The organism is Streptomyces sp. NPDC001070 (assembly GCF_053598835.1).
This window is the reverse complement of record NZ_JBSFLB010000033.1, coordinates 57,672-99,068: the sequence shown is the minus strand read 5'-3', so window position 1 is coordinate 99,068 and position 41,397 is coordinate 57,672. Positions and strand designations below refer to the sequence as shown.

Sequence of the window (41,397 nt, the reverse complement as noted above, 5' to 3'; positions counted from 1 at the left end):
TCTGCGGGTCGAAGACAGAGGTCTCGTGGTCGGGGTCGGCCCGGTTGTGTGGCTACACCCACCTGCACGTGAGCCACTTCTCGTGGTCGTAGAGGTCCTGGGACGGATACCGGTCCATGACGGGTATCACCTCCGTGGTGTCCTCGGGAAGGACGCGCTGGGGAAGGGCGCCGAAGCGGGCCTGACGGGCCACGGCGTCGGCGTCCTTGATTGTGATCGTGACCACCTTCTGCGTATTCGGCATGGTCGTCCTCTTCTCCGGGTCTTTCTCGGTGTCGATACGGTGACCGCGGAGAGGCCGGAAGCCTGCCGCGCCCGCAGCCGGTGACGTCCTCAGAAAACCTGGAGGAAACACCCGCACGTGATGGTGACGATGGCCACAGCCACCGTCGCCGCCTTCAAAACCTTGGTTACAGTCACGGGAATCCTCCGGTGGGGGCAGTGCGGCGCTCGGTGCCACCGCGGCCGGCGCCCCGGCGATCCGTTCCACGGGTGCGGTGCCGGCTCGTACGCGGGGGTCGGCTCCCGCCGCGCTTGCTGCCGACGGTCGCACAGGCAGCGTCACCTGTCAAGGGAGTGATGATTCCTGGTGACCGCGTCGGGCCGGGTCTCCGGCTTGTTCCGCGCCGCCGACCACCGCCTGCGTCAGCGAGATGACTTCTCGGGTCGGGCGAAAAGATCAGCGCGACCCGGGCCAGGCCGACGAGGCCGCCGACAATCTGCATGCCGATGACGCCGGGCACGGAACCGAGCTCGACAGCGGGACGTTGACCGGGGGGATCTTTGCCAGGCGCAGGAAGCCAGGAATTCGTCCCACGCCCAGTTGTCCCGCTCCGGCGTCCGGTTCCGGAAGGCGGTAACGGCGCGGGTACGGCAGGCCGGCCCGGGAGTCCTCGTGCCCTGGGCAGCTCCCGAGGACAGATCCGGGCAGGCGCTGGAAGATGGAACCGGGACGTGCCGAGTCCGTCGTCACCGTTCTCGGGCAGCCGCTTTCGCACGGCCGAGAAGACGAGAAGACCGCGGTGCAGGCGATCGCACAGCAAGCCGTTGCGCCGCCCAGGCGGTCGGGGTACCCGCTTCCGCCAACCCTGTTCCACTGGATCGCGCATGGAGGCAACCATGGGCGCAGTCCTCGGTGACGTGCTGGGTTTCGCGGCCGCTGTCGCAATCAGCCCGCTTCCGGTCATCGCCATCATCCTCATTCTCGCCACGCCCCGGGGACGTCTCAACGGGGTTCTCTTCACCGCCGGCTGGATCCTGGGGCTCTCGGCACTGGGCGCGGTGATGCTGGCGATCTCTTCCCCCGCAGGTGCATCTGCCCACGATCACCCGGCCACCTGGGTGGGAGTTCTCAAGCTCGCTCTGGGCGTGTTCCTCCTCCTCTTCGGTGCGCGGCTGTGGCACCGGCGTCCGAGGGATCCCTCGCAAGCACAGTTGCCGAAATGGATGGGCGCGATAGACCGCCTTGCGCCGGTGAAGGTCTGGGGACTCGGACTGGCCTTGGCGGCGCTCAACGCCAAGAACGCCCCGCTGACCATCGCCGCGAGTGCCACCATCGGCTCAGCCGGGCTGCCGGTCGGGCAGCAGATCGCATCGCTGGCGATCTTCGTCCTGATCGCCAGCCTCGGCCTGCTGGCTCCACTGGCAGTCTTCCTGTTCGGGGGAGAGCGAGCGAAGACCACACTCGGTGGTTGGAAGGACTGGGCAGCTCAGCACAATGTCGCCGTGATGGCGGTCCTGTTCTTCGTTCTCGGGCTGAAACTGCTCGGTGACGGCATCCGCATCCTTACCTCCTGACAGCCTGCTAACGAGTGGCGCTGCGATCCGATCACGGATGCGCAAGTTCGCGACCGCCTCTGCCCGCCTGCCGGAACTGTGCCTGCGGAATGCCCTGGAGTGACCGGGGTGGACCGCACGTCGCCGATCGTTCTGGCAGGGCTGCTCCTCGCGAGGACGAGAATGCGCCCATCTGTGCGCGTGTGTCCGCAGATGGAAAGATCGATATGTGCGCTGTCCGCCGGGACGTTTCGCGCCGCAGGACGCGGGAGTCACTCCGGGCATCATCGTGTGCGCGCTCGGTGACGGTGGCCCATGCGGGATGAGGGTGAGGCGAGAGCGATGCATGGTCGAACGGGCTGACGGGATGAGGAACTACGGCGGAATGACCGCCGGAGAGCGCACGGCGGTGCGCCGCCGCCGCATCATGCAGTCGGCGATCGAGTTGTTCGCCGCGCAGGGCTATGCCCGTACCTCGATCCGCTCGGTGCTCCGCCACTGCGGTTTGCCGGACCGGTACTTCACGGAGAGCTTCTCGTCCCTCGACGAACTCCTGGCCGAAGTCCTCAAGGAGATCCACCAGGAGGAGGCCGCACGGTGCGAGGACGCGCTCGACGGGGCCGGCACGCGTCGGGACAGGGCACGCGGCATGCTCGGTGTCCTGGCCGGCGGGGTGGCCGACGATCCGCGCAGGGGGCGGGTCAAGCTGATCGAGTCGCTTGCGGGCGGCCCCCTGGCCGCCCGGGAACGGCGACGCGGACTGCGGCATCTGGCCGGCTTGGTCGAGTCGCTGTTCCGCGAGGAATGGAGCGACCCGGACGCCGATGTGACCGCGATGGCCATGGCCATGGTCGGTGGTGTGAACCAGATCCTGCTGGACTGGGCCGACGGCGAGCTCGCATTCTCACGCGGGGAGTTCGTGGAGCAGGCGCTCAATCTCTTCGACGCCATCGCGGAGTTCGGCGGACGCCGCGGCGGTGACGGTGCGGCAGCCGGATCATGACGTCCCGACGGTCCGCGCCTCGCCCGACCGCGCCGGGGTGACGGCCCGGGAGGTGAAGGCGGCGTCTCCGTCCATGCCCGCAGTCTGAGGCCCGGCCAGGGGATCGGCGAGGGATTTTCCCCGTGCCCCGATGCCTCCGCGCGCCTCCGGGAAACAATGCCACCGGGCGGGGCCGCGGTCGCGGCCCCGCCCGGTGGATGTCCCGTTCGTGACGTCAGCGCAGGCCGAAGGCCCGGTCGATCGTCTGGGAGACGGTGTTGCCGGCGCTGTCCCGGGCGGTGACCCGGAGCGTGGCGAAGCCCGCGGACCTCGGCGCGCTCAGGTTCGTCCGCCACCCGTCACCGCTGCGGCTCAGCTCCGACCGGTGCCAGGTCTTCCCGTCGTCGTAGGAGACCTCGAGCGAGGGCTTCCCGATGGCGGCGGTGGTGCCGGGCAGGTGCGAGGCGGTCACCGTCACCTTGGCGTGCCGGTCCGCCCGGCCCGCCTTGTCGGTGTCCACCCCGTAGTCGAGCTGGATCAGCGGCAGGGACACCGCCGCGTCGGCCCCGGTGGCTTCGGAGGTGAAGTTCCACTCGGTCAGCGTGTGCGTGGAGTACGGGTTGACCCAGGCCCCGCGGTCGTTGTCGACCACCAGCCGGTAGGGCAGCTTCTCGGGGGCGAGCCCGGTGATCGGCAGGAACTCGGAGTTGCCCCAGTTGAGCTGCCGGTCGCCCTGGTAGAGCGACATCCAGTCCTTGACGTCGTAGTTGCCGTAGGCCTCGCCGACGTGGCCGGAGCCGGAGTCACCCCAGCCGGGTGCGGGGATGTAGACCCCGTCGAGGTAGCGCACCGGCTGGTAGCCGATGGGGCCCATCCGGGGCCGCTGGATCGGACCGAACCAGTTGACCTTGGCGGTCTTCCCGGCCGCGTAGCGCAGGACGCCGAGCGAGTGCTGCCCGGTCTCGCCCGCGATGAACGCGTCGTCCAGCCAGTCGGTGCCGGAGGTGACCCAGTCGGTCCGCTCGCCCTGGGCGGGCGCGGTGACCTGGTTCGAGACCGCCCAGCCCCGCCACACGTCGGTGCGGAACTCCATTGCCTTGCCCGGGCGGTGGTTGCGGAACGAGACGTCCACCCGGCCCAGGTCACGCTGGTTCACGCGCCAGGTCGGGTCCGCCGGGACGGCCCCGGTCCAGTGGTGGACCACGTCGTAGAGGTAGTCGGTGGTGGGGTGCGACGTGACCTTCAGTTTCACTGGTCCGTGTCCGAGCGCGCTGATCAGGTCGGCGCCCTGGTCGGCGCCCAGGGTGGCGACCGTCAGCGGGGCCGGGCTTTCGGGGCTCCAGGGATTCTCGTCCCAGGGCTGCAGCCGGCCGGTGCCGTCGTTGACGACCACGAGCACCTTCGCGCCCGCCGCCGCGGCGGCCTCGGCCTGCGCCCGGATCCCGGCGGTGCCGCTGCCGCGGACCACAACGGCCTTGCCGCGCGCGCCGTGCCACGCGAGCTCCTTGGCCGTGCCGTCACCGCCGTAGACCGCCGTCAGCGTGCGGGTGCCGGCCGGCAGCGGCTTGGCCGCGCGCTTGACCAGCGGGTCGGCGTACGTCGTCGACTTCGTGCCCAGGGTCAGCGCCGGCTGCTCCAGGCGGAAGCGGGCGCCGAACTCGAACTCGCCGTCGGTGACCTTCTTGCCGGTCGGCAGCGCCCAGATGCTGTCGTAGGTCTCATTGGGCAGCATGGAGGACTCGACCAGGCTGTCGCCGAACGACCGGTGGACGTCCAGGCGCGGGGCGACCGGGGTGGTCTGCCCCGGCGTGCGCGCCAGGATCTGACGGGTCTTGCGGCCGTCCAGGGTGATGCTCCGGTCCTGGTCCAGCTGGACGTCGTTGAAGGCGAGCAGCGCCATGCCCAGGGAGTGCGGCCCGTTGGCCCCCTGCACGTCGGCGGTGAGCCAGCCGCTGTAGCTGCCGACGGGCAGCCGCGCGGTGCCGGTGCCGGACTCGTCGAGGTCCATCACCGTGAAGAGGTGGTCCGCGGTGAGCAGGACCCTGCCGGCAAGGGGCTTGCCCGAACGGTCCTTGGCGGTGATGGTCAGGTTCTGCCGCTGACCCTCGTTGGCGGCGCCGATCAGGGTCCGGCCCCGGACCGTTCCGGTGCCGTCCTTACCGGTGATCATGCCGCTGATCGACTGGTCGAGCGGCAGCCGGTCCAGGTCCGCGGTCAGGGAGACCGAGGCGGTGCCGTGGGCCGGGACGGTGACCCGGTTCTCGGAGAGGGTGAACAGTCCCGCCGGGGCCGCCGAGTCGATCGCCAGGTCCAGGGTGACCGGGGCGTCGCCGACATTGGTGTACGTCACCTTCTGGACGTCGGTCTCTCCCGGCTTGTGCGGCCAGGCGTGGAAACCGGAGAAGGCGCTGGCGGTCGCGAAGACCGTGGCGTGCACCGCCGCCGGTGCGTCCAGCCGTCCGGCGCCCGCCTGGTACGGCGTGTACGACGGGGTGGCCTTGGCGCTGCTGACCAGCGCCTCCTTCAGCTGGGAGCCGGTCCAGTCGGGGTGGGCGGCGGCCAGCAGCGCGGCGGCGCCCGCGACGTGCGGCGTCGCCATCGAGGTGCCGCTCATCGTGGTGTAGTAGCCCGAGCCCCGCTTGTAGTGGGAGCGGGCCGCCAGGATGTCGACGCCGGGTGCGGTGATCTCGGGCTTCAGCCCCAGGTCGCCGTCACGCGGGCCGGTGCTGGAGAAGTCGGCGAGATGGTCCGCGGAGTCCACGGCGCCGACGGTCAGCGCGGAGTCCGCGGCGCCGGGGCTGCCGATGGAGTGCGGGCCGCCGTTGCCCGCCGCGATGACGAACAGCGCGCCGGTCTCGCGGCTGAGCCGGTCGACCGCCTGGCTCATGGGGTCGGTGTGATCGCCGCCGCCGCCCAGGCTCATGCTGATGATCTTGGCCTGGGCGTCGCGGGCGGCCCATTCCATGCCCGCGATGATCCAGGACTCCTGGCCGCTGCCCTCGCTGTTGAGCACCTTGCCGATGTCCAGGCGGACACCGGGGGCGACGCCCCGCTCCTTGCCGTCGGAAGCGGCTCCGGTACCGGCGATCGTCGAGGCGGTGTGGGTGCCGTGGCCCTGGTAGTCCAGGGTGTCCTGCTCGTCCGGGATGAAGCTGGCGCTGGTCTCGATCTGGTCGGCGAGGTCGGGGTGTTCGGCGTCCACTCCGGTGTCGAGGACCGCGACCTTGACGCCCTTGCCGGTGTTGCCCTCCGCCCAGACCTCCGGCGCACCGATCTGCGCGGTGGAGTCGGCCAGGTCGGCCTTGACCTTGCCGTCGAGCCAGACCTTGGCGACACCGCCGGCGAAGGCAGGCTTCGCCGACCGGGCCGCCGCGCCTGCACCACCGGTGAGCGCGGACCAGAACGCCGGGGCCTGCTTGCGGTTCTGCGCGACGGCCGCGCCCTGGATGCTGTCCAGCCTGCGGACGACGGTCGAGCCCGTCATCCTCGGCTGCGTCCGGGAGCGGGCGGCGGCGTCGGTGTAGCTGACGATGAGCGGCAACCGGGTGGTGTGCGCGTCGTCGTAACCGTCGGCGATGAGCCGCGTCACGTTGAACAACTGCTTGTCGAGCTTCCCGGCGCCGACGTAGGGCAGTACGGCGTCGGGGTAGACGTACGTCGCCCCGTCGATGACGGCGCGGTGGAAGCCGGCGGTGGTGCCGTCCGCGCTTTCGAAGGACCGGACGACGGTGCCGTCGGCGGCGGTGCCGATCGTGACCTTGTCGCCTGTGATCAGGGTGACGGTGTGTGTGCCGCCGCTGCCGGGCGACCGTTGTGCGGCGGTGGTCACGGGACCGGCCGGGTCCGCGGATACGGCGGCCGTGGCCGGTATGACCCCGACTGCCAGGGCGGCGATCACGCCGAGCGTGATCGCCCCGGGCCCGGGCCTGGGGATGTGGACCATGGGCAAGGAAACTCCTCAAGCCATGTGAAGAGTGGACGGCCATTGATCCTCGGGCCGCCCCCGACCCGGCTCAAGGGGTGGACGGCGTCGCTCTTGTGCCATGGCGCAGTTGTGTCATCCGGGGAATCGCCCGAGTGTCGCTGTGTGATGACAAGACCTGCTATGACCGTGAGTTCGTGCACACAACGGAATATGGGTGCGGTCGAATCGCGCCGGCGGACTTCCGGCCGGACTCCGGGACGCGCGGGGCGGCAAGGGGGCGGACAATCCGCGCGGCCGACTGGTGCGCCAATGCCTGATACTACGTCAATCATCGCGAGGGCGAAGCACTTTGCCCGTTCGGAGGGCGGCCTGCCTGCCCGCTCCGTGCGTGCCCGCCCGCCCCACCGGGAGCCCGGCGCCGATGGCCGGATCCTTCGGCGTCGGCGACTCCGCGGGCGTGCCGGACGCCGGTTCCGGCTCGCACCGCCCGCTCTGCTGGCCCCGCCGGGGCGGGGCCGTTGACGGTGCGCGGCGGGACGCTCCGTGCCGTCGGCGGTGCCGGGGCGGGCACCGTCCCGGGGCCGGGCCCCGCCGGTCCCGTCCTCCCGCACGTTCGGCCGGCCGCCGCCCCCACAGGCGTCGTACCGGGGCTGCGTGGGCGGGCAAAGGGCCGGGCGCCGTGGGGCAAGGAGTGGGCACGGCTCCTGCCTACGGTCGGGGTGTCCCACCACGAGTGGGCGCCCGATCCGCGGGAGGACCGGGACCGCGCCCCGATCGGCCGGTTCCCGGCACGCGGTGCACAGTGAGGGAGCGATGGTGATGACGGACCCCGAACAGTTCGAGCAGGAGCCCGAGGACCGCCGGCCGGTGCGGAACCTGGTCGTCGCGGCCGCGGTGGTGTGGGTCCTGGCGGTCGGCGCGCTCTGCGCGACGCTGCCGTTGTGCACCCATGTGAGCCTCGCGTGCGGCATCGCGCCGCTGGCCACCGCGGCGGTCGTGGCGGTGGTGCTGGGCCGCCTGCGGAACCACTACCGCCACAGGGCGGCGCGAGCGCGCACGGTCTCCGACGCCGTGCAGCGTGTGCTGCTGAGGCCGCTTCCCCGGCGCGTCGGCACTCTGGCGCTCGCCTCGGTCTACCGGGCCTGCGGCGGCTGCGGGCAGGTGGGCGGCGACCTGTACGCGGTCGCGCGGACGGGCGGCGCGACCCGCCTGATCATCGGTGACGTGCGCGGCAAGGGCCTGCCCACGTTCGCGGACGTCGCGGCCGTGCTCGGCGCCTTCCGGGAATGGGCTCCGCGCGCCGCCACCCTGGCCGAACTCTCCATCCGGCTGGAGGAGAGCTTTGTGCGGCACCTGGCCGAGACCGACGAGCCCGCCCACGAGAAGAACGAGCGCTTCGTGACGGCGCTCCTCCTGGAGGTGCCCGACGGCGAGCCGGTGGCACGCATGGTCAACTTCGGTCATCCGCCGCCTGTGCGCGCCCGCCGGGGGAGCGTCGCCCTGGTGTCCGGCTGCCCGTCACCCCCGCTGGGCCTGGACGGGCTGCGGGACGGCGGCGCCACCGAGGAGCGCTTCGAACTGGACCCCGGTGACACGCTGTTGCTCTACACCGACGGGCTCATCGATGCGCGTGACGGTGCCGGGGCCTGCTATCCGCTGCTGGAGCGCGCGACGGCGTGGCGGTGGATCCGCCCGTGCCCGGCCCGCCAGGAGTGCCTGCGGGCCGTGCTCGGGGAGATCCTCGATGACCTCGTGGCCCACGCCGGTGCGCTCCCGGAGGACGACTCGCGATGGTCGCGCTGACCCGTGTCGAGGAACCGGGTGCCGCCGTGCTGCCACATCCGGCCGGTGAGGTGCGGCGCGAGGACGCGGGCCCGCTGTGGCGGGACTGATCGGCGGCCGCTCGGCCGGCGGCGTACGGTCAGGGGTCGGGGACCCACAGGGCGCCGGCCTGCCGCCACTCGACCGGCGACAGACCGTAGACCCCCCGGAAGGTCCGGCTGAAGTGCGCGTGGCTCGCGAAGCCCCAGCGGTGTGCGATCGCCGCCACCGTCAGCCCCGCGAACTCCGGGCTCGCGAGGTCCTTCCTGCAGGCCTCCAGCCTGAGGTGCTGGATCCACCGGCCCACGGTCATGGGCTCGCCCTGGAAGAGCTTGTGCAGGTAGCGGACGGAGATGTGGTGTGCCGCCGCGATGGTCGTCGGGCACAGGGCCGGGTCGTCGAGGTGAGCGCGGATGTAGTCGTGGACCCGCAGCAGCAGGGCCTCCTCGACGGCGGGCGTGTCTGCCTCGCCGGCGTTCGCCTCCAGGGTGACCAGTGCCGTCAGCACGTCGACGATCCCGCGTCGCAGGAACCGTTTCGATTCCCGCGCGCAGGCGTAGTGCTCCGGCGCCGCGGCGAGCCCGTCCACGTATGACGAGAGGATCCCGGCGATGCCGTGGGCGGGGGAGTAGCTCCGGCCGGTGGCCAGGCGCAGCGCCGAGTCGGGGAGGTCCAGCATGTCGCGCGGAACCGTGGCGACGTGCTGTCGCACGGGGCCGGCGAAGTCCAGAACGTAGGGCCTCCTGGTGTCCAGGATGACGAGTTCGCCCGCCGCGACCGTCACCTCCCGGCCGTCCTGGACCGCGACGCTGCCCCCGTCACGTTGCAGGCTCACGATCAGCGAGCTGTCGCCGTCCGCGGCGATGAGCGGCGCGGTCCTCATCCGCTGCGGGCTCGCATCCAGGAAGCCCACGTGGATGCCCGCGACGGGCGTCCGCCGGATGGCGCCGTGGAAGACGGCCTCCGGCCGGCTGCGCACCTCCAGCCGGGTGAACGCCAGCGGACGGCGTCTCTCCAGTACTCTGCCCGCTCGTCGGGCGGCAGGATGTCGGTGCAGAACGCTTCGATCACGATGCCCTCGTGCGCTGGGAAGGGGAACCCCCCACCGTCGCCACCGTAAGATCCCGCCCCAGTCTCCGGAGGCCGAGCCGCCGGGACGGCGGCATACCCGCAGTCCCGCGGCGCGTGGACTGCGGGAATCCACGGATGCCACCGGGCGGGCTCCGGTGACCGCGCGCATGGCGGCTGCGTGCTGCAGGCCGCCGACGACGTAGGGGTGCGGCCGCTGGCGGCGAGCCCGACGACGGTGTCGCGGTCATCGGCGGCCCAGGCGGCGGGGTCCACCGCCGGCGACTTCGACGCCTACGCATCGTGCAACCGCACCTGTGAGATGGCCATGACCCGGGCCACCGGCCGCCCATACCGCGTCCTGGAACTCCTCGACGAAGCCACCGCCTGAGCCCCTCCTCATGAGCCTCGCTTGTTCGCCGAGCCGGGGCCGGCCCCACGCGCGCCCCGGCAAGAGGCGGAATAACCAGGCGATTTCAATGGAAAACGGTCTTTCGGGGCATTCGGGCATTGGAATAGTTGCCTCGGGATACAGGGTTGGTCAAGGAGTAACTCACGCGAATGACCAACACCACGGTCTTTCCCCTGCCCGGAGGCCTCACTCAATGACACTCACGACGACCGACCGGCCCGTCCGGAGTACGACCGGGACGGTCGTCCCTGTGCTCGCCTTCGCGGGCATCGTTGTCGCGGTGATGCAGACCCTGCTCGTGCCGGTCATCAAGGACCTGCCGCAGCTGCTGAACACCGCCCCGAGCAACGCCACCTGGGTGCTGACCTCGACCCTGCTCTCGGGGGCCGTGGCGACCCCGATCATGGGCCGCCTCGGCGACCTGTACGGCAAGCGCCGCATGCTGATCACCAGCCTCTCGGTCATGGTGGTCGGCGCCGTGATCAGCGCGGTCACCAGCCAGCTGCTCACGATGATCGTCGGCCGTACCCTGCAGGGCTTCGCCATGGGCGCCATCCCGCTCGGCATCGGGCTGATGCGCGACATGCTGCCCCGCGAGCGGCTCGGTTCGGCGATGGCCCTGATGAGCTCCTCGATCGGCGTCGGCGGCGGTCTCGCGCTGCCCGGCGCGGCCCTGATCGCCCAGAACACGAACTGGCACGCGCTCTTCTACGCCGCCGCCGGGCTCGGCGTGCTCGCCATCGTCCTCACGCTCTTCGTCGTGCCCGAATCGCCGATGCGCGCGACGGGCTCCTTCGACCTGCTCGGCGCGCTCGGTCTCTCCACCGGCCTGGTCCTGTTCCTGCTGCCGATCACCAAGGGCAGCGACTGGGGCTGGTCGTCCGGCACCACGCTCGGCCTGTTCGGCGCGTCCGCCGTCGTCCTGCTGCTGTGGGGGCTGATGGAACTGCGGCTGAAGGCGCCGCTGGTCGATCTGCGCACCACCGCCCGCCGCGAGGTGCTGCTCACCAACCTCGCCTCGATCATGGTCGGGGTCAGCTTCTACGTCGTCTCGCTGGTGCTGCCGCAGCTGCTGCAGTTGCCCGCCGCCACCGGCTACGGCCTCGGTCAGTCGATGGTCGTCGCGGGTCTGTGCGTGGCCCCGCTGGGCCTGACGATGATGTTCACGGCGCCGGTCTACGCCCGTCTGTCCGCCCGGTTCGGCCCGAAGGTCACGCTGATCGTCGGCCTGCTGGTCATCGCGGCCGGCTACGGTGGCGGCCTCGGTCTGATGGACGCGGTCTGGCAGACAGTCGTCACGGCGGTGGTCCTGGGCGCCGGTATCGGGCTCGCGTACTCCTCGCTGCCCGCGCTGATCGTCGGCGCGGTCCCGGCCTCGGAGACGGGCGCGGCCAACGGTCTCAACACCCTGATGCGCTCCGTCGGCACCTCGGTGTCGAGCGCCGTGATCGGCATGGTGCTGGCCAACACCGCGCAGCACGTGAACGGCGTCGCGATCCCGACCATGCACGGCTTCCGCGTCTCGTTCCTCATCGCCACCGGCGCGGTCGCGCTGGGTCTGCTGCTCGCCCTCGGTCTGCCGGGCCGGCGCCCGGCGGCGGAGCAGCTGCGGGCGGGCAGCGAGGAGGAGGCGGGCCTGGCCCGCGCCGAGGAGGTCCTGCGGGGCTTCCGCGGTCGTGTCGTGGGAGCCGGGGGCGCGCCGGTCGCCCGGGCCAAGGTCACGCTGATCGACCGCCGCGGCCGGCAGGCCGGCGCGACGCTCTCCGCGGAGGACGGCAGTTATGCGCTCGCCGTACCTGCCGAGGGCCCGTACGTGCTCGCCGCCCGCGCTGCCGGGCACGGCCCCCTGGCCTCCGCGGCGACGCACGCGGGCGACGAGCGCCTGGTCGACCTGGACCTGTCGCTGCCCGGCGAGTCGGTCACGGCCTGAGCCGCGAGGCGCCCCGGGCCGTCCCGGCCATGCCATCCGTGCCCCCTGCCCGCTCCGGGCAGGGGGCACGGATGCGTCGGCGCCTGAGGCGGACGAGCGGCTCGCCGCGCCACCTTTCCCGCCATGGTTGCCCGGACCGAAGGGGTCGCCCTCCATGCGACATGGAGGGGGAGCCATGCGCAGCAGGATGAGACGGTGGTTGTCGGGCACTGATCACGGGTGACTGGCGAGTGAGAGCCACGCCGCCAGGGGGCCGAAAAGGTTTTTGAGGTGGCGCCGGGGCTGGTCTCGCGACGTTGTCCCCGCCCAGCGCCGCCACTCCCGCCGCAGAACGATCCTCGGGCATTTCCGGCACAGACGGGCAGCTCGGCCATCGAGTGCGCGAAGAGGTATCGACGCAGGTGCAGTCAGGTGCCGGGTGGATGAGCTGCTGTCCAGGGCCTAGCGTCAGAAGAAGGAAGTCCTCCACATCCGCCCGCATGGAGGGTGATCATGGACATCAAAGGTTCGGTAGCCCTTGTCACGGGAGCCAACCGTGGCATCGGGCTGGCCTTCGCCCAGGCACTGCTCGCTCACGGCGCCGCCAAGGTTTACGCCGGCGTCCGGGAGCCGGAGACCGTCCAGGCCTCCGGGCTCGTCCCGCTGCGACTGGATGTCACCGACGAAGAGCAGGTCGCCGCAGCCGCACGTGCCGCCGGCGATGTCAATATCGTCATCAACAACGCCGGGGTCGCCGGTGGCCCGTCTCTCCTGGAGGGGTCGTTCGACGGTGCCAGGCGCGAGATGGAGGTCAACTACTTCGGCACCTGGGCTGTCTCGCGTGCGTTCGCTCCCGTACTGGCCGCCAACGGCGGCGGAGCGCTGGTCAACATGCTGTCCGTGGCGTCGTGGGTGGCCAACAGACAGCTTCCGAGCTACGCGGCCTCCAAGTCCGCTCAGTGGTCGCTGACGAACGCCTTCCGACTGGCCCTGCGGGAGCAGGGCACGCTGGTGGTCGGCGTGCATGCCGGCTATGTCGACACCGACTTGGCGGCGGATATCGACTCCCCGAAGATCCTTGCGGCCGACGTGGCCGAGAAGACGATGGCGGCGCTGCTCAATGACGAACCCGAAGTGCTGGTCGATGACATCACCCGCCACGTACGCGCCGGGCTCTCGGGGGAACTGGAGGCGCTGTACGCCAATCGGTGACCGCCCCAACCAGCCGTCGTCCTGACCGCCGAGCAGGCCGGTGACGCACCCGCGTTCCCGGCGGCTGTGGCCCGGGCGCGTGTTCCTCGCCGGCGGGGAGGCCCCCGCTCCCGGCCCGAAACGCCGCGACCTCCCAGCACTACGACTACTGGAAGCACTCAGGGTCGAACTGACGGCCACACGTTGCGTCCACCCGCACGCGAGCTCTGGCCCTGACGGGCTCGCGTGCAGGTGGGCGCGATTCCCCTTTTGGTCCGGTCGGGCAGCGCGGCGCACGTTCTGGAGGACGTCTTGGCCGAGCCCTCTCAGTGCCGGGCAGGAGCCAGAGGCGTAGTGGCTGCCCGTTACGTCTACCGGGGTCCCCGGTTGTGAAGGAGACGCACTGAGCGAAGTTGCCTTCGAGAGCTGACCCCGAGCTTCGCGAAGACATTGCCGAGGTGCCATTCCACCGTACGCGGGCTGATGAACAGCTGGGCAGCTATCTCCTGGTTGGTGTGCCCGTCTCTGGCCAGCCTGGCGATTTGGACTTCCTGGCTTGTGAGTTCGGTGTCGGTGCCAATCGTCCGTTGACGTGCGGTTTCTCCAGCCGCCAAGAGCTCCTTGCGGGCGCGCTCGGCGAAGCCGTCCGCTCCGAACCCACTGAACGCCCGGTAGGCGCACCGTAGCTGAGCACGGCTTTCCTGGCGGCGGTTCCGACGACGCAGCCACTCGCCGTACAGCAGACGGGCACGGGCCAGGTGGATGGCGATGCGGCAGCCTCCGAGATACTCGATCGCCTCCTGGTAGAGCGCATCGGCAGCCTGGTCGTCAGCCATCAGGGCGCGCGCGCAGGCACCTACTCCCAGGGCCCATTGGGTTCCGCTCGTGCGTGTGCGCTCGGTGAGGTTGTCCAGTGCCGCCACCGCGGCCTCCGACTGCCCGCTGCGGACGGCCGCCTCGATGAGTTCGGCCAGTGCCCACCCGAAGAAGCCCACATCCTCGTACTGGCATGCGCGCGTCGCGGCGGCCAGCGCGGCATCGTAGCGGCCGAGGCCGTTGTACAGAACCGCGTCTGCGTAGTCGGCGAGGCTCAGAACGCGCCCCTCGCCCCGGGCGCGCACTTCTTCGACGGCGGTGTCGATGAGATCCCGTGCCTGGGACTCCTTACCCCGCCAGGCGCCGAGCACCAGTGACGTGTACATCATGGGTACGCCGCCCACCGCCTCGGAGACCGCCGTGGCCTGGTCGATCAGCCCAGCTGCGGTATCGAATTCGCCGGCATGGACGTGGGAGAACGCTTGGTAGGTCAGCGTCATGGGAAGGACGGCGAGCGCCCCCGCTTCGCGGGCGATGCGGACGGCGCCGATCGCCAGCTCGTACCACGTCTCGTCGTCCCACAGCTCAGACGCGAGAGGCTCGGGTATCACGCGGAACGCCGGCCACAGCCAGCTCCGGTCCGCATCCGCCGCGCCGGATGCCTGCTCCTGCCGGACAACCTGCAGTGCGTGCCTGAGAGGGGCGGCGCCTGCGGCGTAGCCATCGATGATCCGGCTGGTCATGCCGTCCAAGAGGATGTCGACCATCCGCGGCGGCGTCGGCGGCAACGGTCCGGCGCGGGCCGCCTCGGCCACCTCCCGGAGCCCTGCGCCCTCGCTCAGACGGCCGGCGAAGATCGCCGCGCCGAGCGCTTCCAGCAGCGTGTCACGGGCGAGGGCGGCATCGAGAGGCGCCAGCCGATGTGCCGCGTCAAGCAGCAGCTGGGGCGCGTCGCTGCCTCGCAACTGGGAGAACACCAGTCGGGCTCGCAGCCGCTCGAGTCGGGCGCGCTGCAGGTCGTCGAGAGGGCCGGCACCTGCGGCCGCCAGCAGATTGCGGGCCTGGTCGGCCCCGCCGGCGTCGATCGCGACCTGGGCGGCGGCCAATGCACGGGTAACGCGGCGTACCGGATCGGGCGTCAGTTCCGCCGCCCGCCCGAGGAACGAGGCTGCCGCGGCGGCTCCTCCCCTGCCTTGGGCCCGGCCGGCTGAGCACTCCAGGCCGACGGCGACGCTCTCGTCGGGCCGGGTGGCGGCGTGGGCACGGTGCCACGCCCTGCGGTCAGGATCAAGGTGGGGATCGGTGGCTTCTGCCAGTGCTCGGTGTGCCGCCCGGCGATCCGCCACAGACGCCCTCTGATAGATGGCCGAGCGCACCAGGGGGTGGTGGAACCGCACCCAGGGGCCGCATTGGACAAGCCCTGCGGCCTCGGCCGGTGCTGCGGCGTCCTCGGGTATCCCCTGCAGGCCGGCAGCGCGCCACAGCAGGGATGCATCTCCGGTCGGTTCAGCCGCGGCAGTCAGCAGGAGGCGCCGACTGTCCTGCGGAAGTGACCGGAACTGCTGATGGAAGGCGTGTTCGATGCGGCTCGCCAAGGGGCGCCTGCCAGGAAGCCAGTATCCGCCCGCCAGTTCCGAGGGCGCGTGCGGCAGCTGCAGCAGGGCCATCGGGTTGCCGTGGGCCTCGGCGACGATCCGGTCCCGTACCAGCGGGTCGAGGGGGGCCGGGATGGCCGAGACCAGCAGAGTGCGTGCGTCGGACTCGCTGAGGCCATGGACGATCAGCTCCGGCAGACCGGCCAGCTCACGGTGGTCATCAGACTCCCCCAGGGCGAAGATCAAAGCTATCGGTTCGGCCATCAACCGCCTGGCGACGAACACCAGGACTTCCAGGGATTCCTCGTCCAACCACTGTGCATCATCGATGAGGCAGACCAGCGGCTGGGTCTTGGCGGCTCCGGCCAGCAGACCGAGCGCGGCCAGGCCCACCAGGTAGCGATTCGGCGCCTTGTCCTCCCGGAGTCCGAACGCCACGGACAGTGCATCGCGCTGCGGCTCCGGCAGCGTTTGAAGCCGCCCCAGCGTGCCCGTGAATGTGCAGAGCTGCTGAAGGCCCGCGAAGGGAAGCTTCATCTCCGACTCGATGCCCGCTATGGCGGCGGTTCGGAACCCGGCGGCCCGACCGGCTGCGTAATTCAGCAAGGCGGTCTTGCCGATCCCTGTCTCGCCGCGGAAGACCAGGACCGCGCTGCTGCCCGCCTTCACTGTCGCCAGTACCCCCTCCAGTGCGGCCAGCTCCCGGTCCCGTCCCAGCAGTCCGGCCTGAGCGTCGATGCTTGGCATGCCCATAGTCGATCTCCTACCCCGCCGCTTGATGCAGTTCCCACGGCCGACCGGACGACCGATCGACTCGGCATGCCCCCTCAGACGCCACCCGGCGCCGTCGTCACCGTTAGTCCATTTTAGGAATTTTCATGATGATTAGGGTCGTGTTCACCTGGCGCTTGGGGCGCTCCGGTCAACGAGCTGCAACGGTCCGTGCCTCCTGCGTGACCCGGAGTGGCGTCGACTCCACCGCCAGTGTGATGCCCCGGGTTCGGCCACGGGATGAGCCCCGGGGGTTTCCCGGGGCCGATGCCCGTGCGACCTCGGGAATGGTGGACGGGTCGGCGACACGAGGTCGTCGGCGACAGCAAGGAGATCTATATGTCCGCCACTCCAGGTACTCTGGAGATCCGGCCGTTCACGTTTGAGTTTCCCGACGCGGAGCTCGACGACCTGCGCGCGCGTATCGAGGCGGCGCGGTGGCCTGAGAAGGAGACCGTCGCGGACCAGTCGCAGGGCACGCAGCTGGAGACGATGAGGAAGCTCGCGCGCTACTGGGCGACGGAGTACGACTGGCGCAAGGTCGAGGCGCGGCTGAATTCTTACCCGAACTTCCTCACCGAGATCGACGGGCTGGACATCCACTTCATCCACGTCCGTTCGGAGCACGAGGACGCGATGCCGGTGATCGTCACGCACGGCTGGCCCGGTTCGGTCGTCGAGCAGCTGAAGATCATCGAGCCGCTCGTCAACCCCACCGCGCACGGCGGCAAGGCCTCGGACGCCTTCCACGTGGTGATCCCCTCGATGCCGGGCTACGGCTTCTCCGGCAAGCCCACGGCCAAGGGCTGGGGCCCCGAGCGCATCGCCCGTGCGTGGGGTGAGCTGATGAAGCGTCTGGGCTACACCAAGTACGTCGCGCAGGGCGGCGACTGGGGCGCGATCGTCACCGACCTGATGGGCGCGCAGGAGCCCGAGGGCCTGGTCGGCATCCACACCAACATGCCCAAGGTGATCCCGGGCGACATCGACGCCGCACTCATCAAGGGCAACCCGCTGCCCGAGGGCCTGTCGCTGTCCGGCGAGGAGAAGGCGGCCGTGGAGCAGCTGGACTTCGTGTACCGGCACGTCTACTACGCGTACATGATGGGCTCGCGCCCGCAGACGCTGACCGGGCTGGCGGACTCCCCGGTCGGCCTGGCGGCCTTCCTGCTCGACCACGACGCGAAGAGCCTGGCCCTGATCTCCCGGGCCTTCGACGGAGTGACCGAGGGCCTGTCCCGCGACGACGTCCTGGACAACGTCACGCTGTTCTGGCTGACCAACACGGCGATCTCCGCGGCCCGTCTCTACGCGGAGAACACGACCTCGTTCTTCGGCATCAACAACGTCAAGCTCCCGGTCGCCGTCAGCGTCTTCCCCGACGAGCTCTACCAGGCCCCCAAGAGCTGGGCCGAGCAGGCCTACCCCAACCTCGTCCACTACAACCGGCTCCCCAAGGGCGGCCACTTCGCCGCCTGGGAGCAGCCGGAGCTCCTCGTGAACGAGATCCGCACGGGCTTCCGTAGCCTGCGGTAACCGACCACGCCCGGCGCCTGCACAGGCGCCGCGTTGCCGGGGCGGCCGAGCGGCGCAACTCCAGCTCCGCTCGGCCGCCCCGTACTCCTTCACCCCTGCCCAGACGTCCTTCACTCCCGCCGGCAGCGGGTGCCGCGCCGGTCCGCGAGATCGCGACGATGAACAGCCCTCACCCCCGTCATGTTTTTCGCGGTCCTGCGACGGGGCCGCCGGCCTTCGGGCCCGGCATGACTGTGTCCCCCTGCCGAAGGGATGACCTGGGGGGTGTCACCGGGCCCGAGGGGTGTCGTCGGAGACGCTGATGCGAGGTCCGGCCCCTTCTCGGTGCCGGCACCGTTGGCGAGGGAGTGGCGAGCGAGCCCGGCGAGGGCCGGTGCCTTCGAAGCTTCGCCCGCTTGATCAAGACGTCCGGCGTCGCTCGGCCGTCAGCCCTCGGCGACCCGGATGATCGTCCTGCCGGTGACGCGCCGCTCGGGGGTGAAGGCGGCGGCTGCCTCGGCCAGCGGGCGGACCGCGCCGACCCGCACGTCGAGCCGTCCGTCCCGGAGCCGCTGTGCCAGGTCCGCGAGACGCGCGCGGTCGGGTTCCACGACGAAGAACAGTGCCCGTCCGTCCTCGGGCCGGACGGTGGGCGGCCGGGTGATCGTGACGAGCGTGCCGCCGGCGCGTACGAGCGCGGCCGAGCGGTCGAGGACGTCACCGCCGATCACGTCGAACACCACGTCGACCTCGCCGGCGTCCGCCAGCCGGCCGGCCTCGAGGTCCAGGAACGTATGCGTGCCCAGAGCGAGGACGGTGTCCCGGTCGGCGGACCGGCCGGAGCCGATCACGCGGGCTCCCGCCCCCAGCGCGAGCTGCACCGCGATCGAACCGACGCCACCCGCGGCGCCGTGGATCAGGACGGTCTGGCCGGCTGCGATCCGCGCGTGGTCGAACAGGCCCTGCCAGGCGGTCAGTCCGGAGATCGGCAGCGCGGCCGCCACCGTGTGGTCGACATCCGCGGGAAGCGGGGCGAGGTTGCGGGCCTCCACGGCGACGTACTCGGCCAGCGAGCCGTTGCGGGCCCAGTCGGTCAGCCCGAAGACCCGCTGGCCGACGGTGAGGCCGGTGGTTCCGTATCCGAGTTCCGCCACGACACCCGAGACCTCGTGCCCGGGCACGCTCGGAGTGCGGTCTCGGCCGGCTCGATCGGACCACGTTCCGGGCCAGTCGAGCTCTCCGCGGGTGAATCCCGCGGCATGCACCCGCACGATGACGTCGTTCTCGGCGGCGTGGGGATACGGCAGGTCGGTCAGGGTCAGCCCGCTGACGCCGGCGTCGCGGTCCTGGGCGGTGATGGCTTGCATGACGGTTCCTCTGTCTGGTGATCCGGACAGTGCGTGTATCGATCGCCCACCGGCAGTTCGGCCACCGCGGCGCCGGCGGCCAGGCCGGAACTCGTGCCGATCGCTGCCACCGTGGTTCCCGCGTGCGGGCGAGGTGGTCACTCGGTGAGCCGAGTGTCAGCAGGGCGCCGAGCAGTCCCGCGACGTACACGGCGAAGACGACCGTGACCGTGGTGACCGAGAGCTGAAAGCGTTCCCGGTACAGCGGATGGATCGGTGACGGTGCGCTCGCGCTCGCCGTCATCGCCACGGTGGCGAGCGCCGGCAGGGTGAAGGTGGCGGGCCGTCCGGGACGACGACGGTCGCGGCCGGAAGACACTCGTGTCATCGGATTGCCTCCGGCCTCTTCGAAGTCAATTCGGCCAGGGCGCTTCAATGACGCGCTCGACCATGGTCTTGCGCCGGAAACCGGGGACGAAGCGTTCCAGCACGTCCGAATTGACCGTCCCGTAGGTCGTGTCCGGGCGATTCCTGAGCCCCTCGACGAATGCCTGCAGGAATTCCTTCTTGAATTGTCCGCGCGGATGGGCGGCGATGATCTCGTCCACCTGGTCGCGATCCAGCCCGTCGAGCCCCCAGCCGATCGCGTCGGTCAGCACGCCGTAGTTCGTGGCGGCCGTCTCCGGGCCCATCCGGCCGGGAATCCCCGGCGTCGTGTGCAGCGCGATCGCCGTCCAGACGACCTCGGCGGCGCTCTTCGGGAAACCGCGGTCGAGCAGGAACTTGCACGCGTGGTCGGCGCTGTCGAGCTCGAAGCGCTGCTCCGTGCCGGAGAACGGGGTGGAAAGCCCCGTGTCGTGGAACATCGCGGATATGTAGAGCAACTCCGGATCGGGCTGGAGGCCGAGCCGGCGCGCGTGAAGGGAACCGAAGAGGAAAACACGCCGGGAGTGATGGAAGATGAGAGGACCGGTTGTTTCGCGAAGAAAACCGGTGGCCTCCGCCACTGCCGCGGTCTCGGGTATTGCCACCGCTGCGATGATGTCGGTCATGATGTTCGTGCTTTCGATGTGCCGGTGAGGAGTGGGCGGTGCGTCTGTTCTCCACGATGCCGACTGTGCGGCTTCGCTGCAGCCTCGGTTCGGCCATGAACCACTCGAATCCAGACACCTGAGGAACATGACTGTGAGTTCCGACATGCATCGGGTCGCGATCCTCGTCTACGACGGGGTCGCGCTGCTGGACGTCGCCGGCCCCGCGGAGGTGTTCGGGGAGGCGAATCGACTCGGCGCCGGCTACCGGATCGCCCTGCTGTCGGCGACCGGTGACGACGTCACCTCGTCGATCGGCGTACGGATCGCCGTCGACGGCGGCCCCGCCTCCGAACCGGACCCCGCCACGTTCGTGATGCCAGGCGGTGTCGTCTACCCGAGAGCTCCCGTCACGCGGGAACTGATCGAGGCCGCGAGGGGGCTGGCGGGCCGGTCCGGCCGGGTCGCGTCCGTCTGCTCGGGAGCATTCGTCCTCGCCGCAGCCGGCCTCCTGGACGGCAGGCGTGCGACCACCCACTGGAAGATCGCGGGTGAACTCGCCGCCCGGCACCCGAAGATCCGCGTCGAACCCGATGCCATCTACGTTCGCGACGGCACCACGTACACCTCGGCGGGCGTCACCGCAGGCATCGACCTGGCGCTGGCCCTCGTCGAGGAGGACCACGGTCCTGATGTGAGCCGGGAGGTCGCCCGTGCCCTGGTGGTCTACCTGCAACGCGCGGGCGGCCAGTCACAGTTCTCCGCGCCCCTGCAGGTCCCACCGCCCCGGACCCCGGCCCTACGCGCGGTCGTCGACCTGGTGACGGCGAATCCCGCGGGGAACCACTCCCTTGATGAACTCTCCGGGCACCTCAACCTCAGTCCCCGCCACCTCACGCGGCTGTTCCGAGAGGAGTTGTCCACCACACCGGCCCGCTACGTCGAGTCGATCCGGTTCGACATCGCCAAGGCTCTGCTGGACCAGGGGCACACCGCGACACAGGCGGCGTCCTTGGCCGGGTTCCCGAGTTACGAGAGTCTCCGACGGGTCTTCGTACGGGAGTTGTCCATCAGTCCCGCCGCGTACCAGCGCCGCTTCAGCACGGCCCGCCGCACCCGCTAGCGCCGACGGTCGCCGGCGGCGGTCACCTGCTCCCCGCCAGCCGGGAACCGGCGGGCGTGCGGCGATAGAGCACCGTCCGTCCGGACCGGGAACGGGCGACGAGCCCCGCTTGGTGCAGTACGCCCAGGTGGTAGGAGACCGTGGCCGGGCTGAGGAAGTGACGTGCCGCGAGGTCGGTGGTGGAAGCGGGCCGCGCCAGTGCCCCGAGCAGCCCGGCACGGGTGGGGCCGAGCAGCCTGGCCAGCTCGGCGGTGGGCGGTGTCGGCACGGTGGGCCGGTCGGGTACGGGATAGGCCACCATCGGCGGCCTGTGTCCGCCCCGTACCGGGTCCACGACCACGCCCGGCGCCGCCGCCACCAGTGAAGGCACCACGACGACCAAGGGTGCCGCCATCCGTATCGTGAACCGGCTGTCGACGCGCAGCGTGGCGTCGGCCCACCGGATGCCCGGGTGGAGCGAGTTGAAGAGTCCGGCCGCGCCGTGCCGGGCGAGCACGCCCGCGCATCGGTCGACCTCGGCGTCGAGTGCCGCCTTCGCGGCCGCCCAGTGCGGCGTGAAGGCCAGTTCCCAATAGCGCCCCAGTTCCTCCGCGGCCTGCCGGGCGACGTACGCGCCGCCTCGCGCCATCGCGCGCCGCACTTCGGGTGGCAGCTGCGATCCGGCCAGGCCGTTGTGCGGTCGGCCGTCGCGTAACGCCTCCAGTTCCCCCATGACGCGCGCGGGCGGGGTGGACCGGACCCGTTCCAGTTCCTCCTCGACGGTGGGTGAGGGGCCGGCCGGATGGGGGCTGAGGAAATCGGGCACGTAGCCGCCGCCGTCCAGGGCCAGTTCGGACAGCAGCGGCAGCCGCGCGCGGCGCAGCACGCGACGGGCGCGCGTGACCCACGGATCGGCGTCCGGGGCCGGGTGCACACCCCACGGGAGCAGCGTCGCCGCGACCTCGTGCAGCGGCGAGACCGCGAAGTGGGAGCGCGCCAGCCCGGCGGCGTCAACGGTCAGTTCGATCACGGTTGCCTCGCTGTCCCTCGTCCCGCGTTCCTTCGAACGTGCTCGAATCCTGGCACGGAGGCTCGCCGTGGCAAGCCCGCTTGGCGCAGTCTGATGGCCGACGGAGAACAGGGGGGTGCGGGGGATGCGGGGAACTCGGAGGCCCGGAGCACTGGCGGCGGTGGCACTGGCCACCGCCGGCGTGCTGCTGCTGTCGGGTACGTGCACGTCGACGGCGCAGGACCGGTCCGCCGCGGCGCCGGCCGGGGGGAGCGGGGGGCTCTCCGGCACGGCGCCCTGCCCCGGTCTTGAGGGGTTCGGCTGCGCCACCCTGACCGTCCCGCTCGACCACGCCGGCGGAGTGCCGGACCGGCTGGGCCTGAAGGTCGCGATGGCGGACAACGCGAAGGCCCCCAAGGGCGTGCTGCTGTTTCTGACCGGCGGCCCCGGGCAGCCCGGTGTGCCGTTCGTGGAACGGCTGAGCACCGTCCTGGCACCGGTGCTGAAGGACTACCGCCTCGTCATGATCGACCAGCGCGGCACCGGGGGCGACGCTCTCCAATGCCCCGCTCTGCAGGAGGAGATGGGCTCGTCCGATCTCACGCCGCCCACCGCGCGGGCGGTGACGGACTGCGCCGCGGCCATCGGTCCGGACCGCCGCTTCTACAGCACGAGTGACACCGTCGCCGACCTGGAACTGCTCCGCCGGGCGCTGGGCGTGCGGAAGATGACGCTCGACGGGGTCTCCTACGGCACGTACACCGCGGAACGGTACGCCCTGGCCCACCCGCGTCACGTGGCGCGGCTGGTACTGGACTCGGTGGTGCCGCAGACCGGTTACGACCCGATGGACCTCGCGGCCATGCGCGCCGCGCCGCGTGTGCTGACCGCGGCATGCGAGAGCATCGGCTGCGGCACGGACCCGGCGGCGGATCTGGCCGAGGTGGTGGACACCTACAACAACGGCGTCGATGTGCTGGACGCGCTGACCACCTGGGAGTTCGTCGACCCGGACTACGCGGCGATGATCGACGCCCTGCACAAGGCGGCGAACGGGGACCCCGGACCACTGCGCGGGCTGATCGCAGGCGTACGGCAGGGCAGCGCGGCGACCGCGGAGGAGCTGAGTCAGGGGCTGCACGCCTCCACGCTCTGCCTGGACGGGCGCTATCCGTGGGGGAGGTCGGACACCCCGGTGGCCGGGCGCCGGGAGGCGCTGGAGAAGGCGGGCGCGGAGCTGACACCGGCCGACTACGGCCCCTTCGACGCCGCAACGGCGACGGGCCTCGGCTCGATGCTCAGCTGCCTGGACTGGCCGCGCACACCGGTACCGCCGCTGCCGCGCGACCACCGCCGGCTGCCGGCCGTACCGGTACTGCTGCTCGGCGGGGACCGGGATCTGTCGACGCCCCTGGAATGGCTCCACGAACAGAGGAAGCTGACACCACGGGCGCGGGTCGTGGTGGTGCCGGGCGCCGCGCACTCGGTGCAGAGCAGGGCGGCGAGCGACAAGGGCCGGCGGGCGGTGTTCGACTTCCTTTTGAAGCCGTGACCGCAGGCCGGTCCCGCGGACCCGCGGGACCGGCCTCAGGTGGCGATGTTCCGCAGGGCCGTGGCGAGGGCCGCGAGGTCCAGGCCCGCCAGATGGTCGAGGAAGTGCCGCCGCACGGCGGCCAGGTTGGTCGGCCAGGCCTCCCTCAGACGGGTGAACCCGTCGTCGGTGAGGACGGCGTTCCAGCCGCGTGCGTCCTGTTCGCTCTTGACCCGCTGGATGAGCCCCTGGTTCTCCAGCCGGTGCACGACGCGCGTCATCCCGCTGAGCGACAGCTCGCAGACCGCGGCGAGATCGCTCATGCGCAGCTGCCTGCCGGGTGCCTCGGACAGGTGGACCAGGGTCAGGTACTCGATGAGAGGCAACTGCTGCTCGCGGATCATGTCGGCGTCCATGGCGCGCGGCAGCGCGTAGATCATGCGTGGGAGGGCCCGGACGACGGCCTCTTCCTCCGGGCTGAGCGGTTGCACCCCGTTGGGGGCCGGTACCGACTGCGTGGCGTCGGGAGACATGAACCTCACTTTACTTTCTTGAGGAAGCACCGCGCAGGCGACGCGATGTGCCACCGCCTGGGGGGCCGGAGCGGCCGTCCTCCAGGAAAAACTATTTGACTGTGCAAGCAAAAGGCTCCATCCTTACTGCCTGACGACGACGCCGTTCCCGCGCTCGCCCTGCCTCGCCGGCGGCACGAGCGCGTGCGCGGCGCGCTCGCGGATCCGCGGGGGACAACCGTCTCCACCGCCGGGGCACGGCGATGGGACCGCGGGCGAAGGCTCCGGCACCACGTTCGTGTTCCGCCGCAATCCACGAGGAAGTCCCGATGAGCAGTACGGCCGTATCGGCCCCGCAGCACGATGCCCAGCCGCAGCAGGACACCCGCCGGTGGTGGGCCCTGGCCGTGATCGCACTCGCGCAGCTCATGGTGGTCCTCGACGCCACCATCGTCAGCATCGCCCTGCCCTCGGCCCAGCGGGACCTCGGCCTCACCGACGGCAGCCGGCAGTGGGTCGTGACCGCCTACACCCTCGCGTTCGGCGGACTGCTGTTGCTGGGCGGCCGTATCGCGGACCTCGTCGGCCGCAAGCGCGCCTTCGTCGTCGGCCTGGTCGGTTTCGCCGCGGCCTCCGCGCTCGGTGGCGCCGCCACGGGCCCGGGAATGCTGTTCGCGGCCCGCGCCCTGCAGGGATGCTTCGCCGCGCTCCTCGCCCCCTCCGCGCTGTCCCTGCTGGCCACCACCTTCACCAACGGAAAGGAACGTGCCAAGGCGTTCGGCATCTTCGGCGCGCTCGCCGGCGCCGGGGGCGGGATCGGCCTGCTGCTCGGCGGAGTCCTGACCCAGTACCTCGACTGGCGCTGGTGCCTCTACGTCAACGTGGCGATCGCCGCCTTCGCCGTGGCCGGAGCGGTGATCTTCCTCCACGACGGCGCCGGGCACCGCGAGGTCCGGCTCGACATTCCCGGAGCCGTCCTCGGCTGCGGCGGACTCGTCACCGTGGTGTACGCACTGAGCAGGGCCGAGTCCGACGGCTGGGCCTCCGGCCCGGTGGCCGGCCTGCTCGTCGTCGGTGCCGTGCTCCTCGCCCTGTTCACCTGGTGGCAGACCCGCGCCGCCGGCCCGCTGCTTCCCCTGCGCATCATCGGGACGCGTGCCCACGGTGGCCCCGTCCTGACGCTGTGCCTGGCCATGGTCGGCCTGTTCGGGATGTTCCTGTTCCTCACCTACTACCTGCAGAACATCCTGGGCTACTCCGCCCTCCGGAGCGGGTTCGCCTTCCTGCCGATGTCCGCGACCATCGTGCTGACCTCCACCCAGCTCTCCGCACGCCTGCTGCACCACGTGGCGCCGCGCCTGATGATCGTCCCGGGACTGGTCATCGCCGCCACCGGCATGTTCGCCTTCACCTTCCTCGGCACCGACTCCGGCTACGCCACGCACGTCCTGCCCGGCGCCGTACTGCTCGGCTTCGGCATGGGACTGGTCTTCATGCCGGTCATGGCCACCGCCACCTCCGGGGTCGAACCCCGGGACGCCGGCGTCACCTCGGCCGCGGTGAACACCGGCCAGCAGGTGGGCGGCTCCATCGGCACCGCACTGCTCAACACCATCGCCACCACCGTGACCGGCCGCTACCTCGCCTCGCACACGACCGCCGGCGGCCGCCCGGTGACCGCCGCACAGCACAGCTCCATCGCCGACGCCGGGGTCGTGCACGGCTTCACCACCGCCATCTGGTGGGCCGCCGGGATCACTCTCCTCGCCGCCCTCGTCGCCGCGCTGCTCATCGACGCCCCCTCACCCCGTGGCCGGGAAGCCGCGATCGAGGCCCGGCAGCAGGCGACCGGGTGATCCCCGGGGCGCGGCACCGTCCCTGGAACCGGCGCCCGGTGGACGGTGTCCCGCCCTGCCGTCACCCACCGACGCCCGTCGGGCCCGGCGCTGACGCGCCGGGCCCGACGGGAACACATCATCCGGGCGCGGTCCCCGACCGCACCCGGATCGATTCGCCGGGCCGCAGGTAGCGGTAGCCGTGGTCGGTCTCCTGGGCGAGCCAGCCGTTGACGCTGCTGAGGCCGCGTTCGTTGATCTGGGCGTCGTGTATCGCGAACGACTGCCGCGGTGCCACCGCGTTGACGAAGTCGATCGCCTCGGACGTCCTCATCCACGACCCCTGGACCGGGACGAGCAGCGTCTCGACCGGCTGCTCGGGGACGTGCAGCGAGTCGCCCGGGTGGTAGACCGCGTCGTCGACGATGTAGCCGAGGTTCGCGCAGTCGGGCAGGCCGCCGTGGATGAACGCGTGACGACCGCCGACCGCCCGTACGCGGAAGCCCGCGGCCGTGAACTCCTGGCCCGAGGACACTCCGGTCACCTCCAGCCGCGGGATGGCCGCCTCGGCGGGGGCGTGGACCGGAACGCCGAGCCCGGCCAGTCGCAGGACGTCGATGTGATCGGCGTGCTCGTGCGTGACCAGTACGGCGTCCGCGCCGGTCAGGGCGGACGGCTCGCTCCACACACCGGGATCGACGACCAGAACGCGGCCGTCGTGTTCGAGCCGCACACACGCGTGGGTGTATTTCGTGAGCCGCATGGCATCCGAACGTGCCGGGCCGGCGAATCGTCCCCCCCCCCGCGCAGGGGCACGTCGCCGATCCCGGCCGCCGCGGCGACGACTTCAGGCTGCCCGCGTGTCCCGGTACGTCTCCAGAACGCGCAGCCAGACCTCGCTGATCGTCGGGAACGCGGGGACGGCGTGCCACAGCCGCTCCACCGGTATCTCACCGGTGATGGCGACGGTCGCCGAATAGAGGAGCTCCTGAACACCCGGACCGACGAAGGTGACACCGACCACCGTGCCGCGGTCCCGGTCGATCAGCACGCGGGCCTTGCCGCGGTAGCCCTCGGCGTACTGGACCGCGCCCGCGAGGCGTCCGATGTCGTAGTCCACCACATCGACCCGGCGCCCCGTGCGCTCTGCCTCACGGGTCGTCAGACCGACGCTCGCGACCTCCGGGTCGGTGAAGACGACCTGCGGTACGGCGTCGCTGTCCGCGGTGGCTACGTGCGCGCCCCACCTGCCGTCGTCCAGCGGTTCGCCCTTGGCCCGTGCACCGATCACGGCCCCCGCGATCCGCGCCTGGTACTTGCCCTGATGCGTCATCAAGGCCCGCTGATTGACGTCGCCTGTGGCGTACAGCCAGCCGCCGGCGACGGCCGGGACCCGGAAGGTGTCGTCGACGGTCAGCCAGTCGCCAGGGGTGAGACCCACCGTCTCCAGACCGATGTCCGCGGTACGCGGGGCTCGGCCGGTCGCGAACAGGATCTCGTCCGCGATCACCGTCCCGCCGTCCGCCAGGGTGATCCGCACCGGGCCGTCCCCGCCGTCCTCCCGCGTGACGGCCGCCACCGAGGCGCCGAGCCGCACGTCCACACCGGCCTCGCGCAGCGCGTCCCCCACCATCTGTCCGGCGAACGGCTCCATGCGCGGGAGCAGCCCGCCCTCTCCCCGGACCAGCATGGTCACCCGGGCTCCGAGCGCCTGCCATGCGGTGGCCATCTCCACGGCGACCACGCCGCCCCCGACCACGGCGAGCCGTGCCGGCACCTCCCGGGCAGCGGTCGCCTCGCGGTTGGTCCACGGGCGGACCTCGCCGAGACCCGGCAGATCCGGCAGCACCGGTCCGGTTCCGGTGGCGACGACGACGGCATGACGTGCCGTCAGGCGGACCGTCCCGCCGTCGGGGGTGTGCACCACCACCTGCCGGGGGCCGTCCAGCCGGCCATGGCCGCGCACCAGATCCACCGACACGGACTTCAGCCACTCGACCTGGTCCTCGTCCTGCCAGTACGCGGAGAGCCTGTCGCGATGGGCGAGGACCGCGGCGACGTCCAGGGGCCCCTGGACCGCGCTCCTCAGCCCCGGCACCCGGCGGGCGTCGGCCTGTGCCACCACCGGGCGCAGCAGCGCCTTGCTGGGCTCGCACGCCCAGAACGAGCACTCGCCGCCGAGTAGTTCGCTCTCGACGATCACCGTGGCCAGCCCGGCGGCGCTGGTGCGATCGGCCACGTTCTCGCCCACCGGGCCGCCTCCGACGACGACGACGTCGTAGGTGCGGGAAGTGCGGCTGGGTGCCTCACCCGTCATTGTGTTGGTCCTCATTCTCTGCTTCCGGGGGGCCGGCGGGATCGCGCCCGCGGCCCGGGGCGGGGATGCGCCGCGGCTGCGCGGGGCGTGGCTGTCGCGTCGCCCTCGCGTTGCCGCGCTTCACGCGACGTGGCTGTCCCGTGATCGGGAGAGCGGGCGGTGCGTCACCGGCCGGGCGCGCGCTCCGTGACCTCCTGGAGGACCCAGCTGTTGCCGTCCGGGTCGGTGAACGCCGCGAACGAGCCGTAGGTGGCGCGTCCCGGATGCGGCCCGCTGATCCGCGCCTTCTCGCCGGCGTGGTGGAAGACGCCGCCCGCGTCGTGGAAGACCTCGCCGACGTCGATGCCACGGCCGACGAGTTCGGCCCGGGCCGCCACGATGTCGTCGACGATCAGATGGAGCCCCTGCACCGAGCCCGGCGCGGCGGATGTGACCTGATCGCCGATGATGATCGAGCACCCCGATCCGGCAGGTGTGAAGTGCACCACCCGGAAGCCGTCGTCACCGACGTAGTCGACGTCCAGGCGGAATCCCATCGCCGTGTAGAAGTCCTTCGACCGGTCCACGTCGGAGACGGGCAGCACCACAACCTCGAGCTTCAGGTCCATCTCGTCCTCACACTCCATCGCATCGTCACCTGTTTGGACAGTGATCAGCTTGGCCCATCGTGCGTCACCTGTCAAACAGGTGACGCATGGCTGCTCGCGTGATCGCGGTCATGCGGTGGTGACCGGAGCGCCGGCCCGGAGCCGGGAGACCGAGCGCAGGTCCCGGGCCGGGACGGCCTGCCGTCAGCGGCGGTGGCCCAGGGTGGACTCGCGGACGACCAGGTCGAAGCCGGGCCGGACGCGCCGTGGCTGGGCGTCCGGGGAACCGGTCAGCCGCTGGACGAGGCAGTCGACGGCCTGGTGCGCGATGGCCTTCTTGTCCGGGGAGACCGTGGTCAGCGTGATCGCGCCGTAGCGGCCCTCCTCGATGTCGTCGAAGCCGACGATGGCGATGTCCTCCGGCACCCGCAGGCCCCGGGTGGTCAGCACCCGCAGGGCGCCGATGGCCTGGAGGTCGTTGTAGGCGAAGACCGCGTCCGGTCGTGCCCCGCGATCGAGCAGGTCGGCCATGGCCTGAGCCCCGTCCCCGCGGCCGTAGCCGGAGGCGGTGGCCACGAGGTCGTCGTCGTGCGGGAGCCCCCAGGCGGCCAGTTCCTCGCGCCACCCGCGCAGCCGCAGGTGGGCGGGCTGCCGGGCGCTCTCGCGACGTGCGCCGAGGAAGGCGATCCGCTGCCGGCCCATCCCGGCCAGGTGACGCACCGCGCTGCGTGCCGCGGCCACGTTGTCGATGACGATGTGGTCGTACGGGGCGTCGTACTCCCGCTCCCCGAGGAGCACCAAAGGCGCGCTGTCGGTCCGGGCGAGCAGGTCCGCGGCCTCCAGTTCGATCGGCGAGAGGATCAGGCCGTCGATCACATGGGCGCGGAAGCCCTGGCTTACCAGGATCTCCTTCCTGCGCTCGCCGGAGGTGTGGTCCAGCAGCACGGTGTAGTCGTGGCGGGCGGCGGCGTCGATGACGGCGCCGGCCAGTTCGGCGAAGTACGGGTTCCCGAGCTCCGGAAGGGCCAGCGCGATGATGCCCGTGCGGCCCTTGCGCAGGTGGCGCGCGGTGAGATTGGGCCGGTACCCCAGTTCGTCGATCGCCTGCTGCACGCGCGCCCGCATCGCGGGGGTGACGTGCTGATAGCCGTTCACGACGTTCGAGACGGTCTTGATGGACACTCCCGCGCGCTGCGCGACGTCCTTGAGGCTGACGCCCACGGCGCTCCCTCCGGGTAGGGCCGGTGCCGGAGGGCCGCGCGCGGTCCTCCGGCACCGGCGCGATCATGTGGTGCGCGGTCCCCGCGCGAGATACCGCTGGGCCACGACCACCACGATAAGGAACGCGCCACTGACGACCGACTGGTAGGACGAGTTGAGGGAGCCGATCTGGTTGATGAGGTTCTGGATGACCGCCAGGACGAGCACTCCCCACAGGGTGCCGCTGACCGATCCGGAGCCGCCGATCAGCAGGGTGCCGCCGATGACCACGGCGGCGATGGCGTCCAGTTCCATGCCGACGCCGATGATGGTCACACCCGACGACAGCCGGGCGGCGTTGAGCGCGCCGGCGAAGCCCGCCAGCAGTCCGCTGACCGCGTAGACCAGAACCCGGGTCCTGGCCACCGGCAGGCCCATCAACGTGGCCGCGTCCGGGCTGCCGCCCACCGCGAAGAGGGACTGGCCGAAGGACGTGCGCTGGAGCACGAGCCCCCCGGCGGCGAACAGCGCCAGCGCGATCAGCACCGGGTAGCCGAACCCCGCCACGGTGCCCTGGCCCAGCTTGGCGAAGGCCGAACCGTGCGGCACCAGATAGGTGTTCGCGCCCTCCTTGGTGAGCGCCAGCAGCAGACCGCGGGCGGCCAGCAGCCCGGCCAGTGTGACGATGAACGGGGCCATGCCGGCACGCGCGATGAGCAGGCCCTGCACGGTGCCGAGCAGGCCGCACACCGCGAGCGGCAGCAGCAGCGCGGGCAGCAGTCCGTACTGCGAGGCCCAGGCCGCCAGCACCCCGCCGAGCGCGAACACCGAGCCGACCGACAGGTCGATGCCGCCGGTGATGACGACCAGCGTCATGCCCAGCGCCACCACCGCGAGGAACGACGCCTGCACGGTGATGTTCTGCGCGTTGTCGAGGGTGCCGAAGGAAGGGAAGACGAAGGAGGAGACCAGCACCAGAGCCAGCAGGACGGCGAGGACGCCCTGCCGCTGCACCAGGACGGCCGGCCGCCGCCGGTCCCAGCCGGTACCGGCCGTCGCCACGGCGGGCGGTTGCGGCGTTGCCCCGGCGCTGCGGGGCGTGGCGGGTGACTTCATCGGGATCGACGCTCCCGGGCGACGTAGACGGCGACGAGGATGATGACGGCCTGGGCCATCTGCGCGGTGGAGTCCGGAAGATCGTGCTTGACCAGGGTGGCCCGCAGGAGCTGCATGAGCAGCGCGCCGCAGACCGTGCCCAGCACACGCACCGATCCGCCGGTGAGCGGAGTGCCGCCCACCACCACCGCGGTGATCGCGGACAGCTCCATCAAGGTGCCCAGCGTGGACGGGTCACTGGCCGTCAGGCGCGCGGTGGCCAGTACCCCGGACAGGGCGGCCAGCACCCCGCAGAGCACGTACACGCCGATCAGCACCCAGCGCACGGGCAGTCCCGCCAGCCCCGCGGCGGCGCGGTTGCCGCCGATCGCGACCAGCTGGCGGCCGAAGGTGGTGCGGTGCACGACCCCGGCGACCAGCAGCGCCAGCACGGCGGCGATCAGCACCACCACGGGGATGCCCAGGACGTCGTCGGTGCCGAGGCCCAGCAGGCCGGGGTTGGCGATCTGCTTGAGCTGACCGTCGGCGAGGACCAGGGCCAGCCCCCGGCCGCCCACGAACAGCGCCAGGGTGGCCACGATCGGCTGCAGGCCCACCACCGCCACCAGGGTGCCGTTGACCGCGCCGACCACGGCCCCGGCGGCAAGCGCCACCAGGAGCGCGGGGAGCAGTCCGTAACCCAGGTACAGCGGCAGCAGGGCGGCGGCCAGGGCCATCACGGACCCCACCGACAGATCCACTCCCTCGGTGCCGATCACCAGCGCCATGCCCAGTGCCACGATCACCACCGGGGCCACCTGCACCAGCTGCGTCCGCAGATTGTCCGCGGTGAGGAAGTGGTCGGTGAAGACCGCGTTGAAGACCACCAGCACGGCCACCGCCGCGTAGACCCCGTACGCCTGGAACCAGGCGGAGGAGGGGAGCCTGATCTGGCCGCGCCGCACGGCGGGGGAGAGCTCAGCCATCGTGCCGCACCTCCTCGCCGCCGGTGCCGTTCTCCGCGGCGGGGGCGTGGGCCGCGAGGACCTCCAGCAGTTCCCCCTCGCCGACACGCTCCCCGGTCAGCTCGCCGGCCACCGCGCCGCCGCGCAGGACGACCAGCCGGTCGGCGCCCTCCACGAGTTCCTCGATGTCGGAGGAGATGAGCAGCACCGCCAGTCCCTCCTGGGCCAGTTCGTCCACCAGCGCCTGCACCTCGGCCTTGGCCCCCACGTCGATTCCCCGGGTGGGCTCGTCGAGCAGCAGCACCTTCGGTTCCACGCAGAGCCACCGCGCCAGCAGCACCTTCTGCTGGTTGCCGCCGGAGAGCTCGCCGACCTTCTGCTCGGGGCTGGAGGCCTTGATCCGCAGGCGTTTCATGAAGATGCCGACGACGCGGTCCTGGCGGGCACGCGAGACGACCCCGGCCCGCGACAGCCGCGGCATGGCGGCGAGCACGATGTTCTCCCGCACCGACAGACCGGGGACGACGCCCTCCGCCTTGCGGTCCTCGGGGAGCAGGCTGATGCCCGCCCGGATCGCGGCGGCGGGGGAGGGGCGTCCGAGCCCGCGGCCCGCCACCGTCACCGATCCTGAGTCCAGCGGCAGCGCCCCGGCCAGTGCCTTGGCGGTCTCGCTGCGCCCGGAGCCGAGCAGCCCGGCCAGGCCCAGTACCTCGCCGGGGTGCAGTTCGAGGGAGATGTCGTCCAGTACGTGACGACGGCGCAGCCCGGTGGCGGTGAGCACGGGCTTGCGGTCGGGGTGGTGGTCCTCGCCGAAGCTGGTCCGGCCGTGCCGGCGCACCTCGGAGACCTCACGGCCGAGCATCATGGCGACCAGTTGCATCCGGTCCAGGTCCGCGAGATCGCCGGTGTGCACCAGCCGCCCGTCGCGGAGCACGGTGACCCGGTCGCAGATCCGGTACAGCTCCTCCAGCCGGTGGCTGACGTACAGGACGGAGATGCCGCGGCCGTGCAGGTCGTCGATGACGCGGAAGAGCGTCTCGACCTCACGCGGCTCCAGCGCGGAGGTCGGCTCGTCCATCACCACGACCTTGGCCCGCACCGACACCGCGCGGGCCAGCGCCACCATCTGCTGGGTGCCGACGCCGAGACTGCCGAGCGGGCGGCGGACGTCGGCGGTGACGCCGAAGCCCGCCAGCAGCGCGGCCGCCTCCCGGTGCATCCGGGGGAAGTCGACGAGGCCGAGGCGGTTCTTGGGCTCGCGGCCCAGGAAGATGTTCCGCGCCATGCTCATCAGCGGGACGAGGTTGACCTCCTGGTAGATGGTGGTGACTCCGGAGTGCTGGGCATCGGCGGGCCGGGCGAAGACGACCGGACCGCCGTCGAGCCGCACCTCGCCGGCGTCCGGGCGGTGCACCCCGGTCAGGACCTTGATGAGGGTGGACTTGCCGGCGCCGTTCTCGCCGACGAGTGCGTGGACCTCGCCGCGGCGCAGGGTGAAGGAGACGTCGTCGAGCGCCACCACACCGGGGAAGCGCTTGCCGATGCCGACGGCCTCCAGCACCGCGGGGGCGGTGGGACTGCCCGGATCGGGGGGCGGTGCGGCGGGTGCCGCTTCGGAGGGTGCCATAGGGGCCTTCCAGGGGTTCGCGGTGTCGGAGAGCCGAGGGGTGCGGGACGGGCCGGCCGCCCGGCCGGGGAGGAGGACCGGGCGGCCTGCGCGGGGGCTCAGTAGGCCCCGGCCAGCGAGTCCTTGGCGTTGGACGCGTCGTAGGCCCGGTCGGAGATGATCACGTCCTCCGGGATGACCTCGCCGGCGAAGAACTTCTGCGCGGTGGCGAAGGCCAGCGGTCCGAAGCGCGGATTGGACTCGATGACGCCGTTGTACTGCCCGTTGGCCAGGGCCTGCACGGCGTTGCGCGTGCCGTCGATGGACACGATCTTGACGTCCTTGCCGGGCTTCTTGCCGGCCGCCTTGAGCGCGGTGACCGCGCCGAGGCCCATCTCGTCGTTCTCCGCGTAGACGGCGGTGATGTCGGGGTTGGACTGGATCAGCTGCTCCATCACCTGCTGCCCCTTGTCGCGGGCGAACTCTCCGGTCTGCTGGGCCACGATCTTCAGGCCGGGGGCCTTGGCCTTGATCTCGTCGACGAAGCCCTTGGTGCGGTCGGTGGTGACGTTGTTGCCGGAGGCGCCGAGCAGGATGGCGACCTTGCCCTTGCCGCCGGTGACGTCGATCATCTGGTCCGCGGCGCGCTTGCCCTGCTCGACGAAGTCCGAGCCGAGGAAGGCCACGTAGTCCTTGCAGGCGGTGGCGTTGATCTTGCGGTCGATGGTGATCACGGGTACGTGCTTGGCCGCCGCGGCCTGCAGGGCGGGCTCCAGGCCGTCGGAGTTGAGCGGGGCGACGATCAGCAGTTGGGCGCCCTGGGCGAGCATGTCCTGGATGTCGCTGATCTGCTTGGGCAGTTGCGACTGCGCGTTGGTGGTGAGGAGCTTCTTGACGCCGAGTCTGGCCGCCTCGTCCTTGATGGACTGCGTCTCGGCGATGCGGAAGGGGTTCGCCTCCTTCTCGGACTGCGAGAAGCCGACGACCGCGTTCTTCAGGTCGAGCTTGGTCGCCCCGTAGGTCTGCAGGGTGCAGCCGTCACCGCCGGCGGCGGACGCGGACGGGGACTGCACCACCTGGGCACCCTCGGACGAGGCGGGGGCGGCGGTGCCGGAGCCCTCCTCCTTGGCGCAGGAGGTGGCGTTCAGGGCGGCAGCGGCGGTGAGGCACACGACGGCCAGTATGCGGGTGGTACGGGAGGTGCTCATGGACGTTCAACTCCTCGAAGAGCGGTGTACGACCTGATCGGGGAAGTGCGGGGCTCCGGCAGGGGCCCGGGAGGGGCGGCCCGCCCCGCCCCCGTGACGGGGCGGGCCGCCGGTGGTCAGCGGGCCGTCGTCGGCGCGGCGGGTTCGCGGGCCGCCAGCGAGGCGACCTCGGCCGCGCTCAGCGCGCGGTCGTAGGCGTGCACGTCGGAGATCGCGCCGCCCCAGTAGTCGACGAGGTTGCCGCCGTACTTGCCGCGGCCGATCACCAGGTGGCCCGAGGGGCCCTCGGCGTTGCAGGCCCGGACCGAACCGGCCTCGCTGCCGTCGACGTAGATCCGCAGGCGGCCGTCGCGGTGGCTGTAGCTGCCCACCAGGTGGTACCAGCGGCCGGCCTCCGGCTCGCCGATCCCCGCCGCCAGCGCCCGGCTGCCGGCGAAGCTGAACGCGAACCTCCGGTCGGCCTGCGAATACTGCAGGTAGAAGGCGCTGTTGGTGCCGCCGTCGACCGACACCGCCGTGCTGAAGTGCCCCTTGTCGTCCAGCCGGACCCAGGCGGCCACCGAGTAGTCGTGGGTGTCGGTGTCCAGGACGGAGGCGCCGGTGTCGACGAATCCGGTGCGGCCGTCCAGTTGCAGGGCGCCGCCGTTGGGGCCGGTCGTCCAGCTCGTTCCGCCGGTGAGGGTTCCGTCGTGGCCGCCCGCGACGTCCTCGGCGACGGTGCCCGACCCCTCGTGCAGGGGCCACCAGCCGACGCCCTGTGCCCCGGGCGTCCCGGGCGGGACGTCCACCCCGCCGGCGGTGGCACCGGCCGCGATGACCTGGCGGTTGACGTCCCGCACCTGCTCGGGGATCACCTTGACCACGTCGCGGTCATAGGTGATCAGGCCGTTGAGCTCGCCCTCGACGTCGGTGATCTGCGTGTAGACCGATCCGGACAGGCCGCAGGCCGCCGGACGGAGCAGTTTGCGGGTGTTCTCCACGTAGGCCGCGGTCAGTTCCTCTTTGCTGTGGGCGGCGTCGCCGTAGTCCTGGCCGCCCGCCGTGCCGAGGATGTGACCGGGGACGAGGTAGGAGTAGCCGCCGTGCTCGCCGTCGACGGCGGCGCGGGTGTCGTCGGGGGCCGGACTGGCCGGGCCGTGGTAGTCATGGAAGTCGATCATGTCTCCACGGCCCGAGTCGCCCTTGGAGGCGCAGCAGTTCACGCCGGAGTGCGCGTCGACCAGGCGCGAGGGGTCCTGCTGCTTGACGGCGTCGGCGAGGTCGCCGGTCGCCTGCTTGCTCCACTCGCCCCAGCCCTCGTTCATCATCGTCCACACCACGACGGACGGGCTGCTGATGTGCTGGTCCACGATCTGGTGGACCTGGTCGATGAAGGTCTGCGTCTCCGGGGTGCCCGCGGCGGCCGTGTTGCGACTCGGCATGTCCTGCCAGACCATCAGGCCCAGCTTGTCCGCCCAGTAGTACCAGCGGGCGGGCTCGACCTTGATGTGCTTGCGCACCGCGTTGAACCCGAGCTTCTTGTGCTGGACGAGGTCGTACTTGAGGGCCTCGTCGGTCGGCGCGGTGTAAAGGCCGTCCGGCCAGAAGCCCTGGTCGAGGGTGGCGAGCACGAACACCGGCTTGCCGTTGAGCTTGATCCGGTTGGTGCCGCCGGCCGGGGACACCTCGATCGACCGCATCCCGAAATACGAGCCCACCCGGTCTTTGGCCTTGCCGTCGGTCAGGGTGACGTCGAGGTCGTACAGGTACGGGTCGTCGGGGCTCCACAGGTGGGCGCGGGGGATCGGGATCCGCAGTGCGGTGCCTGCGGTGCCGGTCACCGAGCCGGCCTTGCGGCCGTCACGGGTGCGGGCGGTGGCGGTGACCTTGGCTCCGGGGGAGGTGCCCGCACCGGGCCGTACGGTGACGGAGAGCGAGGAGTCCGCGACGTTCGGGGTCAGCACCAGGGAGCCCACGGAAGCCTCGGGGACAGGCTCCATCCAGACGGTCTGCCAGATGCCCGAAGTCGGCGTGTACCAGATGCCGCTGGGGTTGCGGGACTGCTTGCCGAGGGCGTAGCGGTCGTCGGTGGTGTCGCGGACCTTCACCGTCAGCGTCTGCGGCCCGCGCCCGGTCAGCGCGTCGGTGGCGTCGGCCGTGAACGCCTGGTAGCCGCCGGTGTGGTGGGCCACCTCCCGGCCGTTGACGTACACCCAGGCCTCGTAGTCCACGGCGCCGAAGTTGAGGTTCAGCCGGTTGCCCGAGCGGACCCGCCAGTCGTCCGGCACGGTGAAGCTGCGCTGGTACAGCGACCAGTCGTGGTGCCGGGCGACGCCGGACAGACCCGACTCCATCGGGTAGGGGACGACGATGCTGCCGCTCAGCGGGCCGCGGGGGAGCGTCGCGTCCTGCTCGGTCGGCTGGAACTGCCAGGTCCCGTTGAGGTTCTTCCACTGCTCGCGGGTGAGCTGCGGCCGCGGGTAGTCGGGCAGCGGGTGGGACGGGGAGACGTCCTTGGCCCACTTGGTCTGGAAGTACCAGGTGGAGTCGTTGCGGGCGACGACCGAGAACGGACCCAGGTCGCCGGCCGCGGTGGTGATGCCGCCCTTGCCGTCGTAGCTGACGCGGACGTCGGCGTGGAGGGAGACCGGCGCGTCGGACTCACCGGGCTTCAGCACCAGCCGGGAGGGGTGTTCGGGGTCCCGGGACACCGTGGCCGACCACCGGGTGCCGCCGGACAGCAGGGCCAGGTGCGCGGCGGCCCCGACGGGGAGCCCGGTCACGGGGGAACCCAGCTCGATGGTGGCGGTGCGGCCGGTGGCCGCCACGGAGGCCTCGGCGTCGGCGGGGGCGAAGCCGTCCGGCAGGTGGAGGGCCGAGTCCGGCACCGGCCGGCGGTCGAAGCCCGGACCCGACCACTCGGTGTGCAGGTAGGCGCCGCCGTTGCCCTGGTTGTAGTCCACCGAGATCTCGTGCAGCCCGGCGGTGAGGGTCACCGGCTCCGAGGTGGTCTGCACGTCCCAGTCGGTGGTCCAGTGGTCGATCACGCTCGCGCCGTCGAGAGACAGGCGGAAGCCGTTGTCGCCCTTGATGTAGAACGTGTACGCGCCGTCGGCGGGCACGTCCAGCCGGCCCGTCCAGCGCACGGCGACGTTGTCGGTGGTGCCGGCGTACGCCTTCAGGGTGGGCAGCAGGTCGTCGACGTACAGGGAGTCGTCGATCCGGGTGCCGGTGTACTGGGCGAAGTCCAGGGCCGTGCCGTTGGACATCCGGTAGTAGTCGCCGCGCAGGCCCGTGTCGGCGGAGGCGGAGGCGGCGGTGGTGTCGGTGGTGGCGCTGGGCCGGGCGACCGCCGAGGGCGGGGTCAGCAGGGCCGCGCCGAGGAGCATCGATACCAGGACGGTAAAACGCGCAAACCGAGCGGTACGTCGTCGGCCAGGACTCATGGTGCACCTTCCGTGGGAGTCGTCGACGCCTGGACTGGAAAGTTGCGGGTCAGGTGTGTGAAGTGCCTGGGACCAAGAGCGGTGACACGTGCGAAACGAGGTTGTACAACGTTGGAAACTTCGGGCGCGGAGAGCATGAAATCAGGCCCCGCCCCCGTGTCCAGACCCCGCGCAGAAGCTCGCCAACGGGTCGTCAGAAGGCTTGCGGGCGCGTCGTGAACGCCTCCGGGGCCGTGCCGGGGCATGCCGGAGCGAGGTCGGACCGTCCGTGAAATAGCCCTGACCTGGGCGGAGTTAACCTGACAGGGCACGGACCGGCATCCCGCGGGGTGACCAGGGATTGTCCAACGTTGGAAAGACAGGGGGCGGAAGGACCGCCCCGGGACCGGCACATGGGGCCTGCCCCCGGGGGGCCTTCCGTTGGTCAGCCGACGGTCAGGTTCTGCGCCAGGGTGTTGGCCGCGAAGCCGTTCACCCCGAACATGCCGCTGGTGTAAGCGTCGTCGGTCGCGTCGATGACGGGATCGGCGCCGTCGCCGAACCAGACCCGGATGCGGGAGCCGTCGGTGCGCACCTTCAGGTGGTAGGTGCGGCCCTCGATGATCGGCGTGGCGTACGTGGCGATGTCCCGGCCCGGCCGCCACAGCTTGACCACGCCACTGGTGTCGATGTTCGCCGTGTAGCCGGCACCCGAGGCGTTCGCCCGGAAGGTCAGGCCGGTCGCGGTGCCGTTCGTGACGGACAGGTCGCCCTCGTAGGTGAAGTCGCCGCCCGTGCGGTCGCTGAGGTAGAAGCCGTCCTGCGACGAACTGCCCCTCAGTCCGGCCGGGGTGACCGTCCAGGTGCCGCCGTGCGGTGTCCACCTCCCGGCGGGGAAGGCCGAGAAACCGCCCGTTCCGGTGTTGAGGTTCTGCACCGTCGCGGCGCCGTTGTAGACGTTCACGCCGAACAGCCCGTCGGCGTAGGTGCTGTCGGTGGCGTCGATGACCGGATCGGCACCGTTGTCCAGCCAGACCCGGATGCGGGGGCCGTCGGTCTGCACCTTCACGTGGTAGGTGCGGCCGGCGCTGATGGGTGCCGCCTGGACGGCGATGTCCTTGCCCGGACGCCACAGCTTGACCACACCGCTGGTGTCGAGCGTCGCCGTGTAGCCGGCACCGGAGGCGTTGGCCCGGAAGGTCAGGCCGCCGGCACGCGCGGTGTCGAGCGTGATGTCGCCCTGGTAGACGGCATCGCCGCCGCTGCCCGCGCTCATGTAGAAGCCGTCGCCACTGGTGGAGGCGCGCTTGCCGCCGCCGACGTCGGTCCACGAACCGCCCGCGGCGTGCCAGGGGCCCTTCAGATTGCTCAGCAGGGTGGACTGGGCGGTTCCCCAGCTGGTGTTGAGACGAGTGAAGGTCGCGCTGTCCAGCTTCACCTTGCCGCCGACAGCGAAGAGCCGGATGCCCTGGCTGTCCGCCGCGGAGTCGAAGTCGACGTTGTCGGAAAGGGAGTACCGTCCGCCGTCGCCGAATATCTCAAGCTGGCCCCGGTCCACCAGCAGTCGCAACGTGACCTTGCCGTTCCTGGGCTTGAGCGGCTTCCCCTGGAGGGTCTGCTCGGCCGTGTCGTACACCACGCTGCGGTCGGCGGTGCCGTCGGAGCGGCTGTGCAGGTCGAAACCGAACCGCGTCGCCGTCGCGCCCTGCACGTCGAACTGGGCGGTGATCTCGTAGGTGTCGGCCTTGATGCTCCCGAAGAGGTTGCCGCCCTTGGCCGCGTTGACCGTCTCGTTCTTCCAGCTCCTGGTCTCCGACGCGAGCGAGGAGAGCTCGGCGACCGGGGTACGGGTGATCCGCGGCCCGTCCGGGGTGGTCACCAGGCCGAGCGTCACCGGGAACGTCGAGTTGCCCGTCCAGGTGCTGCCGCGGTTGCCGCCCTGCCAGGCCATCTGCACGGTGCGGCCGTCAGGGGTGTTGGTGAACGTCTCGGCGGCGTAGAACGTGCCGCCCGCGTAGGTGGTGCCCAGGTCCATCCGCTGCGGCTGGGTCCAGTCGGTGCGGAAGGCCGTTCCGTCGAAGGTGCCGACGACGTACTGGCTGGACGCCGAGGTCAGCACCCACCGCTGCTGCCCGGTCTTGCCGTCCAGGTCCAGCGGGTACATGTCGGGGCACTCGAAGAGCCAGGGTGCCTGGAAGCGGCTGGCGGGAGTCCAGTCCAGGAGGTTGGGCGAGGTGTAGATGTTCACGCCGTTGCCGCCCTGGTTGGACCAGACGACCATGGCCCAGCGATGGCGGGCCGCGTCCCAGAACACCTTTGGGTCGCGGCTCTCGTCGGGGATGGTGATCTGCTTGCGGCCCTTGTCGTAGGCCTGGAAGGTCTGCCCGTTGTCGTTGCTGTAGAAGATGCTGACGCCGTCGGTGTTGGAGAACACCACGATCGGGTCGAGGGACCCGGTCTTGAGCCCCGAGGTGTTGTCCTTGTCGACGACGCCGCCGCCGGAGAAGAGCGTGCCGGAGTGCACCCCGGGCTCGAGCGCGATCGGCTTCTGGGTCCAGTGCACCAGGTCAGGGCTGGTGGCGTGACCCCAGTGCATGGTGTCCCAGGCCAGGCCGTGCGGATTGTGCTGGTAGAAGAAGTGGTAGAGCCCGTTGGCGTAGACCAGGCCGTTGGGGTCGTTCATCCAGCCCGACTGCGAGCTGAAATGGAACTGGCCGCGGAACGGCTCGCTGTAGGTCGTCGCCGGATACGGGAACTCGGGATAGTCCCAGACGGTCCCGGCGACCGCGGGTGTGGTCGGCAGGAGCGCGGCCAGGCCCGCGATCAGGGCGGCGAGCAGGGCCCCGACTCTTCGACGCATGTGAACCC

General features: G+C 71.2%; 28 protein-coding genes. 10 read left to right on the top strand and 18 right to left on the bottom strand.

What is annotated here, in order from left to right; genetic code table 11:
- Nucleotides 1–52: 52 nt before the first annotated feature.
- A complete protein-coding gene (locus tag ACWDAS_RS33045; RefSeq protein ID WP_450398291.1) occupies nucleotides 53–244 on the bottom strand; it encodes a hypothetical protein in 192 nt (63 codons plus the stop codon).
- 875 nt (nucleotides 245–1,119) lie between these two features.
- On the opposite strand from ACWDAS_RS33045, the gene ACWDAS_RS33040 reads away from it, so the two are divergent.
- Together ACWDAS_RS33040 and ACWDAS_RS33035 are read left to right on the top strand one after the other, a co-directional pair.
- A complete protein-coding gene (locus ACWDAS_RS33040) occupies nucleotides 1,120–1,797 on the top strand; it encodes a GAP family protein (RefSeq protein WP_450398289.1) in 678 nt (225 codons plus the stop codon).
- A 364-nt stretch (nucleotides 1,798–2,161) separates the two neighbouring features.
- Nucleotides 2,162–2,779 carry a TetR/AcrR family transcriptional regulator gene (locus ACWDAS_RS33035; RefSeq protein ID WP_450398288.1) on the top strand — a complete coding sequence of 206 codons (618 nt, stop codon included), beginning with the start codon at nucleotides 2,162–2,164 and terminating at the stop codon, nucleotides 2,777–2,779.
- Nucleotides 2,780–2,993: 214 nt separating this feature from the next.
- On the opposite strand, the gene ACWDAS_RS33030 is transcribed toward ACWDAS_RS33035, so the two are convergent.
- Nucleotides 2,994–6,701 (bottom strand): S8 family serine peptidase, encoded by a 3,708-nt coding sequence (locus ACWDAS_RS33030; protein ID WP_450398286.1) that lies wholly within the window; start codon nucleotides 6,699–6,701, stop codon nucleotides 2,994–2,996.
- A gap of 801 nt (nucleotides 6,702–7,502) precedes the next feature.
- Between ACWDAS_RS33030 and ACWDAS_RS33025 the strand changes: the two genes are divergently transcribed.
- Nucleotides 7,503–8,486: a PP2C family protein-serine/threonine phosphatase gene (locus tag ACWDAS_RS33025; protein WP_450398284.1), complete on the top strand. Its 984-nt coding sequence runs from the start codon at nucleotides 7,503–7,505 to the stop codon at nucleotides 8,484–8,486.
- Between the two features lie 118 nt (nucleotides 8,487–8,604).
- Here the strand turns inward: ACWDAS_RS33025 and ACWDAS_RS33020 are convergent, their stop codons facing one another.
- Nucleotides 8,605–9,483, bottom strand: a complete 879-nt coding sequence (locus ACWDAS_RS33020; protein ID WP_450398282.1) for a helix-turn-helix domain-containing protein — start codon at nucleotides 9,481–9,483, stop codon at nucleotides 8,605–8,607.
- Nucleotides 9,484–9,753: 270 nt separating this feature from the next.
- Here ACWDAS_RS33020 and ACWDAS_RS33015 point away from each other — a divergent pair, with 270 nt between their 5' ends.
- The 3 genes from ACWDAS_RS33015 to ACWDAS_RS33005 all read left to right on the top strand — a co-directional run bounded on the left by ACWDAS_RS33015 (nucleotide 9,754) and on the right by ACWDAS_RS33005 (nucleotide 13,105).
- Nucleotides 9,754–9,963: a hypothetical protein gene (locus ACWDAS_RS33015; protein ID WP_450398281.1), complete on the top strand. Its 210-nt coding sequence runs from the start codon at nucleotides 9,754–9,756 to the stop codon at nucleotides 9,961–9,963.
- Nucleotides 9,964–10,177: 214 nt separating this feature from the next.
- Nucleotides 10,178–11,914, top strand: coding sequence for an MFS transporter (locus ACWDAS_RS33010; RefSeq protein WP_450398279.1), 1,737 nt, complete (start codon nucleotides 10,178–10,180; stop codon nucleotides 11,912–11,914).
- A gap of 492 nt (nucleotides 11,915–12,406) precedes the next feature.
- Nucleotides 12,407–13,105, top strand: coding sequence for an SDR family oxidoreductase (locus ACWDAS_RS33005; protein WP_450398277.1), 699 nt, complete (start codon nucleotides 12,407–12,409; stop codon nucleotides 13,103–13,105).
- A gap of 350 nt (nucleotides 13,106–13,455) precedes the next feature.
- Here ACWDAS_RS33005 and ACWDAS_RS33000 read toward each other — a convergent pair whose 3' ends face one another.
- Nucleotides 13,456–16,242 carry a LuxR C-terminal-related transcriptional regulator gene (locus tag ACWDAS_RS33000; RefSeq protein ID WP_450398275.1) on the bottom strand — a complete coding sequence of 929 codons (2,787 nt, stop codon included), beginning with the start codon at nucleotides 16,240–16,242 and terminating at the stop codon, nucleotides 13,456–13,458.
- A 363-nt stretch (nucleotides 16,243–16,605) separates the two neighbouring features.
- Between ACWDAS_RS33000 and ACWDAS_RS32995 the strand changes: the two genes are divergently transcribed.
- Nucleotides 16,606–17,802, top strand: a complete 1,197-nt coding sequence (locus ACWDAS_RS32995) for an epoxide hydrolase family protein (RefSeq protein WP_450398273.1) — start codon at nucleotides 16,606–16,608, stop codon at nucleotides 17,800–17,802.
- Nucleotides 17,803–18,227: 425 nt separating this feature from the next.
- Here the strand turns inward: ACWDAS_RS32995 and ACWDAS_RS32990 are convergent, their stop codons facing one another.
- Together ACWDAS_RS32990 and ACWDAS_RS32985 are read right to left on the bottom strand one after the other, a co-directional pair.
- The gene (locus ACWDAS_RS32990; RefSeq protein ID WP_450398271.1) at nucleotides 18,228–19,148 is read right to left on the bottom strand and encodes an NADP-dependent oxidoreductase; all 921 of its coding nucleotides are present in this window, start codon (nucleotides 19,146–19,148) and stop codon (nucleotides 18,228–18,230) included.
- A 392-nt stretch (nucleotides 19,149–19,540) separates the two neighbouring features.
- Entirely contained in the window at nucleotides 19,541–20,179 is a 639-nt protein-coding gene (locus ACWDAS_RS32985) for an HD domain-containing protein (protein ID WP_450398270.1), read from the bottom strand.
- A gap of 133 nt (nucleotides 20,180–20,312) precedes the next feature.
- On the opposite strand from ACWDAS_RS32985, the gene ACWDAS_RS32980 reads away from it, so the two are divergent.
- The gene (locus ACWDAS_RS32980) at nucleotides 20,313–21,281 is read left to right on the top strand and encodes a GlxA family transcriptional regulator (RefSeq protein ID WP_450398268.1); all 969 of its coding nucleotides are present in this window, start codon (nucleotides 20,313–20,315) and stop codon (nucleotides 21,279–21,281) included.
- Nucleotides 21,282–21,303: 22 nt separating this feature from the next.
- Here the strand turns inward: ACWDAS_RS32980 and ACWDAS_RS32975 are convergent, their stop codons facing one another.
- A complete protein-coding gene (locus ACWDAS_RS32975) occupies nucleotides 21,304–22,290 on the bottom strand; it encodes an ArsR/SmtB family transcription factor (RefSeq protein ID WP_450398266.1) in 987 nt (328 codons plus the stop codon).
- Nucleotides 22,291–22,450: 160 nt separating this feature from the next.
- Between ACWDAS_RS32975 and ACWDAS_RS32970 the strand changes: the two genes are divergently transcribed.
- A complete protein-coding gene (locus ACWDAS_RS32970; protein WP_450398264.1) occupies nucleotides 22,451–23,821 on the top strand; it encodes an alpha/beta fold hydrolase in 1,371 nt (456 codons plus the stop codon).
- 35 nt (nucleotides 23,822–23,856) lie between these two features.
- Here the strand turns inward: ACWDAS_RS32970 and ACWDAS_RS32965 are convergent, their stop codons facing one another.
- Nucleotides 23,857–24,333, bottom strand: a complete 477-nt coding sequence (locus tag ACWDAS_RS32965) for a MarR family winged helix-turn-helix transcriptional regulator (RefSeq protein ID WP_450398262.1) — start codon at nucleotides 24,331–24,333, stop codon at nucleotides 23,857–23,859.
- 308 nt (nucleotides 24,334–24,641) lie between these two features.
- On the opposite strand from ACWDAS_RS32965, the gene ACWDAS_RS32960 reads away from it, so the two are divergent.
- Nucleotides 24,642–26,168, top strand: coding sequence for an MFS transporter (locus ACWDAS_RS32960; RefSeq protein WP_450398260.1), 1,527 nt, complete (start codon nucleotides 24,642–24,644; stop codon nucleotides 26,166–26,168).
- A 118-nt stretch (nucleotides 26,169–26,286) separates the two neighbouring features.
- On the opposite strand, the gene ACWDAS_RS32955 is transcribed toward ACWDAS_RS32960, so the two are convergent.
- From ACWDAS_RS32955 to ACWDAS_RS32910, 10 genes are all read right to left on the bottom strand, one after another.
- Nucleotides 26,287–26,910 carry an MBL fold metallo-hydrolase gene (locus tag ACWDAS_RS32955; RefSeq protein WP_450398258.1) on the bottom strand — a complete coding sequence of 208 codons (624 nt, stop codon included), beginning with the start codon at nucleotides 26,908–26,910 and terminating at the stop codon, nucleotides 26,287–26,289.
- An 84-nt stretch (nucleotides 26,911–26,994) separates the two neighbouring features.
- Complete coding sequence (locus tag ACWDAS_RS32950; RefSeq protein ID WP_450398256.1) at nucleotides 26,995–28,479, bottom strand: dihydrolipoyl dehydrogenase family protein; 1,485 nt, start codon at nucleotides 28,477–28,479, stop codon at nucleotides 26,995–26,997.
- A 149-nt stretch (nucleotides 28,480–28,628) separates the two neighbouring features.
- On the bottom strand, nucleotides 28,629–29,072 hold the full coding sequence (locus ACWDAS_RS32945) for a VOC family protein (RefSeq protein ID WP_450398295.1): 444 nt from the start codon (nucleotides 29,070–29,072) through the stop codon (nucleotides 28,629–28,631).
- 183 nt (nucleotides 29,073–29,255) lie between these two features.
- Nucleotides 29,256–30,272, bottom strand: a complete 1,017-nt coding sequence (locus ACWDAS_RS32940) for a LacI family DNA-binding transcriptional regulator (RefSeq protein ID WP_450398254.1) — start codon at nucleotides 30,270–30,272, stop codon at nucleotides 29,256–29,258.
- Between the two features lie 63 nt (nucleotides 30,273–30,335).
- A complete protein-coding gene (locus ACWDAS_RS32935) occupies nucleotides 30,336–31,367 on the bottom strand; it encodes an ABC transporter permease (protein ID WP_450398253.1) in 1,032 nt (343 codons plus the stop codon).
- The gene (locus tag ACWDAS_RS32930) at nucleotides 31,364–32,332 is read right to left on the bottom strand and encodes an ABC transporter permease (protein ID WP_450398251.1); all 969 of its coding nucleotides are present in this window, start codon (nucleotides 32,330–32,332) and stop codon (nucleotides 31,364–31,366) included. Before ACWDAS_RS32930 ends, ACWDAS_RS32935 begins: the two co-directional genes overlap by 4 nt.
- Nucleotides 32,325–33,938, bottom strand: coding sequence for a sugar ABC transporter ATP-binding protein (locus tag ACWDAS_RS32925; RefSeq protein ID WP_450398249.1), 1,614 nt, complete (start codon nucleotides 33,936–33,938; stop codon nucleotides 32,325–32,327). The genes ACWDAS_RS32930 and ACWDAS_RS32925 overlap by 8 nt, the downstream gene beginning before the upstream one ends.
- Before the next feature lie 98 nt (nucleotides 33,939–34,036).
- On the bottom strand, nucleotides 34,037–35,125 hold the full coding sequence (locus ACWDAS_RS32920) for an ABC transporter substrate-binding protein (protein ID WP_450398248.1): 1,089 nt from the start codon (nucleotides 35,123–35,125) through the stop codon (nucleotides 34,037–34,039).
- A 116-nt stretch (nucleotides 35,126–35,241) separates the two neighbouring features.
- The gene (locus ACWDAS_RS32915) at nucleotides 35,242–38,493 is read right to left on the bottom strand and encodes a LamG-like jellyroll fold domain-containing protein (RefSeq protein ID WP_450398246.1); all 3,252 of its coding nucleotides are present in this window, start codon (nucleotides 38,491–38,493) and stop codon (nucleotides 35,242–35,244) included.
- Nucleotides 38,494–38,974: 481 nt separating this feature from the next.
- Complete coding sequence (locus ACWDAS_RS32910; RefSeq protein ID WP_450398244.1) at nucleotides 38,975–41,389, bottom strand: glycoside hydrolase family 32 protein; 2,415 nt, start codon at nucleotides 41,387–41,389, stop codon at nucleotides 38,975–38,977.
- Nucleotides 41,390–41,397: the final 8 nt, after the last annotated feature.

What these genes read in the sequence shown, in the direction of transcription:
- ACWDAS_RS33035 (WP_450398288.1), top strand. Translation starts at nt 2,162, where the DNA reads ATGACCGCCGGAGAGCGCACGGCGGTGCGCCGCCGCCGCATCATGCAG.
- ACWDAS_RS32985 (WP_450398270.1), bottom strand. Translation starts at nt 20,179, where the DNA reads ATGACCGACATCATCGCAGCGGTGGCAATACCCGAGACCGCGGCAGTG.
- ACWDAS_RS32995 (WP_450398273.1), top strand. Translation starts at nt 16,606, where the DNA reads ATGTCCGCCACTCCAGGTACTCTGGAGATCCGGCCGTTCACGTTTGAG.
- ACWDAS_RS32935 (WP_450398253.1), bottom strand. Translation starts at nt 31,367, where the DNA reads ATGAAGTCACCCGCCACGCCCCGCAGCGCCGGGGCAACGCCGCAACCG.
- ACWDAS_RS33030 (WP_450398286.1), bottom strand. Translation starts at nt 6,701, where the DNA reads ATGGTCCACATCCCCAGGCCCGGGCCCGGGGCGATCACGCTCGGCGTG.
- ACWDAS_RS32965 (WP_450398262.1), bottom strand. Translation starts at nt 24,333, where the DNA reads ATGTCTCCCGACGCCACGCAGTCGGTACCGGCCCCCAACGGGGTGCAA.
- ACWDAS_RS32910 (WP_450398244.1), bottom strand. Translation starts at nt 41,389, where the DNA reads ATGCGTCGAAGAGTCGGGGCCCTGCTCGCCGCCCTGATCGCGGGCCTG.
- ACWDAS_RS32950 (WP_450398256.1), bottom strand. Translation starts at nt 28,479, where the DNA reads ATGAGGACCAACACAATGACGGGTGAGGCACCCAGCCGCACTTCCCGC.
- ACWDAS_RS32945 (WP_450398295.1), bottom strand. Translation starts at nt 29,072, where the DNA reads ATGGACCTGAAGCTCGAGGTTGTGGTGCTGCCCGTCTCCGACGTGGAC.
- ACWDAS_RS32920 (WP_450398248.1), bottom strand. Translation starts at nt 35,125, where the DNA reads ATGAGCACCTCCCGTACCACCCGCATACTGGCCGTCGTGTGCCTCACC.
- ACWDAS_RS32925 (WP_450398249.1), bottom strand. Translation starts at nt 33,938, where the DNA reads ATGGCACCCTCCGAAGCGGCACCCGCCGCACCGCCCCCCGATCCGGGC.
- ACWDAS_RS33000 (WP_450398275.1), bottom strand. Translation starts at nt 16,242, where the DNA reads ATGCCAAGCATCGACGCTCAGGCCGGACTGCTGGGACGGGACCGGGAG.
- ACWDAS_RS33025 (WP_450398284.1), top strand. Translation starts at nt 7,503, where the DNA reads ATGACGGACCCCGAACAGTTCGAGCAGGAGCCCGAGGACCGCCGGCCG.
- ACWDAS_RS33045 (WP_450398291.1), bottom strand. Translation starts at nt 244, where the DNA reads ATGCCGAATACGCAGAAGGTGGTCACGATCACAATCAAGGACGCCGAC.
- ACWDAS_RS32960 (WP_450398260.1), top strand. Translation starts at nt 24,642, where the DNA reads ATGAGCAGTACGGCCGTATCGGCCCCGCAGCACGATGCCCAGCCGCAG.
- ACWDAS_RS32955 (WP_450398258.1), bottom strand. Translation starts at nt 26,910, where the DNA reads ATGCGGCTCACGAAATACACCCACGCGTGTGTGCGGCTCGAACACGAC.
- ACWDAS_RS32915 (WP_450398246.1), bottom strand. Translation starts at nt 38,493, where the DNA reads ATGCTCCTCGGCGCGGCCCTGCTGACCCCGCCCTCGGCGGTCGCCCGG.
- ACWDAS_RS33005 (WP_450398277.1), top strand. Translation starts at nt 12,407, where the DNA reads ATGGACATCAAAGGTTCGGTAGCCCTTGTCACGGGAGCCAACCGTGGC.
- ACWDAS_RS33010 (WP_450398279.1), top strand. Translation starts at nt 10,178, where the DNA reads ATGACACTCACGACGACCGACCGGCCCGTCCGGAGTACGACCGGGACG.
- ACWDAS_RS32930 (WP_450398251.1), bottom strand. Translation starts at nt 32,332, where the DNA reads ATGGCTGAGCTCTCCCCCGCCGTGCGGCGCGGCCAGATCAGGCTCCCC.
- ACWDAS_RS32990 (WP_450398271.1), bottom strand. Translation starts at nt 19,148, where the DNA reads ATGCAAGCCATCACCGCCCAGGACCGCGACGCCGGCGTCAGCGGGCTG.
- ACWDAS_RS33040 (WP_450398289.1), top strand. Translation starts at nt 1,120, where the DNA reads ATGGGCGCAGTCCTCGGTGACGTGCTGGGTTTCGCGGCCGCTGTCGCA.